Annotated in this window: 57 protein-coding genes, 1 tRNA gene and 1 pseudogene (1 of these 59 running past the window's edge); 20 read left to right on the top strand and 39 right to left on the bottom strand. The window is 53.7% G+C overall.

The genetic code is table 11. The features are described 5' to 3' along the window. Together FHW66_RS12725 and FHW66_RS12720 are read right to left on the bottom strand one after the other, a co-directional pair. On the bottom strand, window positions 1–32 hold the beginning of the coding sequence (locus FHW66_RS12725) for a DUF2513 domain-containing protein (RefSeq protein ID WP_183380186.1). The gene continues 328 nt to the left of window position 1, outside the view; 32 of the gene's 360 nt are visible here — the first part of the coding sequence; its start codon is at window positions 30–32; its stop codon lies off the left edge, out of view. 8 nt (window positions 33–40) lie between these two features. Then, a complete protein-coding gene (locus FHW66_RS12720) occupies window positions 41–1804 on the bottom strand; it encodes a hypothetical protein (RefSeq protein ID WP_183380185.1) in 1764 nt (587 codons plus the stop codon). Between FHW66_RS12720 and FHW66_RS12715 the strand changes: the two genes are divergently transcribed. Both FHW66_RS12715 and FHW66_RS12710 read left to right on the top strand, forming a co-directional pair. Then, on the top strand, window positions 1803–2147 hold the full coding sequence (locus FHW66_RS12715; RefSeq protein WP_183380184.1) for a hypothetical protein: 345 nt from the start codon (window positions 1803–1805) through the stop codon (window positions 2145–2147). The two genes, FHW66_RS12720 and FHW66_RS12715, sit on opposite strands and share 2 nt — an antisense overlap. Next, window positions 2144–2368 (top strand): hypothetical protein, encoded by a 225-nt coding sequence (locus FHW66_RS12710; RefSeq protein WP_183380183.1) that lies wholly within the window; start codon window positions 2144–2146, stop codon window positions 2366–2368. The genes FHW66_RS12715 and FHW66_RS12710 overlap by 4 nt, the downstream gene beginning before the upstream one ends. A gap of 287 nt (window positions 2369–2655) precedes the next feature. On the opposite strand, the gene FHW66_RS12705 is transcribed toward FHW66_RS12710, so the two are convergent. The 8 genes from FHW66_RS12705 to FHW66_RS12670 form a co-directional block, all read right to left on the bottom strand. Further along, window positions 2656–3141, bottom strand: coding sequence for a hypothetical protein (locus tag FHW66_RS12705; RefSeq protein WP_183380182.1), 486 nt, complete (start codon window positions 3139–3141; stop codon window positions 2656–2658). 199 nt (window positions 3142–3340) lie between these two features. Continuing rightward, window positions 3341–3712, bottom strand: a complete 372-nt coding sequence (locus tag FHW66_RS12700; protein ID WP_183380181.1) for a hypothetical protein — start codon at window positions 3710–3712, stop codon at window positions 3341–3343. Continuing rightward, window positions 3712–4146 carry a hypothetical protein gene (locus tag FHW66_RS12695; RefSeq protein WP_183380180.1) on the bottom strand — a complete coding sequence of 145 codons (435 nt, stop codon included), beginning with the start codon at window positions 4144–4146 and terminating at the stop codon, window positions 3712–3714. Before FHW66_RS12695 ends, FHW66_RS12700 begins: the two co-directional genes overlap by 1 nt. A gap of 3 nt (window positions 4147–4149) precedes the next feature. Beyond that, complete coding sequence (locus FHW66_RS12690; protein WP_183380179.1) at window positions 4150–4743, bottom strand: HNH endonuclease; 594 nt, start codon at window positions 4741–4743, stop codon at window positions 4150–4152. Then, window positions 4700–5203: a BRO family protein gene (locus FHW66_RS12685; protein WP_221197000.1), complete on the bottom strand. Its 504-nt coding sequence runs from the start codon at window positions 5201–5203 to the stop codon at window positions 4700–4702. Before FHW66_RS12685 ends, FHW66_RS12690 begins: the two co-directional genes overlap by 44 nt. A 92-nt stretch (window positions 5204–5295) precedes the next feature. Then, window positions 5296–6846, bottom strand: a complete 1551-nt coding sequence (locus FHW66_RS12680) for a phage tail protein (RefSeq protein WP_183380178.1) — start codon at window positions 6844–6846, stop codon at window positions 5296–5298. 95 nt (window positions 6847–6941) lie between these two features. Beyond that, window positions 6942–7112 (bottom strand): hypothetical protein, encoded by a 171-nt coding sequence (locus tag FHW66_RS12675; RefSeq protein WP_183380177.1) that lies wholly within the window; start codon window positions 7110–7112, stop codon window positions 6942–6944. A 9-nt stretch (window positions 7113–7121) separates the two neighbouring features. Then, the gene (locus tag FHW66_RS12670) at window positions 7122–7952 is read right to left on the bottom strand and encodes a hypothetical protein (protein ID WP_183380176.1); all 831 of its coding nucleotides are present in this window, start codon (window positions 7950–7952) and stop codon (window positions 7122–7124) included. Between the two features lie 421 nt (window positions 7953–8373). Here FHW66_RS12670 and FHW66_RS12665 point away from each other — a divergent pair, with 421 nt between their 5' ends. Continuing rightward, complete coding sequence (locus FHW66_RS12665) at window positions 8374–8550, top strand: type II toxin-antitoxin system HicA family toxin (RefSeq protein ID WP_183380175.1); 177 nt, start codon at window positions 8374–8376, stop codon at window positions 8548–8550. Between the two features lie 94 nt (window positions 8551–8644). After that, window positions 8645–9064, top strand: a complete 420-nt coding sequence (locus tag FHW66_RS12660) for a type II toxin-antitoxin system HicB family antitoxin (RefSeq protein ID WP_183380174.1) — start codon at window positions 8645–8647, stop codon at window positions 9062–9064. Window positions 9065–9067: 3 nt separating this feature from the next. Here the strand turns inward: FHW66_RS12660 and FHW66_RS12655 are convergent. The 10 genes from FHW66_RS12655 to FHW66_RS12610 form a co-directional block, all read right to left on the bottom strand. Next, window positions 9068–9141: transfer RNA gene (locus tag FHW66_RS12655), tRNA-Gly, on the bottom strand. A 261-nt stretch (window positions 9142–9402) separates the two neighbouring features. Then, window positions 9403–9672, bottom strand: a complete 270-nt coding sequence (locus FHW66_RS12650) for a hypothetical protein (RefSeq protein WP_183380173.1) — start codon at window positions 9670–9672, stop codon at window positions 9403–9405. Window positions 9673–9687: 15 nt separating this feature from the next. Then, on the bottom strand, window positions 9688–10182 hold the full coding sequence (locus FHW66_RS12645; RefSeq protein ID WP_183380172.1) for a hypothetical protein: 495 nt from the start codon (window positions 10180–10182) through the stop codon (window positions 9688–9690). Next, window positions 10179–10355, bottom strand: a complete 177-nt coding sequence (locus FHW66_RS12640; protein WP_183380171.1) for a hypothetical protein — start codon at window positions 10353–10355, stop codon at window positions 10179–10181. Before FHW66_RS12640 ends, FHW66_RS12645 begins: the two co-directional genes overlap by 4 nt. 487 nt (window positions 10356–10842) lie before the next feature. Further along, complete coding sequence (locus FHW66_RS12635; protein ID WP_183380170.1) at window positions 10843–11493, bottom strand: DUF559 domain-containing protein; 651 nt, start codon at window positions 11491–11493, stop codon at window positions 10843–10845. Next, window positions 11486–11956 (bottom strand): hypothetical protein, encoded by a 471-nt coding sequence (locus FHW66_RS12630; RefSeq protein ID WP_183380169.1) that lies wholly within the window; start codon window positions 11954–11956, stop codon window positions 11486–11488. Before FHW66_RS12630 ends, FHW66_RS12635 begins: the two co-directional genes overlap by 8 nt. Continuing rightward, window positions 11956–12294, bottom strand: coding sequence for a hypothetical protein (locus FHW66_RS12625; protein WP_183380168.1), 339 nt, complete (start codon window positions 12292–12294; stop codon window positions 11956–11958). Before FHW66_RS12625 ends, FHW66_RS12630 begins: the two co-directional genes overlap by 1 nt. Next, the gene (locus FHW66_RS12620; protein WP_183380167.1) at window positions 12287–12721 is read right to left on the bottom strand and encodes a nuclease domain-containing protein; all 435 of its coding nucleotides are present in this window, start codon (window positions 12719–12721) and stop codon (window positions 12287–12289) included. Before FHW66_RS12620 ends, FHW66_RS12625 begins: the two co-directional genes overlap by 8 nt. Beyond that, entirely contained in the window at window positions 12718–13191 is a 474-nt protein-coding gene (locus FHW66_RS12615) for a recombination protein NinB (RefSeq protein WP_183380166.1), read from the bottom strand. Before FHW66_RS12615 ends, FHW66_RS12620 begins: the two co-directional genes overlap by 4 nt. After that, window positions 13188–13775 (bottom strand): hypothetical protein, encoded by a 588-nt coding sequence (locus tag FHW66_RS12610; RefSeq protein WP_183380165.1) that lies wholly within the window; start codon window positions 13773–13775, stop codon window positions 13188–13190. Before FHW66_RS12610 ends, FHW66_RS12615 begins: the two co-directional genes overlap by 4 nt. 29 nt (window positions 13776–13804) lie before the next feature. Between FHW66_RS12610 and FHW66_RS12605 the strand changes: the two genes are divergently transcribed. Next, window positions 13805–14095, top strand: coding sequence for a hypothetical protein (locus FHW66_RS12605; protein WP_183380164.1), 291 nt, complete (start codon window positions 13805–13807; stop codon window positions 14093–14095). Window positions 14096–14356: 261 nt separating this feature from the next. Here the strand turns inward: FHW66_RS12605 and FHW66_RS12600 are convergent, their stop codons facing one another. Continuing rightward, window positions 14357–15352: a helix-turn-helix domain-containing protein gene (locus FHW66_RS12600; protein WP_183380163.1), complete on the bottom strand. Its 996-nt coding sequence runs from the start codon at window positions 15350–15352 to the stop codon at window positions 14357–14359. Between the two features lie 194 nt (window positions 15353–15546). Here FHW66_RS12600 and eat point away from each other — a divergent pair, with 194 nt between their 5' ends. The 4 genes from eat (at window position 15547) to eutC (ending at window position 20689) form a co-directional block, all read left to right on the top strand. Beyond that, window positions 15547–16956 carry an ethanolamine permease gene (gene eat, locus FHW66_RS12595; RefSeq protein ID WP_183380162.1) on the top strand — a complete coding sequence of 470 codons (1410 nt, stop codon included), beginning with the start codon at window positions 15547–15549 and terminating at the stop codon, window positions 16954–16956. 69 nt (window positions 16957–17025) lie between these two features. Next, window positions 17026–18351 carry an HAD family hydrolase gene (locus FHW66_RS12590; RefSeq protein WP_183380161.1) on the top strand — a complete coding sequence of 442 codons (1326 nt, stop codon included), beginning with the start codon at window positions 17026–17028 and terminating at the stop codon, window positions 18349–18351. 96 nt (window positions 18352–18447) lie between these two features. Then, window positions 18448–19854, top strand: coding sequence for an ethanolamine ammonia-lyase subunit EutB (locus FHW66_RS12585; protein WP_183380160.1), 1407 nt, complete (start codon window positions 18448–18450; stop codon window positions 19852–19854). A 43-nt stretch (window positions 19855–19897) separates the two neighbouring features. Then, window positions 19898–20689: an ethanolamine ammonia-lyase subunit EutC gene (gene eutC / locus FHW66_RS12580; RefSeq protein ID WP_183380159.1), complete on the top strand. Its 792-nt coding sequence runs from the start codon at window positions 19898–19900 to the stop codon at window positions 20687–20689. Here eutC and fdxA read toward each other — a convergent pair whose 3' ends face one another. Both fdxA and FHW66_RS12570 read right to left on the bottom strand, forming a co-directional pair. Next, a complete protein-coding gene (gene fdxA / locus FHW66_RS12575) occupies window positions 20690–21022 on the bottom strand; it encodes a ferredoxin FdxA (protein ID WP_183380158.1) in 333 nt (110 codons plus the stop codon). A 146-nt stretch (window positions 21023–21168) separates the two neighbouring features. Next, the gene (locus FHW66_RS12570) at window positions 21169–21852 is read right to left on the bottom strand and encodes a siderophore-interacting protein (protein ID WP_255458950.1); all 684 of its coding nucleotides are present in this window, start codon (window positions 21850–21852) and stop codon (window positions 21169–21171) included. 86 nt (window positions 21853–21938) lie between these two features. Here FHW66_RS12570 and FHW66_RS12565 point away from each other — a divergent pair, with 86 nt between their 5' ends. The 10 genes from FHW66_RS12565 to FHW66_RS12520 all read left to right on the top strand — a co-directional run bounded on the left by FHW66_RS12565 (window position 21939) and on the right by FHW66_RS12520 (window position 31495). After that, window positions 21939–22397, top strand: a complete 459-nt coding sequence (locus FHW66_RS12565; protein ID WP_183380156.1) for a MarR family winged helix-turn-helix transcriptional regulator — start codon at window positions 21939–21941, stop codon at window positions 22395–22397. A gap of 172 nt (window positions 22398–22569) precedes the next feature. Further along, complete coding sequence (locus FHW66_RS12560) at window positions 22570–23508, top strand: LysR family transcriptional regulator (RefSeq protein ID WP_183380155.1); 939 nt, start codon at window positions 22570–22572, stop codon at window positions 23506–23508. 221 nt (window positions 23509–23729) lie between these two features. Continuing rightward, entirely contained in the window at window positions 23730–24578 is an 849-nt protein-coding gene (locus FHW66_RS12555) for an ABC transporter permease (protein WP_183380154.1), read from the top strand. Continuing rightward, window positions 24551–25456, top strand: coding sequence for an ABC transporter ATP-binding protein (locus FHW66_RS12550; RefSeq protein ID WP_370543517.1), 906 nt, complete (start codon window positions 24551–24553; stop codon window positions 25454–25456). The genes FHW66_RS12555 and FHW66_RS12550 overlap by 28 nt, the downstream gene beginning before the upstream one ends. 5 nt (window positions 25457–25461) lie before the next feature. After that, window positions 25462–26691 (top strand): acyl-CoA dehydrogenase family protein, encoded by a 1230-nt coding sequence (locus tag FHW66_RS12545; RefSeq protein WP_183380153.1) that lies wholly within the window; start codon window positions 25462–25464, stop codon window positions 26689–26691. Between the two features lie 99 nt (window positions 26692–26790). Beyond that, window positions 26791–27885 (top strand): LLM class flavin-dependent oxidoreductase, encoded by a 1095-nt coding sequence (locus FHW66_RS12540; protein WP_183380152.1) that lies wholly within the window; start codon window positions 26791–26793, stop codon window positions 27883–27885. A 14-nt stretch (window positions 27886–27899) separates the two neighbouring features. Continuing rightward, window positions 27900–28856 carry a D-isomer specific 2-hydroxyacid dehydrogenase family protein gene (locus FHW66_RS12535; protein WP_183380151.1) on the top strand — a complete coding sequence of 319 codons (957 nt, stop codon included), beginning with the start codon at window positions 27900–27902 and terminating at the stop codon, window positions 28854–28856. Window positions 28857–28875: 19 nt separating this feature from the next. Then, window positions 28876–29742, top strand: a complete 867-nt coding sequence (locus FHW66_RS12530; protein ID WP_183380150.1) for a class II aldolase/adducin family protein — start codon at window positions 28876–28878, stop codon at window positions 29740–29742. A 54-nt stretch (window positions 29743–29796) separates the two neighbouring features. After that, entirely contained in the window at window positions 29797–30744 is a 948-nt protein-coding gene (locus FHW66_RS12525) for an ABC transporter substrate-binding protein (RefSeq protein WP_183380149.1), read from the top strand. Window positions 30745–30907: 163 nt separating this feature from the next. Then, a complete protein-coding gene (locus FHW66_RS12520) occupies window positions 30908–31495 on the top strand; it encodes a LysE family translocator (protein WP_183380148.1) in 588 nt (195 codons plus the stop codon). A gap of 15 nt (window positions 31496–31510) precedes the next feature. Here the strand turns inward: FHW66_RS12520 and FHW66_RS12515 are convergent, their stop codons facing one another. The 10 genes from FHW66_RS12515 to FHW66_RS12470 form a co-directional block, all read right to left on the bottom strand. Beyond that, a complete protein-coding gene (locus tag FHW66_RS12515; RefSeq protein ID WP_183380147.1) occupies window positions 31511–32341 on the bottom strand; it encodes an AraC family transcriptional regulator in 831 nt (276 codons plus the stop codon). Between the two features lie 87 nt (window positions 32342–32428). Further along, window positions 32429–33607: a cellulose synthase complex periplasmic endoglucanase BcsZ gene (gene bcsZ, locus FHW66_RS12510; protein WP_183380146.1), complete on the bottom strand. Its 1179-nt coding sequence runs from the start codon at window positions 33605–33607 to the stop codon at window positions 32429–32431. Window positions 33608–33609: 2 nt separating this feature from the next. Further along, entirely contained in the window at window positions 33610–36537 is a 2928-nt protein-coding gene (locus tag FHW66_RS21225) for a cellulose synthase subunit BcsC-related outer membrane protein (RefSeq protein WP_183380145.1), read from the bottom strand. Continuing rightward, a complete protein-coding gene (locus FHW66_RS12500) occupies window positions 36429–38795 on the bottom strand; it encodes a cellulose biosynthesis cyclic di-GMP-binding regulatory protein BcsB (RefSeq protein ID WP_183380144.1) in 2367 nt (788 codons plus the stop codon). The genes FHW66_RS21225 and FHW66_RS12500 overlap by 109 nt, the downstream gene beginning before the upstream one ends. Continuing rightward, window positions 38776–41055, bottom strand: coding sequence for a UDP-forming cellulose synthase catalytic subunit (gene bcsA / locus FHW66_RS12495; protein WP_370543463.1), 2280 nt, complete (start codon window positions 41053–41055; stop codon window positions 38776–38778). Before bcsA ends, FHW66_RS12500 begins: the two co-directional genes overlap by 20 nt. 427 nt (window positions 41056–41482) lie before the next feature. Next, entirely contained in the window at window positions 41483–42655 is a 1173-nt protein-coding gene (locus FHW66_RS12490; protein WP_183380142.1) for a porin, read from the bottom strand. A 192-nt stretch (window positions 42656–42847) separates the two neighbouring features. Continuing rightward, window positions 42848–43573 (bottom strand): transporter substrate-binding domain-containing protein, encoded by a 726-nt coding sequence (locus tag FHW66_RS12485; RefSeq protein WP_183380141.1) that lies wholly within the window; start codon window positions 43571–43573, stop codon window positions 42848–42850. A gap of 74 nt (window positions 43574–43647) precedes the next feature. Continuing rightward, on the bottom strand, window positions 43648–46056 hold the full coding sequence (locus FHW66_RS12480) for an EAL domain-containing protein (protein WP_183380140.1): 2409 nt from the start codon (window positions 46054–46056) through the stop codon (window positions 43648–43650). A 69-nt stretch (window positions 46057–46125) separates the two neighbouring features. After that, a complete protein-coding gene (locus tag FHW66_RS21220) occupies window positions 46126–49044 on the bottom strand; it encodes an HD domain-containing phosphohydrolase (RefSeq protein ID WP_183380139.1) in 2919 nt (972 codons plus the stop codon). Between the two features lie 107 nt (window positions 49045–49151). Then, window positions 49152–50687 carry a methyl-accepting chemotaxis protein gene (locus FHW66_RS12470; protein WP_183380138.1) on the bottom strand — a complete coding sequence of 512 codons (1536 nt, stop codon included), beginning with the start codon at window positions 50685–50687 and terminating at the stop codon, window positions 49152–49154. 269 nt (window positions 50688–50956) lie between these two features. Here FHW66_RS12470 and FHW66_RS12465 point away from each other — a divergent pair, with 269 nt between their 5' ends. Continuing rightward, entirely contained in the window at window positions 50957–51379 is a 423-nt protein-coding gene (locus FHW66_RS12465; RefSeq protein ID WP_183385583.1) for a hypothetical protein, read from the top strand. On the opposite strand, the gene FHW66_RS12460 is transcribed toward FHW66_RS12465, so the two are convergent. From FHW66_RS12460 to FHW66_RS12435, 6 genes and pseudogenes are all read right to left on the bottom strand, one after another. Next, window positions 51338–53062, bottom strand: a complete 1725-nt coding sequence (locus FHW66_RS12460) for a DUF4105 domain-containing protein (protein WP_183380136.1) — start codon at window positions 53060–53062, stop codon at window positions 51338–51340. The genes FHW66_RS12465 and FHW66_RS12460 overlap by 42 nt on opposite strands. A 164-nt stretch (window positions 53063–53226) precedes the next feature. After that, window positions 53227–53601 carry an adenosine deaminase gene (locus FHW66_RS12455; RefSeq protein WP_183380135.1) on the bottom strand — a complete coding sequence of 125 codons (375 nt, stop codon included), beginning with the start codon at window positions 53599–53601 and terminating at the stop codon, window positions 53227–53229. A 629-nt stretch (window positions 53602–54230) separates the two neighbouring features. Continuing rightward, window positions 54231–54761: pseudogene (locus FHW66_RS12450) on the bottom strand (IS5 family transposase); the annotation flags it as partial. Between the two features lie 381 nt (window positions 54762–55142). Beyond that, window positions 55143–55703, bottom strand: coding sequence for a hypothetical protein (locus tag FHW66_RS12445; protein ID WP_183380134.1), 561 nt, complete (start codon window positions 55701–55703; stop codon window positions 55143–55145). 16 nt (window positions 55704–55719) lie between these two features. Next, window positions 55720–57078: an N-acetylmuramidase domain-containing protein gene (locus FHW66_RS12440; protein WP_183380133.1), complete on the bottom strand. Its 1359-nt coding sequence runs from the start codon at window positions 57076–57078 to the stop codon at window positions 55720–55722. After that, a partial coding sequence (locus tag FHW66_RS12435) for a DUF2345 domain-containing protein (protein WP_183380132.1) occupies window positions 57075–57671 on the bottom strand: 597 nt, incomplete at its 5' end. The genes FHW66_RS12435 and FHW66_RS12440, both read right to left, overlap by 4 nt.

The following is a 57671-nucleotide window of genomic DNA, read 5'->3' as shown; positions in this document are numbered from 1 at the left end:
ATTGCTCTGATGCAGTCCCAATTTCGTTGCATATCGCTCCCTATCGATTCAGTGCGGGTGTTGGAAGAGCAAGATTCGCATCAAAGAAGCCAGTGCCAAGACCTCTAGTCATTGCGGCGCCCATCCGCTTTGCCATGATATTGCCAACCTTTTGCCCATCGAGATAGACGTCAGCTGGCTGGCTAGCCCCCGAAGCTGGTGCGGTCCGGATAGTGTCTCTCGCCTGGCTAGGTGACGGAGTATCAGATCCACCTGGGAGAAAAGATTTGATCCAATTCCACTTGTTGATAATCCAATCTGCAACTGCTCCGATCCCGGATTTGATGGACTCCCAAGCAGCGGCAAGCTTCGCCTTGATCGTATCCCAATTAGCGTAAATTGCGATACCAGCAGCAACCAGAGCAGCAACTGCTAGCGCTATTCCACCGACTATAGCGCCAATAGGCGTCATGATCAGGCCTATTACTGCTACCACCAAGGCAATTCCCCCTGCCAAAATTGCAAGCGCAGATACCAGCACCAATCCACCTACCGCAATTTTCGTGAGTAGTGGATGCTCTTTCGCAAAGGTCGTGACTTTTGATATTGCCGATCCAAGCATGGTCAATCCCTTGGTCGCCTTATCAATCAAACCTCCATCCTGTCCCAATACAAGCTGTAAATCTTCCCATTTTTTCTGGAAATTCTGGCGCGCCATCAAAGCCTTGTTCGCGGGATCGTTTACAACTTCAGACGCGCCTTTTGACTTGTCGTAAGCGTGCATTGATTCTTGCAGCACAGGCATTTGCGACATTAACTTGTTGTATATTCTTGCTCCCGAACGTCCAAATATTATTGAATTCTCGCGCTCCACATCGATTTCTTTGGTTATCCCGTGTGTTTTATAGAGCTGCATCATTTTTTGGGCATAGCTAACTACATCCGATGCCTGGAGGCGCGCCAACTCGGCGGTTTGCTTTTTCCCTGTCTTATCCGTCATGCCAAGACGCATCATCTCCGACAACAACAGCTTTGGCGGCATGGACATTGTCCCGTTCACCCGGTTATATGCTGTAAGCATGCCTGTTGCCGTGGTACTCCCGCCGAACATCCCAATAATCGGCTCCAACCCAGCAAAGATTGTTTGATAACTTTGCTGGTTAGTAGCCGAGCCACCCATAGTAGCGAACTGCTTTAGCTGAGCCTCATTAACCATTCTTCCGCTTGACTGAACCGCCTTGAAAACCCCGTCAGCAATTGCCGTCGCTTTTTTTGTATCGCCCAAGCCACCCAAAGTTTCGACTGTTTTATTAAGATTGCGCATTGCCATTTCAGCCGCTGCATGCTTATCACCGTTTAGCATAGATGATGCAACGGAAAAATTTGCCAAAATCGGCGTCATCGCCTTGGCGGCCTCAAGCGCTTCGGCACCCGACTTACCGGATTCGCGAAAGGCGCCTTGAGCCTCGGTAAATACCTTCATACGGTCAAGCATGGATGTGTTGATGATCTCAGTTGCTGACACGAATTTCTTCGCATCGCTTAACTGAGTGTCGCCAAGCCCCATCTGCCGGAGGTTGGCAACGTAACGCTCATATTCCATCGCCTTATTGAGTGGCCCCTCTAAGAGCTTCAACCCCGCAGTTCCCGCGGCAATAAGGCCGCCTCCCAGCAGGGTCATCTTTCCGATAGATGCGATCCGGCTCTCAAGAGCCTCGGCGTCCCTGTTGACCATCTTAAAATGGCCTGCCATCATGTTCAGACCACGCGTGACGTTTTCCGTCAATGCAATCTTTACGGCAATTTTATAGGCTTCAATAGACATGACAATTTGGATTAAGTGTTTATCAATCGCGCTGTTATTGACGATTTTAGGATGCGAACAGAAATTGCCAACTACAGTACTTGAAACAAGCTATGAAGCTGTGGCGGACGATTTCTCGCTGAACCGCGCCAAGGCGTCGGAAAAATACAGCAACACCTTGGTAAAAATTACAGTCACCATGTTTTCCAATGGCGATCGTCTGAGTGTTCAGGAGCCAGTGTTAATTTCAATGGCAGATGACCAAGACAATCAATTAAAAGAAATCAGTCGCGGCCAAAAAATGAACTTGATTTGCCTAGCTACTGATACTTATTCATTTACTGAGTGCAAACTAGCAAAATGAACATTCGATACCTCATCCAGGAATGGCTTGCTGATAGGGTCAAAGGCATCCAATACCCGCAACATCAAAGCCGCCGTCATCAGCGCTACAGCCCCCAAGTCTCAAAAAAGCCACATTTCGCGGACTACGTCATCACCGGCATAGCAATGTTTTTTCTTTTCGCAATAGGCATCGGCGCAATAGGCTTTGGTGTGCTGATTCTCTTTGCGCTTGTCCAATAAAAACCCGCCGAAGCGGGTTCAAGTCAGTGCATTTCCTGTGGCGGCTGCCCGCGTTTTCGCGTCGACGGACCGAAGATTCCAATTCCATCTTCATTCAAGTGCTGAGCAATGAGCGTCAAGCCTCGCCCCGTGATGCGGACTTGCTCATTAATCCTCTCTTCTCCGTCATTCGAATCGCGATACGCCTTTGGATGACGAGTTCGAGGCCGAATTTACAGAGGCGACCAGGCAACTGATCCACAAAATGCTTGAAAAACGAGGGATAAAACTCAAAGATTTGAAGTGACTTAAACATCATGGTCGTACTCAAGATGTGCAGGTAAAGACTGCCCACCTAGAAGCCCAGTTACGGTGGCATGCCCCAAAATTCTTCCAATATCCTCATGGTTACGTTCTACAGCAGGCCCCAGCACCGGGCGAGGCGGCTGTTTGCTTGTGCCGAGTTCAAACCATACTAGCTTGTCATCGTCAGATCCAATCTGAGCATTCAAGCCCTCTACACTGTGCTGGATGGAGTCGCGCATGGCGCCGCTGCGAAGTCCTGGATCATTTTCTGTGTAGCCTTTGGCTACCCGATCTTCCTTTGTACTCTCTGCAAGCTCTTCCCAGGCTGGAAACGGCCCAACCGCCTCAAGATAGTGCCCAACTTCGTCTTTGGCTGTTTTCTCGACTTTGGCAGCAACGCGCTCAAGCCCCCTCTCGACATGCTTACGAACCGCAACCTCCATCACAGCCAGTTGGAGCGCGAATGATTGAAGACTGAACTCTCTCATTGCTGACGCTCCTTAAATGACATCGAGCCGACATCAAACTCATTGCCATGAAATTCTGAGAATTTAATTGCCATCCAGCGGCGGCGATCATCGTTCTTCGCGAGCCAGTCGGATAAATCTTGGTCTGAGCAACCAAACGATACGGACGCTGATACACCATTGAAAACGAGCCATAAGCACTCGTTCAAAGTGGCGTCCGTTAGGAGTTTTTTAACTCGCTCTCATCCCCTTGTTGCTTCGGGAAGAAGTGCTCCGCAACGCCCAGCTGAACAGCCTCATTGCCCTCTTCTCCCAAACGCTGGTAGAGGGCCCGAATTTCAGACTCCGTGGATGGGATGGGAACGTGGTCCGAGCCGATTTTCACAACGTAGGCCAATGGCATGACCTCAACCAGATACAGCACGTTCTGATGGTTGTTTCCGAGAGCCTTCTTGAAATCCAGATTCGCCAATGGACTCGGCTTCTTCAAAGTAATTTCACGCCCTGTTGAATCAGTCACAATGAACTCATTTGGCTTTGCGACGCTCTTCACTTCTTCAGCCTGCTGCGGCTTGATCTTTACGTTTGCCATTAGGACACCTTGATACGACGCTCGGCCGTGAAAGAGAGTTTCTGGGTAACTGTGTTGTCGGTGGACCAGGAGCCGGCATCATCAAACTTCAGCACGACGCCAGTGTATTGGTACTGATTCACCGATCCGTCCGGCTCCGAGATTGTCTGCATGATCGTCGCAGTGGAAGAATCCAGGCCAGCGTAGTAGTTCGCCTCTGCAGTTGCAAAGAAGTCATCGAGAGTGCTGTCCTGGCGATCAAGGTCGAAGCTACCAGTCCAACCATCTGGAAAGATCAGGGTTCGGGTGATGCCGTCCAGCCCCTTGACCTTCTTGGTGGTCTGTTCCTGCTTTGATGTGAACTTGGTCACCAGCGTCGGCGAGAGAGTCCCGTCTGTGGTGCTGATGGTGGTCGTAATGTCGCGACCAACTGAAAAACCGTTTAATGGTGGCATTATTTAGCTCCGCATTGAGGAATTGGTACAGGCGAATTCGCCGAAATAGTGTTTTGCTGCTGCGTCGTATGCCTTCGCTGCATCGGACTCATTTGCGTACAGGCCAAGGCACTTGCTCTTGCCTGAAACGCGGATTTTTGCGCGCCACTTTTTGTTGGCCTTGAGCCAATAGACGCCCTTGAACTTGGAGGTGCTACCACGCTTTTTTGACTGGTTTTGCAGGTTCTGACTGCGCGTACATTCACGGAGATTTGATCGCTGGTTGTTCAGCCTATTACCGTCGATATGGTCAATATCGAATCCTGCCTGTCGAGTAACAACCTCGTGATGCATGCGTATGTTCTTCAGAGTTCCGCTTGAGTAGTCACAACGAACCGCGTAGCCAGAATCGTTGAGGTGCCACCGGTACTTCGAAAGACGCTCAAAATCTTCATCATCTACAAGCGCCTTTTCACCGCCATAAATTGGAATTAGCCGCACTTTTCGCGCCCCCCCAAATAAAAAGGGCCGCCCAAAGGCAGCCCAGAATAAGAAAACCCGGCGCGTGGCCGGGTCAGGTAAGTTGCAAAGAAGGTTGAAGCAGACTGAGAATTTCATTAACGCGGTTGCGCTTCGGCGGCATAACTCGCTTGTGCTCGCTTAACCCTCTTCCGCAGAGGCTAGCGAATCGTTCTTGTGCTAACTCGTCTGCCTTGGCCTCGTAATAAAGCTGCAGCAAGGATTTGTGTTTGTCGGTCTGCGACTCAATGAGGTCCAGTACCCAGCGGCGGAATTCTTGTCCTTTGCTTGTTCGCGCAAACATGGCGACCAAATGAGCGCCGCGCAGAGAGAAGAATCGAGTCTTCGTCCGCAAATTACCCGGGACGCCCAAAGTGGGCATCTCGAAAAGTCGCGTCATGGATTGACTGAACTCAGCCTTATGTCGGTCATACAGCCGGGTTACCTTTCCCGGCTCCGCGTACCCAAGGGCGCGCGCAATATCCGCAGCTCCTACCCATTGCTTTCCGTCACGCTCGACCAGGCGCAGGCTTGTGTCTTGGAACATTAGTTCTTGCATAATTAACTCCCCACCTGAAATAAGGCGTGAGGATAGGCGGCGCAGGTGTGCACGCCGCTTTTCGGAGATCAACCTAGACCACACTCGAAGAGTTAATGAACTTGTACGGAGACTGACTGCCCGCCCTCAAGCGATACGACGAACTCGCGGACGATGCTGAAATACTTGACCTTGATGTAGGCAGCCATTACGCCCAGTGCGACTTGAGAATCAGGGTTGTTTGTCGCATCCAAGCGAACGCTGTACGGAGGTGTCGATGGGTGGTTCACATCCCCGATGTAGCCTTGGTTCAGCCATAAGTCAGAGAGAAATGCCTGAATAGCGTCAGTGATTTCCTTGCGTAGATCTGGGGTCTGATCTTTACCGATCGCATAGCCAAAAGCGTTCTGGAACGACAGCGCCAGGAAGTTGGTCATCGTCGTGTAGGCTTCCGAGTTCTGGGACGTCGCGCTTGATGCATTGCGGTCAGTCTGGAAGCTGAAGTAATTCCCGCCTGGCGATGGATTGGCCAAGTAGTCGACCCGGGCCTGTGCTGCGGCTGCCTTCTCTGCGGTGCTGTATGGCAGCTTTTGCGCGCTGCGCTGAGTGCCGATCAGGCCCAGCACCGGCTTGTTCAAGGTCGATTCGTTGGGGTTCAGGTTGGCGCGGACTGCAGCCCAGAACGTTGCCGGCGATAGCAGGCGTTGCTGACTATTCACCTGATCATTCCAGTACACCCAGTCACCGGCAAAAATCTTGATGCCATAACCGTCGGCGCCAGCGGTATTCAAGCTGGTGCCGGTGGTGGATACAGAAGTGCCGACCGCACTAGCGGCGCCAAAGAAAATCCCCTCCGACAAGCCGAACGCCAGAATTGTGGACCAGGCAGTGGAGTCGGTATGATCGACCAGGGCGGCGGTCATCACGCCAGAGCCGCGCAGTGCATACATACCTGTCCGCGTGGTGCTGGTGCCATCGGCGCCGACGAGCATTGCATCGGTAATCGAGGTAACGCCATCGGTACCGCCTGTCAGCGTGTAACTGTTGCTGGTATTCGGTACGGCAGTCGAGGTGCCAATAGTGGCGATCACCAACTGTGACGGGCCGCGCTGGTTGGAAATGCCGTTATTGACTGCCGAGACCAAATTTGCCCAGAACGTCGCACCGGTACCAGGGATGTTGTCAAAGGTCTCACCAGAAAAGCCTGGCCGGTTAATCGTCAGCTTATAAGTGCTGGCTTGCGTACCCGTGGCAATAGAGGCTGTGATAGTGTTGCCAACGATGCCGGTGTAAAACGCGGTCAGCGTGGCACCGGTCACCGGCGTGCCAGCCGTATCAACAAGCGGAATGGCAGCAGCTGTATCAGTGCCATCAGTCACGCGAACGGTGTACATCTGGTTTGCACCGAGGCTCAGTGCAATCGCTGCAGCTGTTGCCAGATCGCGCTTACGCACTGTCTGTGTGCCGAGATAATTCAGCGCATCGGTTGGCGATCCGATCAACTGCGGGCTATTGACCGGCCCCCATGAGGCGATCCCGACATAACCCAGCAAGTTGCTGTTGACGCCCTGAATGTAGGATGTTGTGGGCGGTACCACTTGAGTATAGAGACCAGGTGCGTAGAGGCCCGCTTGGTTCAATTGCCCGCTTTGGTAAATCGTCATGCGACGCTCCAATAAAAAAGGCCACCCGGTAAGGAGTGGCCTTGCAAGTGAAAAAGCCGCCAATCAGGCGGCCTTGGTATTGGTGTGTGACTTGCTTAGCTGGTCACTTTTCGGACGTGGTGAGCGTTCTCGCCGCTCATTACCGCCTCGATCTCCGCGGGATCGGTGATTGCGGAGCCCCGCTCGTAGTCGCCGAATGGGTGGGCAACTACCAGCGTGTAGCCTGGGCTTTCAGTGGTCGTGCTGCCGTCGTCTTTCTTGGCCATAACTAGTCCTCAATAGGTCTTGACCGATGCAATAACGCCGGTCGTGGTGGTTTGTTGAGTGACGACACCGACGACTACCTCGGCAGTGTTCATCTGCTTGGTTGTTGCAAATTCAACGTTGTAACGAAGGTCTCGCCGGTAAAGCTTCGCCTTCTGCAGTGAATCAGTCATCGGACTATCCTGATAGATGATTCTCGCCCCCATGCCATCAGGCATCGTCAGGAACGTTAGCGTCGACAAAGCGACGTCGACCGCCTGCGCAACACTATCCCGCAAGGTCGGCGTAGGTGCCCAGATCGTGACCTGCATCAGTCGCTTTTGCCGTCGAATCTCCTGTATCGCGGTGCCGGTTGAGCCAACCCGCAAAATTGGAGTTGGCCCGGCCGGCAAGGTAATCACCGCCCCGCTGCTGCTTGCTCCCGGAATCTGCTGGGAAAGCGCGGTGGCAATCGTGGTCAGCGTGTCGGCGGCCTGAACCGGGTAGGTATAACCGTTGGCGCCAATCAGAATTGCCAAGTTTTGAGAAAAGAATGGCGACGGAATCAATCCGCCAACCGTTACATTTGCCCCGGTCTGAGTCAGGGTGATCGTTGGCACGTTCCGCGTCTGAGGCTGCCAGCGACGGTCATACCGCGACACATTGCGCTCCGACTGCGTTGGATACACGCTCACATGCACCTTGCCAGCCAGCAGATCGGCATCGAGCGCCGTCGCATTGGGCCAGCCTGGATACAGCCGCACATCACAACCAGCCACCGATGCTTGCCCGGTACCGTTCGGATAGACAGCTGCCGCCGCCTGCGCAGTCAGCACCACTAATACATCAGAGATGTCAGCCATTAGACTTCCAGCCTTTCAACCAGCAAGTTATGACCAAGACTATTCCAATAAGGAGCCGTAACCTGATATCGAATACCGAGATCGTCCGTAATGGTACGCGCACATCGAACTCAATCGCGGCCATCGCACACCTCTTGCTTGAACTCAATCGCACTTATCCACAGATTTCGTGGACAACCCTGTGGACAACTAATCATTACGCCTGCCAACTGTCCCGCCTCTGGCGGTTCCCACTCAAGGTCTTGTATCGGAAGGCAGACGCAATAAAAAAGCCCGCTACCGGATACCGGGCGGGCAAGCAGCCTTGCGGGCTGGAGGAGACACAGAAATATTTAATCAAAATTGTTTAATTACACCTTGATATATTAAACAAATTTGATTAAACTTCTTTACATCGAATCACAAAACGAAAGGAGGTGCGGTGAAGCAGAGTGAGTTTGTTAGGTGGCTCAAGCAACAAGGCGCGACGTTCGAAGAAGGTACTAACCACACGAAAGTCAGGCTGAACGGCAAAACGAGTTTCCTACCAAGGCACCCTAGCAAGGAACTTAAAACAGGACTTGTTCAGGGAGTTAAAAAGCAACTTAACTTGAAGTGAGGACCGGCCCCGAAAGGGGCTAGTCCCGCGCACTCTAGGCTTCACCGCCCTTTTTTTAAAACAAAATTTTTATCTCTCGATAAACGGAGCAACCATGAAATACCCTGCACAATTCGAACCAGACGAAGAAGCTGGCGGCTTTGTCGTTACCTTCCGCGACATCCCCGAGGCAATCACTCAGGGCGATACCGAGGAAGAAGCGCTTGCGATGGCCGCCGACGTCTTGCTGCACTCGATGGAGGTCTACTTTGACGAAAAGCGCCAGGTACCAGCGCCATCAAAAGCACGCAAAGGCGAACGCCTTATTGACCTCCCCGCCAGCGTCTCTGCGAAAATCCTACTGCTCAATGAGATGGTCGCCGCCGACGTTTGGTCATCCGAGCTTGCCCGCCGGATGGGCACCACTCCGCAAGAGGTGAACCGATTGATTGATCTCAAGCACACCACCAAAATTGATCGTATCGAGGAGGCATTGGCTGCGCTCGGAAAGTGCCTGGAACTTTCAGCCGCATAAACCTGGAGCGTCCGAAGGGAATCGAACCCTTGTCCTAAGCTTGGAAGGCTTCGGCTCTACCATTGAGCTACAAACGCAAAAAGCCCCGGCCAGCGAAGGTGCGGGGCTTTGATAATTTCTGATGTGTGAGGAGATTCGCGATCTCCAAACCTATCTGGAGAGTGAAACCGCCGCGAAATGAATCTACTCACATATCAAAAATTTAGGGCGAGCTTATCCGACAACTTCTCGTCTTTCCGTAAGACGCTGCCGTGCTTTCGCCCAAATTATGCATGCCGGGTGCTTCGTAAAGCATGCAGTGACTAAATCTTATACTGTGTATACACCCAGTGCAAGTATTAATTGAGGACTTCAAATTTGCTGTCGCTTTTCAGCTCAGGGAAGCCGTCAAGATCATCAGAAAACTCATCTTTCATAACGTCCAAATCGCCGCCGAGCGAATCAGCGCCAATCAACCGCAATGCGGCTCGCAAAGTAGGATCTTGACCACGCGCGATGCTAAGCCAGTAACAATCATATTCTCTTGGCATTACTCTGACTCTTCCGCCATCTGCGCGGTAACCGGCAATAGGCCTACCGCCCTTCACTAAAACTCTGTATTGCTTCATGCCGCCTCCTTGATTTTAAAAGTCCATCGCCCGAGCCAACTTCCGCATGGCCTCACCACCAGCCTGAATTGTCATGGCTTCCAGTGACTCTACCATGTCTCGAACGTAGTCTTGCACACTGTGTTTGACCTGCACGGGGCGCTTTGCAGTGCCGTTGCAAGCCTTGCATGCAGCATCCGTGTGCCCGACGCCAAGCTGCAGCCCAGTACCAGTGCACACAGGGCAAACGTCATTCAGCCAGTGATCGAGCGAAAGCCGAGCCACCTTCTTCGGGCTCACCTCGATCGGCCAGGTGCGCAGCAGGCTCTTGAACGTAACAATCTCAGTCCATTCGGCAAGCAGCGCAGCATAGGTTGTGGCATCGCCGGCGTACTTCACCCGAAATAGCTTGGTTGCCAGGCGAGTCTCGCAAAGCGCCGTGGCAGCCAGCACATCGGTAGCATGGTGCTGCTCATCGTCACGCAGGTTCGATGAATTTACGGCCCGGGTGTACTTCTCAATCACATTCATCGCTTGCCCTTTCGCTGTTTCTTCGCCGCCTCCCGGCGCCGGATTTCTGATTCAAACTCGACGTGCTTTGCTGGGTCGCCGTACTGGTACTGTCTCAACCGCTGGCGCTCCTGGATAATCCGGAACTGGTCTTCGTGGCGCGCCAGCTTGGCCATCTCTTGCTGCCAGTTCAAACAACCCCCGTTACCGGATTACGTGCCCCTTCGCAGAGCCGCCAATGCACTTTCATGTCAAAAGGTGCCATCTATTTAGCCTCAGGCCGATATGCGCCAGGCGCAATTGATTCGTCGCGAGGCAACTCTGTGGCCGGGATGAAATAGCGAGAGTCACGCGCCCCGCGCGCGGATTGAATCACTCCGTCATCTACCATCTTTCGAAGCAGCGCATGCACCTCAGGGCATTTCGCATGAAATTTGGCGGCGATCTGATCTGCCCGATATCGGTACCCGGGCGTCATTGATTCCACTATTTGGCTGGGCAGTGGACCAGGCGACCGCTTACCCACGGTCGCCTGGTCCACTTCCTCAAAACTCGCGCACTCCCGCTCGTTCTTGATGCTGACGTGCACGTAATTGCGCTCTTCCTTCTTGCAATGCCCGAATCCGTGGCGAGACATCTGAGCGTTGTGCTTCAGGTCCAGGTGCTTGCAAGAGAGGCATCTCATGCTGCAGTCTTTCTTGATCGAAAGAAAATCTCTTCCAAATAGTCCTCGAGTGCATCACCCGAGTTGATGGGTGCTGTTTGTTCGCGGCGCAGCAAGCGCATAGGAAAAGTTTCTGGAGTTGAGCGATGATTAAAGAGAGTCTGCTCAATCAAATCACTGTATTTTTCGGTGGCGCGGTCTTCAAAATATTTCTGCCTAATAGCGGACACAATTCCTTCGGATGTAGTCATAAAATAGTTGTAGATATCCTCAAACTCAGATTCTTCATATTCAGGAAATGCCTCAATAACTCGGCGGCATTCATGCCCTTCAATTCTGAAAATCATCCAACCATCTTCAGCTAGTCGTTTATCGCGGTGAGCATCCAATTGAGAGTCATGCCATGCCTTTCCATCGCACTCAATACCAATTTTCAGGAACGGGCAAGCGAAGTCCAAGAAGTAATTAAGTGCTGGAACCTGAGGAAAGAACGGTATGCCTGCGATTCGAATATCACTCCAGACGGAGTTTTCAATTGGCGTGAATTGCCAATTCATAAAATATGGGTCTTGACGCATATCTCCTGTTTTTTCGTACACTTCCAGCCAGTAGGGCAGTCGACGACCATACTCTTTTCTAATCTCAAGAAATTTATCGAAATCACCCACGGGAATCTCCCATGCGCTGGATCACCAGGGCGGCCATAGCATCTTTCTTTTGCTGTACTTGCGCTCGCTCTAATTCTGTTGTCCGAGCCCGCTCCTCTGCCCGCTGCGCACGTTTCGAATCAAGGACAGACATCATTTCCTTGATGCGTTTTAAACCTTCAGGGCAAGTTGAGGGGCCATTTTTTTCAATGGAGTAGTTTGGAAGGAGTCCTGACACAGTGGGAGCGGACAGAAGTCCTGCCACTTCAGCTTTTTGAATCGCGTGAACCTGCTTCTGCTTGTCAAATCCAAGCGAAACAGACCAAGTAATGGGCGTCCCGCTATTTCTGGCATCGGTCACTAACCTCGCGTATGCACTCTTGAATGTCATGAGATACAAGGCCAACATGCGGCCGTCTTCGCTCAAGTCGCGAATGTCTTCGCTCGACCAAAAAGCGGTATAGACTTTCCCGTAATCACGCATTACTTTTCATCCTCTGGGTTCAGCACTCGCTTGACGAAGCGGATCGCGTCGCCATTCATCACCGCGCCGCCGTGAAACCGAAATACCGACCAGCCCAAGCGCTGTGCTTCGTTGTACTTCTCCATGTCAGCTATAGATCCGGCGCCACGGTTGTGGCGGCCATTGGTCCAGGTACCGCCCTCGCACTCGACTGCGATCATGCGGTCGGGAAACGCGAAGTCGAACCGCCACTTGCGTGTAGGATGGAAACGGTACTCACGCACCGGATCAAGCTTCTCCGCACGGCAGTGCAGCGCAAACGTGGCCTCGATTTGACTTGGCTTGCGCTTCTCAGTCATGGATCACCTCCAGCAACCCAGCGCGAGCTACCTGTGCTTGCGTCTCACGCACTCCAGCGTCAAACAGTTCATTCATTGATTCGTATGTCATCCCTGCTGGACGGGGTGCGCGGCCATCAAGCACGTCATGGCAAGCCGAGCAGCCGTAAGCGGCGCGTGTATCTGGAGCCTTCAGGCCCATCCCCTTACCATCAGCCAAACGGTTGCTGTGGCACAGCACAGTGGTATCTGTGCGACCGTTGCAGACACCGGGAAATCGCAGGGTGCATTCTTTATCGCGGGCGGACTGGCGGATCTTGGAAGTCTTTGGGCGCGTCGACTTCAAAGTGCGCTTCTTCAGCTTCTGCAGATCCGGCAGCGTGGCAGTGCGCAAGATGCCGGGCTGCGACTTGAAGCCCGTCCGTTTGAGTGGAGTTGAGCGCTTCATGCGGCCATCCGTCGATCATTTGGGTTCGCATGAAACAAAACGCCGAGATTTGCGCCGAAGGCATGGACTTGCTCTAGATATTGCGAGAAGCCTTTGATAGTGAGTTCAGTAGTCGAACCAACGAGAACGCGCACGCCGTCTGGCGTAAAGTCGTATTTGCGGTAGCCTTCTTTGGTTAATTCAGTATCGAATTCTTCAGGCAAGAATAGTTCTTTAAAATACTCATGCCACACGATTGCACTGTACTGACGGCCATTCGCCCAAGCTTGTTGCTCGATATCCTTGAGTGGACCAACCCACATCAAGGCGTTCTGATCAAGCTTGCGGACTTTTACCTCTTCGCGAAAAACTGCTTCTAGCGGCTTCTCAGGATCTAGGGGTATGTTTTCCAGCAAAGCTATTGCTGCCGCCTTTTGCTGCTCTCCGACCAAGCGGATTTTTCTCTCGGTGAATTTTTGGCGGCCCGTCATGCTACGCTCCGCATTTCGTTTCGCATCTCGTCTACTTTCTGATAGCTTTCCCACATACGCAGATTTGCTAGACGAGCAATGTCCATTACATGGGTAGGCTGGAGTCGTTCTGCATTTCGATTCGGTATAGCGCGGCGCTGCACCCTGACGGTGACTAATGGAACACCATTCGACGTATATCCATTTCCTTGGCTTAGCAACAAGATGCCGCTTGCTGGAGACGCGAGGCTGTCAATCAGTTCTGGTTTCCAGATTTCGATCGGCATGGCGTAGTAATGCTTCCAGACCTTGGCAGGATGAATTAGCCGCTGATCTGGTGCGGGCGCCCCATGCTGCCATGAATATTCCGATTCGAACGGCCAGTTATATGCGCGACGCCACCATTTTTCCTTCTTCGCATCCGCTTTAAGATCGGCTCGGCTGATCTTGATTTCGATATCGATAATACGAAGATCAAGTGTTACACCAAGCACATCACACTCATGGCCAGTCCAATTGCAGTTGTTCACCAACAGAAGGCAGCGCCGTTGCAGGGTCTGCTGAGAAATCGCCCTCGCGATCATGGTCTCATTCCAGGTCGTCATTTTGACTTCCTCACGAACACCATCACGCGATGACCATGCGTCTTGCGGCTTTTGGCCTGGCGGTAGGTTACAGCATCAAGACTTGTGTTTTTGGAGATGCCCACAGCATATTTCTGGTAGCAGAAATTCGTCTAGTGGCCGACAATCACACCCCGGTATATCACGTGGTCGTAGGCAAAGTTGAAGGCCTTGAAAAGGTTGCGTTCGTGCAGAAAAAATTAGATGGCGCGGATGGATGTTTCTCAATGAGCGTGGCCGATGCAAGGGAGAAACATGGGGATACTTATAAATGGCTGCCAAGTAAGTGGCCTCTTACGTAGCCAGTTCATTAAAGTGTAGGGTCAGACCCAACGCGCGCAGCTCCAAATGGAGCTGTTTTACCGTGCGACGTTGCTTGCATGATCTGAAGGTTAACTTCGTCGAACAAAAGACCCCACTGTCGCCTGACCAATGCGTGGCTCGCGGTAATGCAATCAGCGATACGCCGACGCAGGCAGGACATTGTGCGAATTTGTTGGCACCTTGATACGGTGACGGCAAACCAGCGCAGGTCCGCCAAGTCCAGGGACTGAAGCCACCAACTAGACAGATAGTCGTTGTGCTGCCGAAGGAGAACTACCAAACAGCTTTTTGTAGTCAGAAGAAAACTGACTGAAATTGGTAAACCCCCAGGCTGCAGCCACATCACCGATGCGCTGAAGCCCTCGGTCGCTTTGCATCAATTGACGCCGCACGCCGTTAAGCCGCCATGACCGCAGATAATGCATCGGGCTCATTCCTAGTACATCCTCAAAGCAATACTGAAGGGTACGTCTGCTCACATGCAGATGGGCGCACAACATCGGTACGGTCAATGACTCAGCCTGGTTTTGCTTCGCATATTGACGTGCCTCAGTGACGATATGGTGACGTCTGCTCAAACTGTTGCAGGCGTGGCTTTCCACTTCACTGCTATCGAGTAGCGCTACCAAGGCAGCGACTACCTGCTCCTGGCTGTACGATCTTTGCTGTTCTGAACCCGGCGTGATGTCGTCGCACTGCCCTACCGGACTCAGTAACGCCGCAATATGCCGGCGACAGGCTTGCAGGCCATCACTGTCAACATGCAGTAACTCTGCGTTCGCCAAGGCGCTCCAAGCGATCGTGCAACCGTGGCGATCCGCTTCCTCCAGCAAGATATTGCGCTGGATAACGATGCCAAGTATTTCATGGCGATCCGGGGTCACCAGCTCAAATTCACGGTTGCCGGGACGTGTCATGATCATATCGGCACGGACCTGCCGGCCGTTCATGCGGATGCTGCCGGCAACGGGCTGTTCGATCCCAAACCAGTAAGCATCGGGCCACACACAGCAGGATTGGCGTACCGCATGACTGTTACGCTCGCGAAAAATCTGCAGCCCCTCTGTTTTCCACTCCTCCAATACCCCATCAAATCGTCCAGCGGCGAGCTGATCGTAGCTTTGCTCCCAATTGCTCAGGTTATGTGCATGCTCGTCGACGTCGTGCGCTATGACGGTGCGCGAGCTGATCTGGCTTGGCATTGCAAAGACCTTCGATGAGGCAGATTCAGTCATGGCGGGATTGGATAATGAGCTAAACAATATGGCGATCGCTGTCTGCGTTCTCTAGAAAAGATCGTCATGTTTGCCGATTTTCGATAACGCCGTATTTTCGCTACGGGCTATATTCAAGTCGCGGGCATCGGTGCTATTCAAGCAAACGGTATGCCTGCCACCGATCTATCGAGATATCGCACAGGAGCCACTTTATGTCAGGCACAACTACGCAAAGTCCCATTCCGCAGGGGCTTAAACCGGTATTAAGTACTTTGCAACTATGGGGTATCGCTGTCGGCCTTGTGATTTCAGGCGAATATTTTGGGTGGAGTTATGGCTGGGCCAGTGCGGGCACGCTTGGTTTTACCGTCACGGCCCTGTTCATCGCGGCGATGTACACCACTTTCATTTTCAGCTTCACGGAGCTGACCACGTCCATTCCGCATGCAGGTGGTCCATTCGCCTATAGCAAGCGTGCTTTTGGTCCGCTTGGCGGCTATCTCGCCGGTGCTGCCACGCTCATCGAGTTTGTCTTTGCACCACCAGCGATTGCGCTGGCCATCGGGGCCTATCTGAACGTGCAGTTTCCGCAAATCGATCCCAAACTGGCCGCACTGGGGGCCTATCTGGTGTTCATGGCGCTCAATATCGTCGGCGTGCAAATCGCGGCGATGTTCGAGTTGTGCATCACCATTCTCGCCATCTTCGAATTATTGGTGTTCATGGGCGTAGTGTCCCCAGGCTTTTCGATGGTCAATTTCAACAAGGGTGGCTGGTCTGGGCAGGATACGTTTTCCTGGATGGCAGTGCCTGGCATGTTTGCAGCGATCCCGTTTGCGATCTGGTTTTTTCTCGCCATCGAAGGTGTTGCCATGGCGGCGGAGGAAGCCAAGAATCCGCAGCGTTCGATTCCGATTGCCTACATTACCGGTATTCTGACACTGGTGGTGCTGGCCATTGGTGTCATGTTATTTGCTGGCGGTGCGGGCGACTGGACCAAACTGGCAAATATCAATGATCCCCTGCCGCAGGCCATGAAACTCATCGTCGGCAGCAATAGCCAATGGCTGCACATGCTCGTGTGGCTTGGGCTGTTTGGGCTGGTGGCATCCTTTCACGGCATCATCCTTGGGTATTCGCGGCAGATATTTGCACTGGCGCGCGAGGCTTACCTGCCAGCATATTTTGCCAAGATTCATCCTCGCTTCAAGACGCCACATCGCGCGATTCTGGCCGGCGGCGTGATTGGCATTGCGGCCATCTATAGCGACGAACTGATTACCTTTGGCGGCCAGACCTTGACCGCCAATATTGTCACCATGTCAGTGTTTGGCGCTATTTTGATGTACATCCTCAGCATGCTGAGCCTGTTCCGCCTGCGTCGCATCGAGGCTGATCTGGCACGGCCATTCCGTGCCCCCTTGTATCCCTTTTTTCCAGCGTTTGCCTTGTTCGGCGCGCTGGTATGCATGATCACCATGATCTATTACAACTGGCTGATCTTTCTGATTTTTGTAGCTTTCATGGCACTTGGCTACGTCTATTTCCTGCTCACTGGCACGAGTCGTAGCAATGTCATGGCAGTCGTTGATCCTGGCGAAACAGATCCTGCGGGAATCTAAGCCACATGCATTTCTGTCGTACTGGCACCTTTTGCGATTCGGATTTCTTCTCTCTACACTGAACAAGGAATGCAACATATGAATATCAAACAACAAGATATGACACCAGTCCATGCACGTCGTGGATTCATGGGACGAGCACTTGCAACGGCTGCCGGTGCGGCAGTGGTCGCCACTCCTTTAATCGCCCGCGCACAAGAGCCACAAAAGACAGTTTCAGTTGGACTGGATCGTGCCAAATGGTCGCCGCGCAACCATCAGTTGGTCGCGCAAATGATCGCTACCTATGGCAATACGGCTAAAGATTACAACAGCAAAAAGCGGCCTTACGCAGTATTCGACTGGGATAACACCAGCATCATGAATGACTGTGAAGAAGCGCTGTTCATGTATCAGATCAATACCCTCTCATTCAAGCTCACACCGGCTGAGTTCGGTGCGATCCTCCGCCAAAACGTACCGCCCGGACCGTTTATGGCGGACTACAAAAATGCAGCAGGCATGGCGGTTGATCTTGATTCAATCTGTGCTGACCTAGATGCAGACTACGCTTTCCTCTACAGCAACTATCAGGGTCTGGCCGGCAACAAGTCACTGGAAGAAATGACCAGGACGATCGAGTTCCTCGATTTCCGCACCAAGTTGTACTACCTGTATGAAGCGGTCAACGATACCCATGGCGTCAATATCGGTTATCCCTGGGTCATCTATTTCTTCGCCAACATGACTGAGGCAGAAGTCATGGCACTGGCAGAAGCCTCCAATGACGCCGCACTCGGTGCGGCATTGACCAAGGTCAAATACACCAGCCCGACAGAGCGCCCGGGCCGCGCAGGCATCGTCAGTACTTCGCATTTTCACGGTATTCGGCTATGCACCGAAATAGGTGGCCTGATGGATACCCTGCGTGCCAATGGGATCGATGTTTACGTCTGTTCGGCCTCCATGGAAGAAGTCGTGGCCGTATTTGCCAGCAATCCAAAATATGGCTACAACGTCAGCCGTGAAAACGTGCTGGGCTTGCGTCTGGAGCGTAACGGCAATGTGTTCAGGAACGCCTATCTGAAAAACTGGCCGCTCACCTGGGGGCCTGGAAAAAGTGTGGCCATCAAGCGCGAGATTGTCGGACTCAAAGGCTATGGACCACTCTTTGTCGCTGGCGACAGCGATGGCGACTACGATATGTTGCGAGATTTCGCGGAGACCCGCTTCGGCATGATCGTCAACCGTATGAAGACGGGCAATATTGGTGCCTTGTCCAAACTGGCTGCAGCACAACTGGACGCCAGGCAGCCACGCTTTCTGTTGCAGGGGCGACAAGAGTCGACTGGCAACTGGCTGCCAGCCGAAACCAGCATCAAATACGGCAAGACCAACCCGCTGTTGACAGCATGATGTGTGGAGGCGCTGACGGCCGAGAAAGATTGCGGCACAATAGCCGCAGCCGCACGATAACGCGGACCTGCCGCAGCGCCGCCAAAGGTGATCTTCATGTCACAACATAAGCCTTACCAATTCAGTCACACCGTCGGACCGGTCACGTATCAGTTTCGCGACCTCAAGGAGTTGATGGCCAAGGCCACGCCATTGCGCTCTGGCGACATGCTCGCCGGTGTCAGCGCGCGCAATGCCGAACAGCGTGCCGTGGCGCAAATGGCATTGGCAGAGCTCCCTTTGCGCACGTTTCTCGAACAGGCACTGATCCCTTATGAAGAGGATGAAATTACCCGCCTGATCATTGATGAGCATGATGTATCAGCCTTTGCTGCGATCAGTCATCTGACGGTCGGTGATTTTCGTAACTGGCTGCTCAACGACGATACGGACAGTGTCACATTGACCGCAGTCGCATCGGGAATCACACCAGAAATGGCAGCAGCGGTCAGCAAGATCATGCGTAATCAGGATTTGATTCTGGTCGCCAAAAAGTGTCAGGTGACCAGTGCATTTCGCAATACCATCGGCTTGCCGGGACGCCTGTCAACCCGCCTTCAGCCCAACCATCCAATCGATGACGCCAGCGGTATTGCCGCCAGTCTGCTGGACGGCCTGCTCTACGGTAGCGGCGACGCCGTTTTCGGTATCAATCCAGCAACCGACAATGTGCCGCAGGTGATGCGACTGGTCTCGATGATGGATGAAATTATCGGGCGCTATGAGATTCCCACCCAGTCCTGTGTGCTGACGCATGTCACCAATACCATTGCGGCCATTGAACGCGGCGCGCCGGTGGATCTGGTATTCCAGTCGATTGCCGGTACCGAGGGTGCCAACCGGAGTTTCGGCATTGATCTTGCCTTGCTGGGTGAGGCGCGCAGTGCGGCCTTGTCCTTGGGGCGTGGCACGGTGGGGAATAACGTTATGTATTTCGAAACCGGCCAAGGTAGTGCGCTATCAGCCAATGCGCACCACGGTGTAGATCAGCAAACCTGTGAGACGCGCGCTTATGCAGTAGCACGCAAATTCGAGCCCTTGCTGGTCAATACCGTTGTTGGCTTTATCGGTCCTGAATACCTCTATGACGGCAAGCAAATCATCCGCGCCGGCCTGGAAGACCATTTCTGCGCCAAGCTGCTGGGACTGCCAATGGGCTGCGATGTCTGCTATACCAATCACGCCGAGGCAGATCAGAACGATATGGATAACCTGCTGACCTTGCTGGCGACAGCGGGTTGCAGTTTCGTGATGGGCATTCCCGGTTCGGATGACATCATGCTCAACTACCAGACCACTTCGTTTCACGATGCCTTATACGTACGTCGTGTGCTCGGCCTGAGGCCGGCACCACAGTTCGAAGCGTGGCTGCAACGGATGCAAATTTTCAGCACTGACACCCAGTTCCGACTGCATGATGCATTGCCATCGGCATTCAGGCCGATGCTCGAACGCCTGCAATGACGGCTTTCATGCAGCTCCAGACCAATACGACATCCTCCCGCCTATGCCAACGCCACCAACACTGGTTACCGATAATCCTTGGCACACATTGCGTCGTTACACGGCGGCGCGCATTGCACTGGGACGTGCTGGCGTCAGCTTGCCGACCAATGCCCAACTGGCATTTCAGCTGGCCCATGCGCAAGCACGTGATGCCGTGCATCTGGCGCTCGATGCAGCGCAATTACAGCAACAATTGATCGATGCCAATATTCACGGGGCAAGCACCTGCAAGATTGTCGATAGCGCGGCGTCGGATCGGCTGACCTATCTGCAGCGCCCGGATCTGGGCAGACGTCTGAGCGACGATTCACGCAAGGCGCTGGATGATGGTGATCAGGCACGACACTACGATCTCGCATTTGTGATCGCCGATGGTCTGTCGTCACTTGCCATTACCCGCAATGCAGTGCCTTTCCTGGCGGTATTGCAAAGTAAAATCGCAGCCCGTCACTGGACACTGGCGCCATTGAGCATCGTGCGTCAGGGACGCGTTGCCATTGGCGACGAAATTGGTAGCCTGTTGCATGCCAGATTGGTGGTGATTCTGATTGGAGAGCGCCCGGGATTGAGTTCTCCCGATAGCATGGGCCTATACCTGACCTGGATGCCCACGGTGGGCATGAACGATGCACAGCGCAATTGCATTTCCAATGTCCGCCCGCAAGGCATGTCCTATGAAGAGGCCGCTACCAAGCTCGACTATTTGCTGGCCGAGGCACTGCGACGTGAGCTGACCGGCGTGGCACTGAAGGATGAAAGCAGTACAGATGCACCGCTAAAAATTATCGATTGATCAAGTCATCTTCAGTAGCGGCAGCTTGTCAGCGACATCCTTGAATTTCTCGTGATCATGCATTGGTGCTTGCGCCCGCGTAATCCGTTTCCAGCCCGGGGTGCTTGCCAACTTGGCATTGAGCTCAACAAAATGCGCCAGTGATGCAGGCAGATCGATCACGTTGTAGATCGCGCCAACCGGGCATTCAGGTACGCACATCGAACAATCGATGCAGCCATCAGGATCAATGGCAAGAAAGTTAGGTCCCTCCACAAAACAATCCATGGGGCACACGCTGACACAATCGGTGTACTTGCATTCAATGCAAGAATCAGTGACGACAAATGGCATGATGATCTCAGAAACAGGGCTGCAGGCTCCCGTGCCTGCCAATCGGGAAGAACGGTATAGTAATCTGAAAAGCCAGCCATCGCGCAATCCACAAGCCGGTCGACAAAACATCGAAGCGTGAGGAACAAACGCTGGCGACAGCCGCATCAGTCAAGCCGCTCATGAAAATCCGAAGCGCCCTGCTTCCAGTACGCTGCTACCCGCAAAGCATCCTTGGACAGCTTCTTTTCTTCCACCAGGATCGACCGCACCAGCTTCATGGTGTTGCCCTCGCCGGCGGCCCAGGTATACCCTTCCCCGACAGGCATTTCCAAAGCCCGTAGTTGGGCAATGAGCTCAGCGGTACTGGGAATCCATTTGACATCGATATCTGCTGTACTCTCGAACTGCCGCATATCGCCAACGTGATTGATTTGTACCAGCACCAGCGCACGTGTTGTGGCGGGCAATTCCTTGAGCCGTCGGGTAATGGCAGGCAAAGCCGACAGATCGCCGATAAGCAGATGCCAGTCATAATCCTTCGGGATGATCATCGACCCCTTCGGCCCCGCGATCACTGCCTGAGATCCGACCTTGGCCTGACGCGCCCAGTCGGTAGCGGCACCTTCTGCATGAAGCGCAAATTCCAGCGTCAGCTCGCGACGTTGCTTGTCGTAGTCAACGGGCGTATAGTCGCGCCGCACCGCTTCTCCGGAGGCGTCAGGAAAAATGAACTTGATATGATCGTCAAACGACAAGGAAACAAAATCTGCCAGCGCCTCGCCCTTGAAGGTAAGGCTCAACATATTGGTGCCGGTCTGGGTCACGCGGCTGACGGTCACGTCACGCATTTTGATTTCATGACGAACACGTTGTACTTCTCTTGGGGTTGTCTTGGTATCCATAACATTGAAATTGATTGATAATGTCACCTATTATGAAAAAACAAATTGATAATGTCAACCAATTAGATGTCGCTAGTGCGGTCTTCGAGTCCATTCATACCGTCATGCACTTGTACCGTTCGCAACAATTGGCGGCGGTTCGTGCCGGCGAGCAAGGAATTACCCACATGGAAAGCCGTGTGTTGAGCTTTTTTTCGCACCGGCAAGGCAGCACACTCAGTGACCTGGTACAACACTCAGGACGCGACAAGGCACAAATGACCCGGCTCATCCGCCGCTTACGTGACGATGGTTTTCTGGAGGCACAGGAAGACGCCTTAGACCGGCGCAACATACGACTGCAGTTAAGTCCTGCAGGCGCACTCCTGCACCGGCAGATCAAGGAGAGCGCTGCACCGGTTTTACAGGCGGCAATAAAGGGTTTGTCAGCCGAGCAGAGTCGCGAACTGGTCGCGTTACTCACGATTGTCAAAGACAATCTCGAACGCTGACAGCCTCATCCCAGTTGGACTATGAGCATTGAATATGCGCTCCTCATGGGACGTGCAGGCCGAAATGATCATCTCCCAGCCTTTCTATCAACCGAAGACGCAAGGCAGCTGCACCGCACCACTCTGCTGTTAGAATTCGCATAAATCACTCCTATGAATATGCGAATTTGTTATGAAAATAGACGCTATTGATGCCTTCGTTGCCGTGGTGCGCTGCCAATCCATCAGTCTTGCGGCGGCGTCTCTGCAATTGACACAATCGGCCATTACCCGCCGCATTCAAAGCTTTGAAGAGGCTCTCGGTATTGAAGTACTCGACCGCAGCACCAAGCCACCACGCCCTAATGCCATGGGCAAACGGGTCTATGAACAATGCCGTGCCGTACTACGCGAGGTCGAGTCGCTGCGTGACCTGGCGCGCCAGAGTGATTTACCCAGCGGGGAATTTCGTCTGGGTGTGATTCAGTCGGTCAGCGATATTGCGCTCCTGGATGCATTGCATCAGATCAGCGAAGACTTTCCCGAGATGACTACCAAGGTATCCACCGGCTGGGGTGCACAACTGGTCGACAAGGTCGATAACGGCGAGCTTGATGCTGCCATTGCCCTGTTTCCCGCCACCAAAGTGTTCCCGGCAGGTGTGGGCAGCACCTCACTGGGGCGCATCGAACTGGCAGTCGTCGCGCCGAAAGGTGAGCTCAGTCGCCGCAGCTACAAACTGGCCGACTGCCATGCGCACGGCTGGGTGCTCAATCCCGACGGTTGCGGCTTTCGCGCCGGACTGCAACGGGCACTGGCGGGACAGGGCCTGTCCTTCAAGGTCAATTTAGAAATTTTTGGTGCCGATCTGCAACTGGGTCTGGTGACCAGTGGTCGCGGACTGGGCCTGATGCCGCTGCCGCAACTGCTCGCCAGTCACTATCGCGATCAACTCGATATCATTCACGTGACTGACTTCAAGCCGATACTGGATATCTGGTTGATCCAGCAAGCCCGTTTGCCAAATGCACAACAACAGGCTGCTACCCTGTTCGGGACGAGGGTGGCACGTACCTTCAGTGCCGCACAGGGAAGCGTAAAGGGATCGGCCAAGGCCCATCCGCAAACCTGATCACTTGTTCAGGACGGCTCAGTCATTATTCTAAATTTTCATATTTCAATATTCAAAATAATTCGTTTAATCATAATATCGCAACACTTATGATCCGCTGTACGGTCGCACCGCGCAGACTGCCCTGACTGCACTGAGTTTATTCAGTTGATTCAGATAAGCCGATAAGCGCGACAGGTTTCGACGATCGTCAACCTATGCCTTACGGATCAGAAAGTACGATGTCGAACATCACCGCGTCTGTTCTTGACGCCCCCACCGCGCTCATCAAGCCGCTCACCGCTGAGACATCAGGCTGGCAACAGCGCTGGCTGCGTGCCTTGTTACGGCGCGCCACCAGTCCGCTGGTCATTGTGCTGCTATGGGAACTTGCCTCCCGTACCGGTGTGCTACCGGATCGGATTCTGGCGGCACCATCACAAATCGCCAGCACCTTCGCCACCCTGGTCGCTTCGGGTGAAATGGGCAGTAATCTGCTGGTGTCGCTCGGTCGGGTACTGACCGGACTGTCTATCTCACTGACCATCGGTACCGGGCTGGCACTGATTGCGGGACTATCCCGCCGAGGCGAATTCATCGTCGATGCGCCGATGCAGATGGTGCGCACGCTACCCTTTGTTGGCCTGGTGCCGCTGTTTATTGTCTGGTTTGGTATTGGCGACTTCACCAAGATCAGCCTGATCGCCTTTGCTACCACCTTCCCCATGTATCTGACCCTGTACAGCGGCATTCGCAGCATCGACGCCAAGCTGATCGAAGCCGGCCGCCTGTTCGGCCTCGGCCATCTGGGACTGATCTGGCATGTAGTCCTGCCCGGTGCGCTGCCATCATTTCTGCTCGGTTTGCGCTACGCACTGGGCGTGAGTTGGCTATCACTGGTGATCGTGGAACAGATCAATGCAACCGCCGGCATTGGCTACCTGATCAACAACGCACGCGACTTCATGCGTACCGACATCATCGTCGTCTGTCTGATGGTCTATAGCCTTCTGGGTTTGCTGACCGATGTGCTGGTGCGCGGCATCGAACAGGTGGCGCTGGCATGGCGTCCCTCTTTTATCAAGGATTGACGATGGCCAAAGCCAAACTGACCGCCGTTGCCAACGATCGGCTGACGTCTGCCACAGATAGCGCGGTACGCCTGCGCCAGGTGAGTAAGCGTTTTGGCAGCAACACCATTCTGGATCGTCTGGATGTCGCGATTGAGCCGGGCGAATTCATTGCCCTGCTGGGACGCAGCGGCTCCGGCAAAACCACGTTGCTGCGTGCACTGGCTGGGCTGGATCAGATCAGCGCTGGTCAATTGCAGGTGCCAGCTGCACGCGCGGCCGTGTTTCAGGAACCGCGTCTGATGCCCTGGAAGCGTGCCTGGCGCAATGTGACGATGGGTTTGCGCGTGACCAACGCGCGTGAACGTGCCCGCCAGGCATTGACCGAAGTTGGTCTGGCGCACCGCGAAAACGCCTGGCCAGCCACCCTCTCCGGTGGCGAAGCGCAACGCGTCGCGCTGGCACGGGCACTGGTGCGCGAGCCGCAGCTCCTGCTGCTCGACGAGCCCTTTGCCGCGCTCGATGCCTTGACCCGACTGCGCATGCATCAGCTGATCCTGTCGCTATGGCGCGTGCATCAGCCTGCGGTGCTTTTGGTCACGCACGACGTGGACGAGGCCGTTTTACTGGCTGACCGTGTTCTGGTACTGGAGCATGGCCGTATCGCGGTCGATATCCGGATCGAGCAGTTGCGTCCGCGCAGTGCCGACAATCCTGTTTTCCAGCAGGTCCGAACCCAGTTGCTGCAGTTACTGGGCGTCGAGCTCGAACGCGAGGACAGAGATGCAACCACCGCACAGGAACCAGCACCATCCGTGTCTGGGCGCCCTAGCCCTAGCCTGCATCTGGTTCCGACGTCACCACCAGCCCCGTTCAACCTGAGTAACTATTCGATCTGAAAAACATGTCAGCCAATCTCTTGAGCGCCCACGCAGCCGCCGCGTCCTCCCTGTTCGATCAGCCTGCATTTGATCAATTGCTGCAACAGCTGGCCAGTGAATTTGCGGCTACGGCAGCCGAACATGACCGTGATGGCAGTTTCCCGCATCAGAATTTTGAGCGTTTGCATCAACATGGTTTGCTGTCCCTGACTGTCCCGCATTTTGCTGGCGGACATGCAGCGACGCTGGCCCAGACACGGCGCGTGATTGGGGCGGTGGCTTATGGTGATCCATCCACTGCGCTGGTGCTGAGCATGCAATATCTGCAGCATGCTGCCAACTCACGTACCGCCCGCTGGCCCACCCAGTTATATCGGCAGGTTGCCACTGAGGCAGTGCGCGACGGTGCGCTTATCAATGCGCTGCGGGTCGAGCCCGAACTGGGTACGCCAGCCCGTGGCGGCTTGCCTGCAACAGTAGCCCGCCGGGTACCGCAAGGCTGGTGCATCAGTGGTCGAAAGATTTATTCGACCGGCATCCCGCGCCTGACATGGCTCAACGTCTGGGCACGTAGTGACGATGCGCAACCACTGGTAGGCAGCTGGCTGGTGCATCGCGATACGCCCGGTGTTTCTGTCGTCGAGAACTGGGACCACCTCGGCATGCGGGCCACCGGCAGCCACGAAGTCATCTTTGATGATGTGCTGGTGCCTGCCGAACACGCGGTCGATGTTGCACCGGCCAACAGTCAGCCGGATATTGATCCGACCACCCTGCTCTGGAGTGCAGTCTTGCTGGGTGCGATTTATGACGGTGTCGCCAGGGCCGCGCGCGACTGGTTGGTGGACTGGCTGCAGAACCGGGTCCCGGCCAATCTGGGCACACCGCTGGCAAGCCTGCCACGGTTTCAGGAAGCCGTCGGTCAGATTGATGCCTGGCTCTTGTCCAACCGCTTGCTGCTCGATGCCGCCGCTGCCAACACCAGAGTGGCTAGCGATGACAGCGGTCGCATCAAATATCTGGTCACCACCCAGGCCATCGCTGTGGTGGAAAAGGCCATCGAGATCAGCGGCAATCCCGGACTCTCACGCAATAACGCATTGGAGCGGCATTACCGCAATGTTTTGTGCAGTCGTATCCATACGCCGCAAAACGACAGCATCCTGATCAACGCCGGGCGCATTGCCTTGCTGGGTCCGCAAACTGGATCACTTGTCGCGCCAGCGCAGACGAGCCCGGTACGTGTTGCCTGAGTTTGTCTGAATCGCTCTGAATCACTCTGAATCACTCTGAATCACTCTGAATCTCTCCGAATGTCTCTGAACAATCTACTCTCGCCCAAAGGACAAAATATGAGTATCGAATTCATCGGTTATGCCACCACCCAGGAAAGCTCTGAAACGATTTTGCCGCACGGTCCCGTGGTCAGCAAAAACTATCTTGCCACCGTCGCCCGGGTGCATGAAAACGGCGGCTTTGATCGGGTCCTGATCGCACATAACAGCGGCTCGGTGGACGGCTTCCAGGTAGCTGCCTACATTGCGGCGCAGACCGAGCGACTGGGCGTGCTGCTGGCCCACCGACCCGGCTTTATGGCACCGACGCTGGCGGCGCGGCAGCTGGCGAGTCTGGATCAGTTCAGTGATGGCCGGTTGGCGGTACATATCATCAGTGGCGGTGACGATACCGAGCAACAACGCGATGGCGACTTCCTCAGCCACGATGAACGCTATGCCCGTAGCGACGAATTTCTGGATATCGTCAAGCAGACCTGGACCGCCAATGCCCCCTTCGACTACGCGGGCAAGTACTATCAGGTCAAGGGCCAGAATGCCCGCGTCAGACCAGTGCAAAACCCGCATATACCGGTCTACTTTGGCGGCGCCTCCGATATCGCCATTGAGGTCGCCGGCAAACATGCCGACGTCTATGCCCTGTGGGGCGAGTCACTGGCGCAGGTGAAGGAGACCATCGACAAGGTACGCGCCGCAGCGGCCCGATATGGTCGTGCCGACAGGATCAGATTCAGCCTCTCACTGCGTCCGATTCTGGCCGATACCGAAGAGCTGGCCTGGGCCAAGGCCGATCGTATCCTGCAGCAGGCCAGCATCAACGTCAAACAGAATCCCCTGTTCACGCGCCGGCCCCAAGAGCCCGTCAACATCGGCTCACAACGGCTGCTGGCAACTGCCGCACAAGGAACCGTTGTCGATCAGCGACTGTGGACCGGCATCGCTGCACTGACCAAGGCCGCCGGCAATTCGACCGGGCTGGTCGGTACCCCGCAACAGGTGGCCGACTCGCTGCTGGCCTACTACGACCTCGGCATCACCACCTTCCTGATTCGCGGTTTCGAGCCACTCGCCGATGCGCTGCAATATGGCCGTGATCTGCTGCCGCTGGTGCGCCGTGCGGTCGCTGAGCGTCACGTGGCGCAGGCAGCGTGAGCCGGAGCCTGCCCATGCGTGACATCATCATTGCCAGCCAGTTGGACCCCAGCGTCAATGCCCGGCTGGCGCAACAGGCACAGGCCAGAGTCATTGATCTGCCAGCGGGTGACCTGAGTGTGCTGGCGCCGGAGGCCAACGTCTTGTTTGTCCGGCCTTTCAACAAGGCGGGTAATGCCAGCACGACCCAAAGCGCAGCGCGTCCGCGCGGCTGGCCGCTGCAACTGGACTGGATCCAGCTGGCCTCGGTCGGCATCGACTTCTATCCCGACTGGCTGCTGCAAGGGCCGGTGGTGACTGTGGCCCGTGGCACTGCCTCCAACGCCATCGCAGAGTATGTGCTGGCCGCCATCTTCAGCGCAGCCAAACAGATCCCGACGATCTGGCTCAAGGATGCCTCGCCATGGCAACGCCCCAGCCTGTCTCTGGTACAAGGCAGCGTACTTGGCCTCTATGGCTTTGGCTCAATTGGCCGTGCCGTGGCGCAACGTGCGCTGGCACTGGGTATGCGCGTCGTGGCAATACGCCGTTCTCAGACACCGTTCGATATTGAAGGGGTTGACGCCGTTGCCGATCTCAACGAACTGGTTGCGCGTGCCGATCATCTGGTACTGGCCGCACCGGCTACCCCGGCCACCCGCCACGCAATCAATCAGCATGTGCTGGCGCAGGCCAAGCCCGGGCTACATCTGATCAACATTGCACGCGGCAGCCTGATTGATGATACCGCCCTGTTGACAGCGCTCGATAGCGGCCGCGTCGCCCTGGCCACGCTGGATGTCACCGAGCCTGAACCACTGCCAGCCGGGCATCGCTACTATCACCACCCACGGGTGCGCCTGTCGCCCCACATCTCACCGCATACTGACCAGCTGACGGATGCCCTGCTCGACAAATTTCTTGGCAACCTGCAACGCTTTCGCAGCGGCCAGCCACTGACCGATGTGCTTGATCCGGCACGCGGCTATTGATCAATAAAAGGAACGTTTCATGAGCCAGTCTCCCCTCTACAGCTCACCGCTATCCAAGCCCCATCTGCGCGTGGTCGGTGCGACGCCGCCACGTCCGGCAATCTACTCGGCACCGCGCAACGCCGAAGGTCGTCTGATGGTCGCCGAACCACCGCCACCACCCACCGTCGAAGCAGCACGTCTGCACCGCAAGCAACGGTTGGCGGCTTCGTTCCGCCTGTTCGCACGTTATGGATTCGACATGGGCGGAGCCGGTCATATTACCGCGCGTGATCCTGAGTTTCCGGACCAGTTCTGGGTCAATCCGGCCGGCGTCTACTTCGGTCACATTCGCGTCTCCGACCTGCTGCTGGTCAGCCATGATGGCGAGATCCTGCACGGTGACGGTCTGCTCAATCGCGCTGCCTTTGCGATCCACTCCGAGTTGCACAAGGCACGACCAGACGTTGTTGCCGCTGCGCACTCGCATGCACTGTGGGGCAAGGCTTTCTCGGCACAGGGACGCCTGCTCGATCCGCTCACCCAGGATTCCTGCGCCTTCTATGGCGACCATGTGATCTTTGCCGATTACAGCGGCGTGGTACTCGACAGCAGCGAAGGTGCACGGATTGCCCAGACCCTCGGCAAACACAAGGCAGCAATTTTACAAAACCATGGTTTGCTAACCGTCGGTAACTCGGTCGAATCCGCTGTCTGGCGCTACATCGCCATGGAAAATGCCGCCCAGACCCAACTCATTTCAGAGGCTGCCGGCCCCACCAAGCCACTCTCACACGCCGTGGCACTGCACACGGCCTCGCAGATTGGCAGCGACACCGGTAGCTGGTACAGCTTCCAGCCCCTGTGGGACGTGGTTACCCGCGAAGAGCCCGATCTGTTTGATTGAACGCCGTTATTAACAATTCACGCCCCACAACCTACCCGTAGCGAAAAGGAAATCATGCATACAGGATTGCGACGCTGGCTACTCGCCGCCACATTGATACTAGGCAGCCCGATGATTGCGCAGGCAGCCGATCAAATCAACGGCGGTATGTTAAGGGTTGGCGACCAGCGCCAAGGTGCACGTGGCATTCTGGAAGCCTCCGGTCTGCTCAAGGATCTGCCCTACAAGATCGAATGGTCAGACTTTCCGGCAGCGCAACCACTGGGTGAAGCATTGCACGCCGGGGCAATTGATGTCGGCGGTCTGGGCGATGCGCCGTTCATCTTTGCGCTGGCAGCCGGAGCCAAAGCCCATGTGGTCAGCGTTTCTCAAACGCAATCGGAAGGACTGGCCATTGTTGCCAACAGCAATTCGCCGCTGATCGATGTCGCCAGTCTGAAAGGACACCGCATTGCCACTACCCGGGGATCGATTGGTCACTTCCTGGTTCTGGTCGCCTTGCAAAAAGCCGGACTCAAAACCAGCGACGTGCAACTGATCTTCCTCAATCCCTCAGATGCCAAGGCAGCACTCGCCACGGGCGCGGTCGATGCCTGGTCGACCTGGGATCCGTATGTCGCCATCGCCCAACTGCATGATCATGCCAAGGTGATTACCAATGCGGTTGGCCTCAAGGACTCCTTCACCTATCAAGCCGCCACTGATGATGCTATTGCCCGCAAGCGCGCAATACTGGCCGACTACCTGCAGCGTCTGGCGCAGGCGCAACGGTGGGCACTGAACCATCCCGAGCTGGTAGCGCAGGCACAGGCGCGTATCACCGGGCTGCCGCCGGAAGTCCTCACCTATGTGTACAAGCGCGCCCAGTTGCATCCGGTAGCCATTGATGCCAAGGTGATTCAGTCGCAGCAGCATACCGCTGCGGTCTATGCCAACGCTGGCGTGATCACGCAGGCACTCGATGTCAGCCCCAGCTTCGACACCAGCTTCAAACTGAAGTAGGACTTGTGCAGGGGTGTGGGATTCTCTCCTCACCCCAAGCCTTCACGTTCCACCGCTCCGGAAAACTACATAGGTTTGCCGCACGCAGACAGCAATTTTCTTCAATACAAAGGGCATCGCTGCCCTCTAAGCTCAAGTCATTCAATTCCCAATAGAGAGTTAAATGAACTTGTTCCTTTCCATGAGCGCCTTCGCCCTTGCCACCTCAATTTCTCCCGGCCCTGTCAACCTGATTGCCCTTGCCAATAGCGTTCAGCATGGTTTTCGCGCGAGCTTGCGGCATGTTCTGGGAGCGAGTCTTGGGTTCACCGTCTTGCTGGTCATGACCGGCTTTGGCGTGCATGAACTGCTCCTCTATTTGCCACATCTGGTGGCTGTTGTGACATGGGCTGGCGCAGCATTCCTGCTGTATATGGCCTACAAACTAGCCACTGATAATGGTCAGCTTGGTGCAGAGAAACCGGCTCAGGCTGCCTCGATGCTCTCTGGCGCAGCCATGCAATGGCTCAACCCCAAAGCCTGGCTGGCATCACTGGCTGGTATGGCAGCATACGCGGGCAATGGATCACATTCCCTGATCTGGCAATTTGCTGCCATCTATTTTGTGATCTGCTATCTGTCGATCGCTTGCTGGGCTGCTGCCGGAATCTTCCTGCGCCAGTATCTGGGGAAAGCCGAGCGTATCCGCTTGCTCAACCGTAGTCTGGCGGTTTTGCTGGTGATCACTACCTATTACCTGCTGCAGCAATAGCCAACAATGGCCAGCTTATCCCCGGTATTGCCCGGGCGTGGCGGCTGTCAGTTTCTTGAAAACCCGTTGCAGATGCGCTTGATCTGCGAAACCGGCATCGCCGGCAACATCGGCAATGGGCTTGCCTTGCCTGAGTTGCGTGCGTGAATATTCGATGCGGCTATTGAGCAGATATTCATGGGGTGTCATCCCGTAATGCGCCTTGAACAGGCGGATCATATGCGCCATCGACAGCCCCGAGGCACGACACAGGTCATCCAGCTTCAAGGGCTGTATACAGTTTTCACGGATGGTAAGGGCAAGCTGGTCAATTGCGGGATGTGGCGCTTTGTGCGATTTCAGGGCTGGATCAAGTTGACGCGCCAGATCGGTAAAGAAACCTTGTGCCACTTCGGCTTTATACGCCGCAGCGACCTGTGCATCGAGCAGCACGGCATACAGATCGTGATAGCCATCAAACAAGGACTGTTGCACGCTCATGACCGTCGAAAACGGCTGAAATGCGGCACCGTTGCTCCAGCCAGCGCTGGCCTGACATTGCGCCAGCCACTGACAGTCCACATACATCATGCGATACGACCAGGGTTGACCGTCCAAGGGATTGCATGCATGCACATCGCCTGGGTTGAACAGGACCAACGAACCAGCGCCGATACGGTGCTGCTGTGCGCCGTGCAGACAGATCGTTTCACCGCCAGTGATCGCACCGATCGAAAACGTCTGATGCGTGTGTCGCGCATAGCACACACCACGTCCATCCTGAATTTCGCGCGCTTCAATGAATGGTAATGCAGCATCACGCCAGAATTTTGGTGTGGCGACATCCAGTTGAGAAGAGAGAGCCATAAAATCCGTGTGGGCAGATGATGATCGGGTCAGTGATTGTACGCCGACTGTACTGCCAGCAAGGATCACCGATAGATTCGTTATCGCCTACTGGCAAGGCAACCAAGCCGGTTGCAAACTGCCGCTAACATCAAAGCGATAGCGGCCTTCCTGCCAGCCCCAGCCAAACAGCGTCAGCACGTTGTTGTAATAGCCCTGATCGCCGTCACTACGCCAGACTTGTTGCACTCGTTGTAGCTGCACCGTGAGCATGGCATCCTGCTGCAGACTTGCCAGATAAGGCAGCAGTGCGGCAGAAAATCCTGGCGGTGCATCGCCTGTTGCTGCACCAGTGACGGTATCCACCTTTTCCGGCACGACATGATTACTTTCAAGAAAACGGAGCATCCCGCTCAAACTATCACGCCAGGTGCTTGCCAGTGGATCAGTGGCCGCCGTCATCCCGGCCCAAAGATATGCACGGATGGCATCGTAGCTCCCCACTCCTTTGCTCTGCGCATCAAGCACAAATCCATGACCAGTCTGAAATGTCACCCAGTCCGGCACGACGCCCAAAGGTGCGCTCTGGTGCATCATCTGCAGCGCACTTTGTATCATGCGACTCCAGGGGCCGGCACGATCAAGCTGTTCCAGCTTGCGCAGTAGCGGCAAAGGCAGATAACTGGGATTAAATCGCCAGGTCTGATTGCCCATGGCAAACCCTACCGCGCCGGGCAACAACATTGGACCGAGGCCAGGGCAATCGATGACTTCTTTCTCTTTGATCTGACGCAACAATGCCATCCCCGCAGCGTGATACACGGGCAACTGCCATAACCGTCCTGCCTCCAGTAGCGCATAGGCGATCCAGCAATCGGCGTCCGAGGCCGAGTTAGGATCGAGCACACCGTAGCTGCCGTTATCGCGTTTGCCCCACTGCCATGCAGGCAGACTGTCACTGTCGGCACCAAGGTTATCGCAAGTCCAGCGCCAAAGTCGCGCAAAGCGCTCACGATCATTGGCGACCAGCGCAAAGAACATGCCGTAGGATTGCCCTTCGCTGGTGCTCTGCTGATTGGCAACCGAAAAATCAATCACCCGCCCATCGGCTTGGACATGGCGCTGCACAAACTGCTCCCACTGACGCCATTGTGACGACTGTGATGTCGCACACGTTACGCTTCTGGTTTGCGCCAGCGCGACTGAAGGCATCACCCATGACGATAGTTCCAGCAGTGCCGGCAACAATGTTGATTTGAGCAGAGTACGTCGTCGTTGCAACACCATCTTCAACGCCCTCCATCGAATTGACCGTAGAAGTCCCGCATATCCTTGGGCAGATCGCGGCTCAGCACGGCATCGCGATCCGAGAAAAAATACCGCAAAAACAGCATCACGCCGTACTGCCGGTCACGCCCCGGGGTGACATTGAGATCACCCTGCGCACCCAACTGCCAGCGCCTGCCAAGCTGCTGCACCATAGCCAGTTGCAGGTGACCATAGGGACCACTAGCATCGCTGCCACTATAGCCACAATTGACCGTACCAGCATTGACAGCACCATAGGCCACCGGCAAACATGAGGCGGCGGCCTGGCTGGCCTGATTAAAGCCCAGCTCCAGATTCCCTGACCATTGACGGTCGCGACCTTCGACGCTCAGGAACTGTGACGCCACACCAACGCTCAGCGAGCGCTGCGGACTATAGTAGCCACCCAGCCCCCAGTCATATTGGTTCTGGTTATTGTCATAGTGCAGGTAATGCAGCGCCGGGCCAAGGTTGAAATAATCAAAGCCATCCAGCTTGAGATGGTAGCCAGCCCCCAGATCCAGTGCGACAGCCTTGTTGCTTTGCACGTTCTCCCCCGCCAACTGATCGAGTGCAACATTAGCCGATAGACTCCAGTCCGGGCTCACCTGCCATAACGCGCTGGCACCGATGGTATTGCGACGCACGTCACCCCAGATCTGCCCGCTGCCAGACAACTGCATGCCACGCCAGGACAGCAGCGAGTCGGTAACCGGGTTGCTGCCCATATAGGCCGACCAGCTACCCCAGCCGGTTTGCTGCGACACCCGCAAGTTGCCATTCACATCCGTGCCACCAGCACCACCAGTGATCGCCGCCACGCTCAACTGCCAGCTCAGGCGTCCGAAGCGGGTCAGCCACAGGCTGTCATCGATTGCCAGACGAAACTCCTCGGCACTGGCTTTACCGGAACTCTGGGCATCGGCGGGCACGCCTAAGGCGTGTGCCACGGTGGAAGTACTGACGGTGCCGGCGTCCAGCAACAATTGCCGCCAGCGCAAATTGATCTGGCGTGTGCCATCGATCCACTCACCGCGCACAGTCGATGCCAGGGTCGTGAGATGCCCTTGTCCATCCGTACCGGCGTGGTCTGAAAAGACCCATCCGCTGCTCACCGAAGCGGCATCAATACCGCCCAGCGTGGTTGGCAAGTAAGTCGCCGCTGGCGACGTTTGTACCGTACCGACAGGCACGGCTGCTAGCGCGGCCGACGAAGTCGTGACGGGCGGCAACAGTCCCTGCGTGACTTCCTTCTGCAACGCATACGCATCAATAAACTGCTTGCGGTAATACAATTGCTGGCTTTGTAGCGCCAGCACATAGTCGCGCAAGGGATTGCTCTGTGCCTCGGGCAAGGCCTGCAACTGACGCAAATTGCCCTGGGCACTCTCACTGAGCGCCCAGCCTTCGGCGCTGGCAGGCTCCTGGGTGCGGCGATACTGCGTAGCAAACAAGCTCGAGGCTTGGGCATAGCGACCCAGCCCATAATTGTCCCAGCCGCGTAGCGCCTCAGTCTGTGCTGCCGTTGCGCCCCATTGCTCGGCCTCATCGAGGCTGCGCAAGCTGGCAGCAAAATCCTTCTGCTGGTTCAATATCTCGGCTTGCAACAATTTTAGGCGGCTGCGTAACAAGCGTGCACGTGGTTCAGCGGCCAGCAATGGCTGCGCAAGTAAGGCTTCCGCACCTGCAATATCTTTGGCATCCAGCCGAATCTGCAGCAAGCCCAGCAGGGCATCGACATTAGTAGCGGACCAGTCAAGACCATCCTGAAACCGGATCTGTGCCGTCTTTGGATCATCATGGGCCAGCATGACCCAGCCACTGAGCGTTGCGGCTCCACTATCGTGATACGCCGTGATTCCTGCCGAGAGTTGCTGGACCAGCAATAGCGCTGCATCACTGGCGGGCTCAAGCATGACCAGACGACTCAGGTCACGGTCATATTGCAGCCGGACGAATTGCCGCTCACTCTCCACATCGCGATCTCCAGCCTGCGCCTCCAGCGCGATGAGCTGCCCCAGTGCATCACTGGACTGTCCCAGATTCTGCTGCGCCATGTACAAGCTTGCCACGCGGTTAGCAGCAGGCTCACAATCAGGGAACAGCGAGCGGTACAGCGCCATTGCCTGCTCCTTGTGTCCCGCCTTGGCAAAGATCTCGGCGGCGCGCCACAAGCGATCAATCCGCTCGCAACTGAACTGCGCCGGATAACGTTGCACAAGCTGCGTCAACGTTTCGACCTTAGCCTGCGTCAGGACCGTGTCAATCTCGAACTCCTGCTGTTGTCGGGCCCGCTCGGCCAGCAATTGTGCCGATGGTGTCCACGCTGGATAACGTTTGCGCCACTGCGCCAGACTCTGGTCAAACTGGCTTATCCGTCGTGCGCGCAGCAGATTCCACAAGGGTCGCTCGTCGACGCCGGCCGGTGTTGACGAGGCCGCTGCCAACGTCGCGATCCCGGTCCCGGCCGTGGCCACTTCCTCCTCGGCCTGCAGCGCCTCTTCCGTTGCTCCCTGTTGCAAGGACTGTTGTACCTGACGACGGGTAGTCAGCGTCGCCAGATGGGCATCATTCTGACGCCGCACCAGATCACGCTGGATATGCCGCTGAACCTCGGCAGTATTGTGCTGCTCAAGCGTTAGCGTGCTCTGCTGACGTGGTTGGGCCTGCTGCAACGGAGCCTGCTCCAGCTTCTCCAGATTGGCCTGCTGCGCCACGGCGGAGCGCATTGGCAACAACATGACGCAGGCCAGCAGCACGCTGGGGCCGAGTTTCATTTCATGCATCTCGACGATACCGGTCAGACGTCGACACCATGGGTGCGACCACGCAGATGGCGACGCAGTGCACGCCAGCACAACAAAGTCAGCAGCGCCAACACGACAAGCGTCACGCCATACAGTATCCACGGGTATTTGGAAGCGATATAGCCCAGGTACTCTGCCTTGCCGATATGACCTTCCTCATAGGACGGGCCGATACGTTGGGTGGCGACTTCGGTCTTACCCAAGGTCAGCAAGGTGACATCGCCGGCCATGCTGTTCCAGTATTGCGGCGCCATCAACTGCCGCATGCCATCCTGCAACTGGGCGGAGTCAGCTGCCATGAACACGGTCGCGGTAGCACCATCATCTTTCTTCGCACGGAACTGCATCACCAGCAATTGCTGCCCCAACCGCGCATCACCGCGCACCATGGTATTGAGATGATCGGCCTGCATGTTGTACTGACTGGTATCGGTCAAACTCTGGAACTGTTGACGGAACCAGCCAGATTCGCGCGTCGGATGTGCTATCTGGATCGAAGCACTCGCCATGGCAAGATCACTGTCAAGCTTCCACGGAGCATCACTGAGCAACTCTGCCGGTACCGAGCCGACGGTACCGACAACCAGCACGTGGCGCCCGGCAGTCGGATTCCCGAAGGTAAGCTGCGCTGCACTCAGAGGCAAGCTCTCTTGCTGTGCCAGCTTGCCCAGCAAGGTCCAGCCAGCAGCAATCGCAGCGCTATCGTGATTGGTCAGTTGCACGCTGAGCTTGCTACCGTCACTGCTCGACAGATAGGGGAACGCATTAGCGGCAAAACGCCCCAGATCAGGCAACTCAGTAAAGTGATAAATGTAAGGTGCATTGACCGAGGAACTGTCAAACAAGGTCATCTGAAAGGTTCCAGATGGTGAACACTGTGCGCGCGCCACCACTTCTGGACGGAACGACAGCACATTGTTGCCCGGCTTGAAATTGTTCAAGGGCAGACTGAGACGGTAATTATCGAAATACCCTCCCTGACGCTCATCAATCACAATCGCGCGCTGGAATACATCATTGAGATACAGATTAACGGTAACCTCCGTGTTCAGCTTGGCACCTTGCGAGAAGTTCAGATGAAACTCCATCTGCGCGTCTTCCTGTGCATACACATCCGGTGGCAAATTGATGTGGAGCTCCGCCGGTGAATCAGGCGTCAAGGCGACGGTACGAAATCCCAGCTGCTCGAAGCTATAACGGCCCTCTCCCACAATATTGGCCTGGGGCGCATGCGCCGGAATCGCAGGCGCGCTCAATGCGCTGATGTTCCATTGACTGAGTTGCGGGAACGCCAGCCGTTGCCAGGCGAAGACTTCCGCCGCACGCTCTACCTCGGCATCGTCGCGACCAGATACCACCAGCATGATGTGCTCGCCATCCGGCATCGCATACAGCCCCAGAAAACTGCCCTTGATCTGCTGCAGTAACGCCGGATCCAGATACGGCTTGAGGCTGGCGACCGAACCGACCAGAATATTGTCAGCCCCCGCCAGTGCTCCAAGCGCCAGTCCCGGTGCGACGCGGCTGTCACCGTTACCGGCTTGCGCATCAACCTGGCTGATGGCTGGCATGACATAACGCATCTTCAGCGCGACGCCTTGCGCCAGCATGCCTCCCACCCGCAATGCAGCATCCGACCCGGGATGACCGGCAGTGACGATATTGACCTTTGGTAGCGTCTGCTGTTTCGGATCAAAAATATCGTTGAGCGATGCCAACTGCAGTTGCTGTGCCGTCAAGGATCGCGTCTCGGTCTGCAGTCGCAATACCGACGCTGTGGTATCGATTTCGGTCCACAACTCGGGTGCGTTCGTATCTTCACACTGCGCCGACTGACTATGTTGGGCCACACTGAAATTGAGCTGGTTATAACCAGGCAGCAGCAGCTCCAGCGGCAAACGGATATCGGCGGTGAGCTCGGGCTGGCGCGCCGAGAGTTGCAGCTGCGCGACTGCTCGGTTGTTCAGGCGCACAACCAGCTGGGAGCGCTCATCAAGCGCAATCGAGTTAGTCAGCACCAGATGCAGCACCGCTGACTTGAGTACCTCACGTCGTGAAACGGGAATGCTCAACGACGCCGCGCCATCGGTACGCTTCAGTCGCAGCGGTCCTACGTGCGCACTCAGGTTGGCCAGCGGCACCAGCTTCACAGGGGTCTCCTTGAGTGCCGCAGGCGCAGCTGCCGCAACCGGAGTGACTGGCTGCATCACCTTGCCCTTGATGCCTGATGCAGGCTGAGGCTGAGCATTGACACCGCCGCAGTAAATCGACAGGCCAGCAACCACAGCAGCCAGCACGCGACGTTTGATCCATACGGCACCAATACCAACAGGAACTGATTCACGAGATGAGGTAGACATAGAATTTCTTGATCTTGTGAGGAAAGGTTTTAACAACAGGCAAAGACAGAATCGGTTCCAGCAGAACACGCCTGAGGAATCGGTACAGTCCCTTGAAAAACAGCATGTATTGACCGCCTGCATGCAACGCACCAAGCTGAAACAGCAGAATGATACTTTTGATGATGCCGCGCTTTTGGTTACGCCGCTCGCGGTACTCGGTCCAGCGCTGGCTATCGCCGGAAGACAAGGCCACCGCCTCCGACAGACCGGCCACGCTACGGTCAGTGAACTGCACGCCGACCAGTAAGGACTTTTCATCCGGCGAGAGAAAGCTGTTGCGAATGACAATCGGCAGCTCGCTCTCATGCCCCAGTGCGTGATTGAATACCCGGATGCAATTGAGTCTGGCGTGAATCTCCGGCTCCAGTGCCGCATCAAAGGAGAGCTGCGCGCCCTGCGAGGAAATATCGAGGATATGACAGGAAAGTGTCGCCCCGCCACCCACGGTCATGACAGGCTGATCAGCCGACACCAACTGCGTGACAACGGCTGGCGCATCACGCCGGAACACGGAGCCCAGAATATTGGTCGGCACCCGTGGCGTGGCACGGCGCTGCCGGCGCTCATACAGCACACCAATGCAGGCATTGAGAATCAGCAGATTGAGCAGATTCCAGCATATCGCCGACACAATCACATCACGATGATCGACCGCATGAAAGTACTTCCAGATACCAACGATCATCGTCAGCACCACCAGCACATAGACGACATAGAACGGACTGGCAAGTTGCGAAATCGCATCCTCTTCCATTTGCTCGCCCTTGGGCGTGACATTGAAGCTGGGCGCGCGCGGATTACGGATCACCATAAAAATGGCCTGTAGCGAAAACAAAGACTGCAGCATTTCATACAGCTCCGAGATCAAGGTCCAGCGGTAACGCCCAAACATCTGATCCGCAGTCAAGATCGTCCCCAGCATCGCTGGCAACCCGTAGCCAAAGAATTCAGCAATACTGGCATTGTAGAAGCGCAGCCCGAAGATCAGATACGCCATTGGTGACAGCAGCAGCATCACCCGCGCATAGCTGAAGAACCAGTAAAAGGTGTTCGAGAAGTAGCATAGCTTCTGTGCCACGCTCAGCCCCTTGGTGCCGAACACATTCTTGAGCATGAACAGCTGCACCATACCCTGCGCCCAGCGCAGACGCTGCACGATAAAACTGGAGAAGGTTTCCGGTTGCAGACCTGAAATCAATGGCTCGTTCAGATAGGCACTGTGATAACCACAGGCATGCAGTTTCATCGCCGTTTCCGCATCTTCGGTAATGGAGACACCACCAATCCCCCCCACCTCGTCCAGATGTGAGCGCCGCAACACCGCCGCCGATCCACAGAAATACGCACTGTCCCAGAAATCCAGACCACGCTGAATGACGGCATAGAACATCTCGTTTTCCTGCGGAATACGGCCAAACATGTTCAGGTTTTTTTCCACCGGATCGGCATTGATGAAGAAGTGTGGCGTCTGCACTAGATAGAGCTTTTCATCCTGCTGGAAGAAGCCAACCGTCTTCTCCAGAAAATCCACCGTCGGTACGTGATCGGCATCCAGAATCAGCACCAGATCACCATCACAATGCGCCAGTGCTTCGTTGACGTTACCAGCCTTGGCGTGCTGGTTCTTGTCGCGCGTCAGATAAAGCCCGCCATGACGCGCCGCCAGCGCCTGCAACTCCTCATGACGCTGCTGCGCTTCGGCTGCCTTCTCGGGTGACGCCTGTGTCCGCTTTTGCAGCGTTCCGCCATCGTCAAGCAGATACACCTTCATATGCGAAGCCGGATAGCGCATATCCAATGCGGCCCGCAGCGTCACCTCCAGCAGATCGGTCGGTTCGTTATAGGTCGGGATCAACACATCCACATGCGGCAAACGATCGGGATGCGTATCCAGCGGCACCGACTTGCGCGTCATCGGATACGCATTCACAAAAAAGCTCAGCAGTGCAATCACCACCCCGTAAAGCTCTGCCAGATACAACAGGAGCATGAAGATGAAATCAGGCAAACCGTTGTAGCCCAAGGTATAAAACGTACGCCACCAGACGTAACGCAACAGCAGAAACCCGGCCAGTATCAGGAAAAAGAGGCGAAACCGTGTCGCATAGCCGGTCTTGCGCATCAGCTGCATCAAGACCACGACACCGCCGCCGAGGACGTACTGCGCCGACAGATCAATGCGCACTGACACCAGCATCAACAGCAAGACGAGCAACACCACCCAGCTCAAGACAGAGCCCGGTCGCTGTGACTGGATCAGATTGTGAAGCTTGTTATTTACCATCGTCAGACAAAGAAGATATACGTGCTGCAGCCAGCGCTATCGGAACCGTCACCCAGTACAAACCTAGCGGTACTGGATCACCTAAACAAGGGCCTTGCAGACGACAATCAGGACGACGTCGCGGGGATTGTTTCGCGTACCTTAGAGAGAAAATTGAATAATTACCATCAGGAAATTGCTTAATTCACGATAATTTAACAAAATCAATTTCAACAACAACGAATAATAACGTATTTGATTGTCAAAAATATATCGAAAATAGCGACTTGACTGTTATTTACACATTGCTGCCATCTCCAGCAATGTGCAAAAAAACATCACTCCCCCGTACGCCAGGTGCGGGCGCAGCGAATAGCAAACATCAGAAATTGTGATAAATGCCCACCGAGATATCACGCGCTGTTGAGCCTTGGGCTGGCAAGACGTTGGAACTGGTGGTGTCGTAGTTATAGAAGAGGCTCGACTTTGCGCCATTTTTGAGTACCCCTACACGCGCATACAAGGCCGTCGTGCGCGACAGAAAATGGTCCACACCCAACGTAGTGCCGAACGCATAGTCATTGTCGATGGTGGTATTGCGGTAGGCCACGGCCGCACGATAGAAATTAACGCCGACAATCTTCTCAATGCCCACATTGAACACATTGGCGATGGCAGCACCGGCACCTTTCGGTGCCACTCTGACATAGGCCAGATTACCGACAAAAGGACCAAAATCATGCTGGGCACTGGCGATCATGGAATCGGTGCGGATCGTCGGTGTAATGGCTTTGGCATTGGCGCACTCAGCAGGCACTGACGGATCACACCATGACTGGGCATAACCTGCGCCCAGCGACGTGCCGTTACCAAGATAGGTAAGGCTGCCAGTTTGCGCATGAACATCATGACCGCCGCTGCTATTTTGCTTGAAGGAGACACTCACGTCCGCAGTCACATGATCGGCGATTGCCGGGGTGGCGTAACGGATGGTGTTGTTAAGACGACTGCCAATCGCATTATTGCCACCACCGCCGAGGTCACTGGCCGTGGCCATGTAGACAAAAATGGATTCATGCGCATTACCCAGAAAACTATCAGCACCCACACCGGCAGCCCCTACCGATGAAAACTGTCGTCCCAATGTCAACTGACCGACATCCCGGTTCTGCAAGCCGACAATGGATGCGCGATTAAACAGGGACGTCGTGTCTTGCTGGGTACCGTTGTCAGCATTGAAGCCAGCCTCCAGCCGGAAAAAAGAAAGCCAGCCATTGCCGAGATCTTCCTGCCCATAAAAACCGAGCTTGGATGCCCAGACGTTGCCGCTTTGCAGACGAGTGACTGATTTTCCACCCGCATTCAGATAATCAATGCCCATGTCGAGCGTGCCATAAAGGGACAGAAAGGTTCTGCCCGGTGCCACACCAAGTGACTGCGGCCCCAATCCATCGCTATAGAGCGAATTGAGGCCATCTGCCTGATTTTGCTGTGCGAATGCACTCACGGGAAGTCCGGTCATCAACACGAAAAAAAGGTAACCGTACTTCGTCATGGCGTTTCCTGTAGCAGATCAAATGAATGAACCCGGCATTATATGATCTTGTTACATTTGCGTCTTGATGGACTTGCTTCAGGTAGCAGTCACGCTTTCGGGGATCTCAGGAACAAATATTCCTGCTTGTCTTCAGGTAGGCGCTCAAGCACCGGCAAGGCTGCTTGAGAATCAGCATTTCCGTTGTACCGACTATTTGCCGAGTGTGGCATTGAATCTTTTGATCAATTCGTCTTCCACTTTCTGGCTGCACATCATGTAACGATAGACACCCGTTGATGGCATTTCCTTAAACATCATGACGTGAAATTCGTCTTTACTGACCACGCCGAGATTTTCGTAATAACGTATTTCAGCCAGCGGAGCAAAAGTAATCTGCGCTCTTCCTGCTGCCACCATTTTGAAAATAAGCGGCATATCCGCATAAGTAAATTCACTATTCGCCTTCATGTTCGCTAAGCGCGCATCCAGATATTCACCATGAACAAATCCAATTTTTATCAGTACGGTAACTTCAGGATCGTTCAGAACAACATCGAGCGAGACGCCATCACCCGGACGGTACTGATTGTTTGCAAATCCGGCATAGCCAGAATCTTTCACAATAGGACGACTGTATTTGGCAAATTTCTCCCTGTTCGGCGTTTTGTACCATCCCAAAGAACACACCCGTTCCTGATTGCTTTTAATCCGCACCAGTTGTCGCACAGCGGGAACGATCTGCCATTGAAATGCGATTCCTGCCTTCCTTAACGCTGCCAGCGCAGGATCAATCACCAGACCACTGATACTGGTCGGCGACTCAACAATCATGTAAGGCGGTAACTCCACAATCTGCAGCAGCAATGGCGACTCCGCCCGCCCCGATGTCGGGAAGAGCAACAGAACAAAAATGGAAGCAACAATCGCTCTTAACATGATCTGACGCTTTGGCAGGAATAAAATGTCGATGAGCAGCCTGTACCGAGTCATGCCCGCAAGGAAGGACTTCGCTAGCCTGCATACCTGTTCACATAATCCTCAAAATCGGCGAGTGGCAAGGGACGGCTAAAATAATAGCCCTGATAGGTATGACATCCCTCGCGGGATAAGAAATCGAACTGTCCTTGTATTTCAACACCTTCTGCCACCACGACCAAGCCGAGAGTCGCGGCCAGCGCAATAATCATCTTGGCGATTGCTGCATCATTTGGGCTGATCAGTACTTCTCGAACAAAGCATTGATCGATCTTCAACTGTTCCAGAGGAAGTCTCTTGAGGTAGGTAAGCGATGAAAAACCAGTGCCAAAGTCATCCAGAGAAAAACCCAGCCCCACGGCCTTGAGCGTCACCATTTTTTTGATGGTACTTTCAATGTTGGTCAGCAGAACGCTTTCTGTCAGCTCCAGTTTGAGCAGATTCGGGTTCACCCCGGTACGCTTCAATATAGCGAGGACATGCGTCACAAAATCATTTTGATTGATTTGTCTGGCAGAGATATTGACCGCCAGCGACAAGTGCGAACGCTCGGATTGCTTCGCCCATTGCACCAGTTGCATGCAGGCCGCCTCAAGCACCCAGTTCCCTAAAGGCACGATCAGACCGGTTTCCTCCGCCAAAGTAATAAATTCGGCAGGCGAGACGATACCTCTTTCCGGATGCTGCCAACGGACCAATACTTCAGCGCCGATAACGCGGTCTTTACCCATGATCTGGGGCTGAAAATACAACACAAACTGTCTGCAACGAATCGCCTCGCGCAAAGCGATTTCCAATGCCGCACGCTCGCTGACCAACGCCTGCATGGCAACGTCAAAGAAGCACAAGGTATTGCGCCCCGCTGCCTTGGATTGATACATGGCAAGATCGGCTTGTTTGAGCAGCTCCTCGAGATGGTTATGGCGTCCGTCAAACAGCGTCACACCAATACTAGGTGTGCTGCGCACCTCGTGCCCATCCAGTACGAATGGCAGGTCAAATGCCTGGAAAATTTCTCTACCGAGCATTTCCGCGCGTTTGACAGCCTCATCTCTGTTGTCACTCAAGGCCTCCAGCATCACCACAAACTCGTCACCGCCCAGACGCGCTACGGTATCGCTATCGCGAACGCAAGAAGACAATCGTCCGGCGACTTCCCGTAGCAACAAGTCGCCGACATCATGACCCAAGGTATCGTTAAGTGTCTTGAATTCATCCAGATCGATAAAGAGCAGCGCCCCTTTTTTTCCGTTGTTGTAGCTGGAAATAAGTGCCCGATTCAGGCGATCAAGCAGCAACCTCCGGTTGGGCAACTGTGTCAGCGAATCGTAGAAGGCAAGCTTGTTAATTTCTTCTTCCGCTGCCTTGCGATCCGAAATATCTTCAATCACCCAGATATTGCCACCCTCGGGATGCGTCGGATCCAGATTTGAACACCGCAAATAGGCCCAGAAAACGCTGTGATCAAAACGCCGCAACAAGAGCGTTTCCTCATACTGATAGTCCGCCAGCGTATTATTGCCAAGAAGTTGCTCCTGCTCGGTCCTGCTCCGGTCGTCTTTTTGAAAGACGTTAAATAATGACTGATCAAGCAATGCCTGCGGTTCTGCGCCGAATATTTTTTCTGCCTCTCGATTTGCCATTCTGATGATATTGTCCCGCGCGAAAACAACGCCTACCTGTACGTTATCCAGAATGGCGCGCTGCTCATGGAAAGCAATTTTCAAGGCATTGCGCATATTGTCCATCTGACTAGCCAGCAGCCCGATTTCGTCGGTCCGTTCCCAGTCAATCGCCCGCTCAAAGTTCCCTCGTGCGAGTTGCCGTGAAAATCGGGTCAGACGCGCCAATGGATTCAATACCCGGAAATGCAAAGCAATGGATACCAGGCCCAGCGAAATCACAAACTGGCCGAACAATATGACGATGTAGGATTGCAGATCATGAGACAACTCATGTTGTATCAGTCCGTCGTCGAGTTCAAGTTCGACAGTACCCAGCAGTGATTGCGTGCCAGGAACCGCCTTTGGCAAGAGGAGCTGGTGGGAAAAGGAATGCGACTTTCCCTGTCGCCGCTCAGCATGCTCAACATTGAGGATAATCTGTTGGGCCGGATCGGTGATCGTGATCCGCACGACGCGGGGATCAAGCATCACGGTGTCCGACAGTTCAGCAATTTTCTGTGTATCGACATTCCATATCGGAGACACCAGACTATCAGCGAGAAGACTCATCCGCCCTCTCAACTCAGTCTTCAGGTCAGCATCGACCTGCCTGTCGCGCAGCTGCACCAACAGCGTCAATCCAATCAATACCGGCAACATCATTCCGGCAGCGACCGCCACGATCAACCCCAGACTCAGGCTACTGCGAGGACGATAACGCCTAATTAATGTCGATAGGAATGTCATGATCACCAGATATTTGGCCTGACTACTGGCCATTGCTAGCCTCATTCTGGCATGGGGTTCATTCGTTGCTGCATGGCGCACCATTTGGCACACGCAATAACACTACAAATCAATCTGTTCTGTCGCCATGAACTGTGCCGCATATTGCAGATGCACTCCCTCCTGTAAAAATAGCGCAAACAACTGCGGATCGATATGCCCTTCGTCTGCCATCTTCTGCATGATGGCAACGGTCTCCGAGAGCTTCTTGCCTTTTTTGTAGGGACGGTCCACGGCGGTGATCGCCTCGAAGATATCGGCAATGGCCATGATCCGGGCCACTGTGCTCATCTCCATACCCATCAGACGGCGCGGATAACCGGTACCGTCCATCTTCTCGTGGTGGCCACCTGCGATTTCGGGCACATTGCTTAGCTGCTCCGGCAACGGTAGCTTTTCCAGCATCATGATGGTCTGCAAGATATGCTCGTTGATCTTGTAACGCTCCTCCGGCGTCAGTGTGCCGCGACTGATAGACAAGTTATAAAGCTCGCCCCGGTTGTACAGATATTCAGGGACATTGACCTTGAAGCCCCAGGCATTGTCAGGCGCCAGCCTCTCTTTTGGTGAACGTAAGAACAAATGCTCCAGCTTGTCTTCCAGTACCTGCTCAAATACCGGCAAGGCTGGTGCTGGCATGCGCGACTTGCGCTCCAGCTCTTCATGAGAAATGCCGATCCGGTCATCCAGCGTGCGCGACCACGGATATGCAGCAATACGGCGAATGCGCTCCAGCTTCTCCGGCGCCATCAACTCACTGCCGGTATTGCAGTCCGCAACGAAATAAAAATCCTCATCGAGTTGCCGTAGTTGTGCCTCAAGCTGTGCTTGCTCTTCATTTGATGGCGAGCCTGCCCTGACGCGCAGGGCGGAAATTTCACGGTCGCGTTTGAGCACTTCGAAACGCATACGAATTTCATGAATGCGGTCATAAATGGTCTCCAGCTTGGTCGCCTTGTCCACCACAAATTCAGGTGTCGTAATCTTGCCGCAGTCATGCAAACCGCTGGCCACATGCAACTCCCACCACTGCTCTTTGCTCAGCGAAAAGTGGGAAAACGGTCCCACCGTCTGACGACAGGCCGCCTCCGCCAGCATGCGCGTGAGCACCGGAACGCGCTGGCAATGCTCTCCGGTATAGCGCGATTTGGCATCGATCGCACCGGCTATCAGATCGATCATGGCTTCAAACAACGCCTTCTGTTCCTGAATCAACTGGCGGTTCTTGATCGCTGTCGCCGCGTTGCTGGATAACGCCTCCAGGAAAGAGAGCAACTGGGCACTTTCTCCTTCTTCACTGAACCGCCCCATCAACATGATGGCGCCCAAAATCCCGCCTGCGTTATCCTTAAGCGGAATTCCCACCAGCATGCCGCTATCACCGAGCAACTCGGCCTTGTCGCCAAGAATGACGAGATCACTCGGATAGCATTCCTGAAGCTGCCTCAAGGTCCGCTTGCCATGCAGCAGCGTCATACTCAATACGCTATCCACATCGACTGCAAGATGAATTTCAGGGGCGACAAAGTCCACGCCATCATGGCTACTGAATTGAGGTATCGCTTTTGCGTTGTCCTTATCCAGCAGATACAGCATCCCTGAATGCAGGTGCGCGGCCGTCATGACCTCGCGCATCAGATTTGCGATCAGCTGGTCCAGGTCAGATGCTTGAGCCAGCGCACTGGACAAGGTCACAAAGCGCAAAATCGCCTGTCGTGCCTCATCAATGGAACGGGTTAACGTATTGATTTCTTGAAGGTGTGAACTCGAGGTAATCGGCTTGGCAAAGTTCAGATGTTGCATACTGCGCGCCTCATCGGCCAGCCCCCGCAGCGGTCGACCGATGCGCCAGGCAAAGTAGATCGCCAACGGAATCACCGCCACCAGCAGAAAAAAAGTGAAATTGAGTCCCTTGAGTAACAACATCCTGGCACCGATCAGTAATTCCTCATCGGGCAAGATGACTATCAAATAAAAGAACTTGTTTCCGACCGGCAGCTCTACGATGCGCGCAGTCCAGTGTCGATGTCCGATTCTGATCTTGATCGGTGTATTAAAATTTTGATCAGCAAGCCTGGCGGCGAGTATCTGATATTTTTCTTCTGGAAAATCGTGCAGAAAAAGCAGTTTTCCCGTGCTGTTATGCGCCCAATGCTGCTGCGTTCCAGCATAATTAGTGTCCGACAGGATGGCAGAATTATCATCCACCAGGATCAGCTCCGACGACGGTGACAGATGCTGTTGCGTCAGCAGCGACGACAAATCGGTCAACGCAATATCGGCCCCCACCACGGCACCGCCATGGTCGGCCGCACGCGCAATGGTAATGCCGATTTCCCGGGTACTGAAAAACAGGTAAGGGTTGCTCTGAATCTGGCTGTCAGTTGCGATTGCTTCACGATACCAATCCCGCGCACGCGGGTCATATTGGTATTGCGGGGCACTCTCGCTGATCTTCTCGAGGGCCTCATTGAAGAAGATGAAGCGGCTCTGCTGCTCGCCCTGCGCGGAAGTAGCGATCGATTGCACCAGATACACCGCCGTCGGCGGCACCGTGACATTGAGAACGATCTTGCCGGCATTGGCAACACGTCGCATGAGGAAGAAATCGCCGTTTTCATAACCGACATATACCGCAGACAAAGCCGCATTGCGCCGCATGGCCTCGACAAAAAACGGCAGATTCCTGAGCCGCTCCTCTAGCGTGCGGGCCTTGGACAGATTACCAATGCTCAAATAGTCCACAAACTGCGACAGCGGCGAAAAAATCACTTCCACCTGCAGCGCTGCCTCGCGCTGCACACGCTCAAGCACTACCGAAGAAGCTTCCAGGATGATCGACTTGCTGCGCAAATAATCAAACGCTGCCACCGAAACACCGACAACCAGCACCACTGAAATGAGCAATAACGACATCAGGGCGCTCAGCGACATCTCGACATGCGCACGCTTTGAATGTTGGTCTTGAGTGGATTCGCTCACATTGCCTCCTGTTGAAGTATCTAAACAGAAAGCAGGGTCAGCGATGTGCTTGCCTCCGATTTTTGACCATCAGAGACTGCAACAGAAGCGCCACTTCACACTAAAAGTCAATCTGGATTCGTAGGACTGGCAAGAGTCTTGGACGTGTTAAAAAAGGACAGCATGCGGTGCAGTTCAGCCGCCTCATGGTTTAACTCTTCGGCGGTACTGGCGAGTTGTTCAGACGCAGCCGCATTGACTTGCGTCGTATTGGTCAGTTGAGCCATGGCAATATTGACCTGCGACAGTCCAATGTATTGCTCTTCCGATGCAGCGACGATCTGCTGAACCAGATCTGCCGTGTGACTGATTTGCGGAACCAGCTGATCGAGTCTCCGGGTGGCATCATCCGCAATTGCAATACTGTTTCTTGCCAGCTCATCAATCTCCAGTGCCACCGACTGACTGCGCTCGGCCAGCTTGCGCACCTCACCGGCCACGACCGAAAAACCCGCGCCATGCAGACCCGCCCGGGCAGCTTCAATGGCGGCATTTAAGGCCAGCAGGTTGGTTTGATACGCCAGGTCGTCAATCACGGCGACTTTGGTCGAAATATCTTTCAAGGCAGAGACCGTCGAATGTACTGCGTCGCGTCCATGGGCGGCATCGGCGGCAGTCTGCCGGGCGACATTGCCGGTGGTTTTGGCGTTCTCCCGGTTTTGCCCGATGACTGACCCGATCTCTTCCAGCGATGCCGATGTCTCCTCAATACTGGCCGCCTGCTCGGATGAGGACTGCGATATCGATTGCGCGGTTGCGCTGATCTCCTCAGCGGAGCGGTACAGTTGTAATGTCGCCTCATGAATATGGCTCACCACAACCGCCAGCCGGGTCACCATCCCTTTCATGTCCGCCAGCAGGCTTTGCTGATCACCTTTTCTGGTGTGGACTTTCTGCTGTAAATCGCCCTGCGCCACCTGTCCCACAATTTTCGCGGCATAGGCTGGCTCGCCTCCCAGATGGAGCAGAATGCTACGCGCAATTGCCAGGGTGAACACCGCTACAATCAAGGTACCGACAACAACCGCGATCTTTTCTCTCAAAATCACCCGCTCGGAGTTGATCAGCGCCGCAGTGTATTCCTCCTTGGCGATACTGCCCTGCAATTCAATGAGACGGTGGTTCAATGCCAGCGTATTAAGAAACTGCGATTCCAGCAGGGCCAGTTGCTCAGGCTCCACAGCAGTGCTGTGTTCCCGAGCGGTTGAGATGAGCTTGGTTCTACTGGCCCGAAAATTCTTCCATGCCAGCACCCAGCGGTCAGCGACCTGACGTTCCTCGCTGGTCGCATAGGTCGCATAATAATCACGCCACTGGGCATCAATCGTCTTGTCCAGCGTCGCAATCGTCTTCACATGCTCCTCGATGACATTGTCCGATGTTGCTGTCAAAATGAGACTGAGATTGCGCCGTGTCAGATAGGTGGCATCCTGAATGGTAGAAAGTTGTACCAGACAGACGGTCCGGTCTTCATAGACCGTCCGCAGTTTTTCATTACTGAAAGCCATGCCGCGAATACCCTCGATCCCAACAAACAGGAGTATGACCAAGGTCACCACAATGAGCAGTCGCAGACGGAGTTTGACGGTCATCGCGTTGAGCATGGCTGTATCCAGTCTTTGAGCAAGGTTCAGAATTACGTCCAGTGATCACCGGCTTTTGTGGATGTTACCAGTGGCGACTTTGTCTTGTCATCAAGCATGTCTACTGGCAACGCTTCATTGCCCAAAACCAATAAGAACTTGACACTCTGGCATCACCCGGCCAATACTTCAGCCGTCTTCGAGAAAAAGAAGACCGAGTTTTGCAGCTGGATTTTATAGTGGCGGACAACCGACTCCCTGGCGGTATTTTTGGGTTGTACTTACAAAGGATGCCACGGTGCCCACTACCTCTCCTGATTCAACCCCTCAACCCCACCCACGAAGAGCTCCGCTGGATTCACGGCCCCGGCAAGAACGAACGTTTTGCCGACTTCATCGGCCATACCTGCGATGTGGCAGCCGGTATCCGCAGCAGCCTGCAGATCATCTACAGCGGTGATCTGGTACGGGAAATCAATCTTGACGGTGACGCCGACGACTTTGCACCACCAGCGGTGGGCAAGGCAGATGCCGCCAATCTGATGCGCCTGTCGATCGCAGCAGCATCCCTGCTGCAACAGGTGTCGCGGGGGCATATTGACCTGCTCAATACTTATTGGCCGGAGTATTCACCATTGCTGGAGACTGGTGCTATAGGTGCTGAGCCGGACTCAGAAAATCCGCTTATAAGCCAGCTCCACGCTGTACTGTGACTGATTGCCATTGAAGTCGCGTTTGAAGGCAACACTGAGGGAATTGGATTGATCGAGATATTTTGTCTGGGTCCATCCCAAGGTGAAGTAATGCAGATCGGTACCGGTCAGATTATTGGTAAAGGTCGTCGAAATGAGTGACTTCATATCCCATACTTCGCGCACCACGGCACCGGTTTCCAGCGTGATAAACGGCGCCGTCTGCGCCTTCGAAATACCGACACCGCCGCCGCCCATGACGTACAGATCGAGATCCTGCGCATAGCGCTTGGCGATACCAATCGCGCCACTGGCGGTAAAGGTACGCGCCAACTCAAACTGCGGGTTCAGCCGTGGTTCAATCGCGATATGAAAGTGCCCGGATAAGCCACCGGTAAGCATGTCATACGGCATCAGTGACTGCATGTCGTAGATGATCAAACGTTCCAGACTGGCACGATTGTCGGTCAGTGAATAGTTGATGGTAGTGGCAAACAGTTGCAGGCTGGATTCAATCGAGTAGCCGCGATTGTCATCTATCAAGGTATGCGAAATCGGCAACACCGTCAGCGCAAGCAGATTGCCGGAACCATCATGACGAGCAGCAACGGAAATCTGGTTTTCGCCGGGCGTATTCAGCGGGTCGAAGCGCGCATCCACATCCAGCACCTTGTCGGCGAAGTTAGCCTGCTGCGCTCGGTTCAGGATATCTTCATTGGCTTGCCGGGTCGCTTCATCAAGCTTACCCTCTGCATAGGCGTATTGATTATAAGCACGGGCTAATTCGAGCTGGATAAAGGCTGGTTCGGATGCAGGTAGCGTCAGATAAGCATCCATATCCCCCTGCAGGACCTGCGAGCGAATCGCCTGCTGGTCAGACACACTAGTCTGCTCGGCCAGCTTGTGGACGATCCAACGGCTCGGTGAAGTAATGCTAGTGCCATCAACCAGACCGGCTTGCACGGTACTCTTGACCAGACTTCTTGGCGTCACCCACCAACCGCTATCCGGTAAGCGCTGGCCGGACAAGGACAGAATGAATTTGATAACGGTGGCGCAGTTATATTTCTGAAAGAAATACGTCAGATGCGACTGCTTGAGCTCCAGCAGATGCAGCCGGATCAGTTCCTTTTGGTCAGCATCTAGATGCAGATGGTATTCCCAGATATTGCGCTGATCTTCATCGACATAATGATGTTGCTGCTCCGAGAAAGGTGACAGACTGAAATAACCGGTTTTACCGATGACCATGCTGTCAAACAGCAGCTTGGGCAGATTGATGCTGTCAGCATCGGTAAAAAATGAGATGGCGTGGCTGACTTGCCGGTGTTCGGCGTTGCTACCGCTGAACTTAAGAAAGGCATGGCCCAACATGCTCGCTGGCTGCGCGATGTTTTCGCTGGCAAAGACGAGTGCAATGTCGTCCAGTGGCGCCTTCCTGGTGAATTCAACGATATCAGGACAAACATCGAGTGATAGTTCGGGGGCATGTAGCTGCTGCTGCAGCCAAAGATAACGGGCAGGAAAACGGCAAACGTTTGTTACTTCCCCCTGATAGAGGAAGTCGATCGTGCGCTGCAATTCAGCTGCCGGAGAAAAGTTTGGCAAGCTCAGCAAAAAATCAAGATCCTTGATATTCGCCTGCCCCTGCTCTGTATGCAACAACGCGGACCAGACCGGTGATTGCTCCAGATGCTGCGTCAAAGCGCTCTGCTTTAACGTTTGTGCCAAGCCGGCGCGATCAGACACGACGGCCCTAGCAGACACCGGAGACGAAACATCCGCCATTGCAGGAGATAGGTACAGAAAAAAATAAGCGGCAATGAAGCCGCTTATTTTTCTGCCAAAGGCAAAAACCGTCACCTAGATCACTTGGTGCAAGAAATCACGACATCATCGTTGTACTTCCACATCTTATCGCTACCGTAGTCAGTGGATGAACCGAACACACCACCGGACAGAACGTTGATGAAGAATTTGCCATCAACCGATTTGGGTGCAATGGTTTCCTTGGTGCAGTTATCCGTTGTTGTCGTAAAGTGCAGGTCCTTGTTCTGACGCAGCACCGAAACAACGCCTGGTCCCTTGAATGGCTGACCGTTCACCGTACCTTCGATAGGGCTACCTGTAGAGCTGCGGACATTGATATCCTGAGTCTTGTCATTCAAGATTGATGCGCAACCTGTGAGGCCAATAGCCGAAATGAGAAATACGCCAGCGTACAGTGATTTCATTTTATTCATGTTCCTTCATTAAATTGAATTAGATTTATATTGGCAAAACATAATTTACTGCAGGCATTGATTACCCTGCCGCCTATCTTGCCCTCACAAAATAGACTTCGGCATAACCAAATCGGGGCCACTACACTCGGCCATATGACAGCATAGAGCAAGGTTTCTCGATAAGAATTGCGGCGAAAATATAATCAGGCAGACTGAACCGTGATTCTGCAGGCATCAATCCATGTTTAATCGATCATGCGCGAACATACTCGATCAACAACTTCCTTTTTATTATGTGATTTTCATAAAAATATAAATCACCTCTCCCCCACAACAATATTTTTAATTTTGATCATTTGTGGAAATTGAGCCCCCTCAAATTCGCGATCGGGCTCAAAGATACAGGGCAGATTTATTTACGTCAAGATTGCATGGAGAGATTTATTCCATATTTTCAACATGTTATCGGCGCAAAGACCTGATATATATTTACCAAAACCGACCGGGTAGTATGTTTTGGCAATTACTCAAAGAATCAATACTTTGAATAGCACAAAGTTGAGGACGTTTTTTAATAAAACTTAACCGCATAGAGGCGTGTTGCATAAATCAAATCTGAAGGCAAAGGTATTGCTTTGATACTCAGTTCAGGCAACGCGAACGGATTTTGGGCGTGCCAGAGCGGTCATGCGATTGAGAACGCCGACACGAATGGCCACCTCGGTTGCCTGCGAACCAATGCGTCTTGCCCACAAGCGATTTCCTGTGAGCGTCTTGAGCCGATACATCAGATTCTCAACAAGTGAGCGCCGATGGTAGCCACTCTGCTATTTCCGTTGCGCACGCCCCCAGGTAGCAATCGCTTTGATCGCCTCATTGCGCCAGCCTGCGCCGGGGATGTTCTGCGGCCACGGCACCGCGCCTTCGCGTGGAGGAATCGCCGCCTGGGCATCACGCGCCGCCATGACCGCATGGCTTTGCCTGCTGTCATACGCACCGTCGCCGCCAACAATGTCAATCGGGACATCAGCGGGAATCTGGTCCAGCAGATCGGGCAACGCACTGGCATCATCAACGTACTGATGGGTCATCAAGGCAGCTCTTATCTGGTCTGTTCTGATATCCAATGCCAGATGATCCTTGCGCCAGATACGACGCTTCGAATACCCATGCTGGCGCGTCGTGCAACTCGCCAGGGCCATCCGTTCATCCTCGTTGACCCACATCGTGATATTGCCTCGCGCAATCAGCCCAGCGTTATAGTGTGACCAATTTCTGATCCGACAAACACCTTTTGGCTCGCTCTTACTGCTGTGTTCGCCCTTGCGCATTCCTCTGCTCAAAAGACGAGAATCTACCCAGCTCGATTCGAAGTTAACAGCACTATCGTTATCCCTGTTGTGCATAAACGGCAGTCCGACTCGTAGCCACAGGATTTATGCAACAACGCCGGAATGAAGTAGAAAAATAGCGAAACTAGCGCTTCCATGAAATAGCTGTTTCTCACAAAATAAATATATTTCTTATTAAATATTTTTAAATATAAAAATCATTAAAATTTACCATTCGCATGGCAATCCAATATATTTTTTTAAACTAGTAAAATTTACCGCTTCCTCCAATGAATCAAATTTAGATTGCTTCTCAATATAACAATTCAACAAATTTGTTTTATCAATACTAATTCCAAAACTATTTAGATCTTCTCGATAAGACAAAACAATAGCTTCATTTATTAATGAACCTTGATTTCCCGAAACAAACAAGTAAGCAACATCCATAACTGATTTTTTTTCAAAATCTATTAGAGAAACATCCGTAACGTTTTTCCTGGAAGGCAATTCACTTTCATCAAAATCAATGAATACAGGAACCAAATCATCCTTCAAAATGGCAATTTTAGTTGCTGTACTTTTACTTAAAAATGAAAATGGAATGATTCGATATGTATTTCCCCCATAATTCACTTTGTAAGCTCTGGAATTAATTAGCCAAATTTTTGATATTTCTTTTTTTGATCCGATTTCTCTCTCTATTATTTCGGCATCAATATTAAATTCTTCATCGCTCATTTCCCCCAAAACTTGACACTCAACAGAATTTAATAGAACAAAAAACATGATAAAAAAAATTACCTTATTTATAATTTTCATATTTTGAATATTTATCAAAGAATTTTTTTAAATTTATTGCGTAATCTGGATTAACATTTTTCCAATTATTCCCATTGTAATGAGAAGCAATTTTTTCCCAATCCTTACTCACTAACGCATCCCTAAGTCGACCTCGCTTTGTGCGAAGACAAAAATCCTTAAATGCCTCGAATTGATGGAACTCACTTTTACTCATGTCTTTCACAAATGAAAATGCCGTTGAATATCCTGCCTCAAGATGATTGAATCCCATAATTTGAAACATTCCCCATGAACAGCTTTTTAATGCAGCCTCCTTATCAAGCTTATAAGCTTTAGATAATCTAATTAACTGCAAATTTTTTGTACCATATGTTTCATCTTCCGAATATTTATTTTTATTGTTGATTTTCTTTTGTTTTTTGTATTCCGGACCACATATATCCGAATATTCTGAAAATTTACTTTCAGATATCACTTTATTTGTCTTTCTATCAAATTTATAACCAGTCAATTTTCTGAACCAGTGACGCTCAAAGACAATCACAGGAAAGTACATTCCCTCCATTTTCCAGAAAGGATCACCGTGTGTTTCTTGTTCAGCGATAGCTTTTATCACCGCGACATCGCACCCGATTTCCTTCGCTACTGATAGATAATGGTGTTCTGTGATCGGTCTATCTTCGTACGCATCCAAGAAATCCAATATCGGATGATCTTTAGTTACGATCATCATCGGCTTCCCCGATTCCTTGTGTTTAATCTCGCTCGTACGAATGCCAAATTTTCCATCTCGCCAACTCCAGGCACTTTGTAGCCTTTCACCCGGATCTTTCTCTTTGAATCTATTCGTTAAAAAGTTGAGTGAATTTTGGGTCGTGCTGGTTATCTCAGATCGCATTCCTTGATTTGACTCATCTATTTCAGAATGGGGATAAGTTTTCAATTCGAGCTTGATTTTAGGGCTGATGAGTGTGACTAACTTATTACCGAAATCTGAAACAGTGGTGACCAGCTCCTTCCAGCCACCATTTAGCTGTACAACAAAAACGCTTATTTGATCATTGGGTGTATCCGTCACAATATAAGAGCGGCCTAATTCATCTGTCTTTTCTTTTACTGTCTTTCCGCAATATTGGAATACATGCGATAGGTTTCGAATTGGATTAAGTTCTTTATCCATAAACTGAAACGTAACGCGACAAGTAGCCTCTCTCGTAAGAGCAAGCCGTTTCCCCGCGACGATTCTGTCCGGGTTATAAATATTGTTGAGCTTAATCAGAGCTGTAATCGAAACTCCCGTATGACGAGAGATTTTGGATAACGTATCTTTTTCTTTTACAACATAAAATTGTGCATTCATATTTGTCCCTCTTGATCGAGATAATTAGAATCTCGTAGCATTTCGTCCTCGGGCACTTCTATTTCTTCTACAATGTACCAACTACCACTACCAATCAAAGCACTAAGTCCTTCTTCTTCATCGGTAAAAACACGTTGTGTCAGTCCCTCAGAATTGATTACCCCATGTCCAAGGAGTCTTCCTTGTGAATTGTGTATTTCGTATTCGACATTTCTCCAGTTTTGGATGACTCCCGTTTCTATGCTGGAAAACTGAGATATGTCTAACTTCTGACTAAAGTTCTTGGTGCTTGAATGGTGTGGCAAGATGGGAAATCTTTGCAACAACGCCGCTGGCCCCTGCAAGGAGAACTTATCTGCCTTCCAGTGAATCTCGCCAAGCGTGCCGCTCTCAATGCCCAAGGGGCCAATGCGCAGATAGGAGCCACCGGACTTGAGCAGGATGGCTTCTTTGGCGTTGATTTCTACCTTGCCGTTGACGCTGGTGATCGTCAGGTTTTTGTCGGCAACGGCGTGTATTTCGTCGCTTTGCGCCTGTATCTCGATCTTTCCTTTGCTGGCGAACAGTTTCATGCCGCATTGCTGGGCAAACAT

Origin of the sequence: Herbaspirillum sp. Sphag64, assembly GCF_014192645.1 — a bacterium.
In the GTDB taxonomy this organism is placed as follows: Bacteria; Pseudomonadota; Gammaproteobacteria; order Burkholderiales; family Burkholderiaceae_D; genus Herbaspirillum.
Note: the sequence above shows the minus strand (reverse complement) of the source record. Positions and strands in the feature narration are given on the sequence as shown.

Excerpts from the sequence above, each read along its gene's own strand:
- FHW66_RS12670 (WP_183380176.1), bottom strand. The coding sequence starts at position 7,952 with ATGGCTGACATCTCTGATGTATTAGTGGTGCTGACTGCGCAGGCGGCG.
- FHW66_RS12540 (WP_183380152.1), top strand. The coding sequence starts at position 26,791 with ATGAGTATCGAATTCATCGGTTATGCCACCACCCAGGAAAGCTCTGAA.
- FHW66_RS12715 (WP_183380184.1), top strand. The coding sequence starts at position 1,803 with ATGACAATTTGGATTAAGTGTTTATCAATCGCGCTGTTATTGACGATT.
- FHW66_RS12485 (WP_183380141.1), bottom strand. The coding sequence starts at position 43,573 with ATGTTAAGAGCGATTGTTGCTTCCATTTTTGTTCTGTTGCTCTTCCCG.
- FHW66_RS12445 (WP_183380134.1), bottom strand. The coding sequence starts at position 55,703 with ATGTTTTTTGTTCTATTAAATTCTGTTGAGTGTCAAGTTTTGGGGGAA.
- FHW66_RS12705 (WP_183380182.1), bottom strand. The coding sequence starts at position 3,141 with ATGAGAGAGTTCAGTCTTCAATCATTCGCGCTCCAACTGGCTGTGATG.
- FHW66_RS12610 (WP_183380165.1), bottom strand. The coding sequence starts at position 13,775 with ATGACGACCTGGAATGAGACCATGATCGCGAGGGCGATTTCTCAGCAG.
- FHW66_RS12520 (WP_183380148.1), top strand. The coding sequence starts at position 30,908 with ATGAACTTGTTCCTTTCCATGAGCGCCTTCGCCCTTGCCACCTCAATT.
- FHW66_RS12630 (WP_183380169.1), bottom strand. The coding sequence starts at position 11,956 with ATGCGTGATTACGGGAAAGTCTATACCGCTTTTTGGTCGAGCGAAGAC.
- FHW66_RS12470 (WP_183380138.1), bottom strand. The coding sequence starts at position 50,687 with ATGCTCAACGCGATGACCGTCAAACTCCGTCTGCGACTGCTCATTGTG.
- FHW66_RS12490 (WP_183380142.1), bottom strand. The coding sequence starts at position 42,655 with ATGACGAAGTACGGTTACCTTTTTTTCGTGTTGATGACCGGACTTCCC.
- FHW66_RS12465 (WP_183385583.1), top strand. The coding sequence starts at position 50,957 with ATGCCACGGTGCCCACTACCTCTCCTGATTCAACCCCTCAACCCCACC.
- FHW66_RS12625 (WP_183380168.1), bottom strand. The coding sequence starts at position 12,294 with ATGACTGAGAAGCGCAAGCCAAGTCAAATCGAGGCCACGTTTGCGCTG.
- FHW66_RS12710 (WP_183380183.1), top strand. The coding sequence starts at position 2,144 with ATGAACATTCGATACCTCATCCAGGAATGGCTTGCTGATAGGGTCAAA.
- FHW66_RS12660 (WP_183380174.1), top strand. The coding sequence starts at position 8,645 with ATGAAATACCCTGCACAATTCGAACCAGACGAAGAAGCTGGCGGCTTT.
- FHW66_RS12650 (WP_183380173.1), bottom strand. The coding sequence starts at position 9,672 with ATGAAGCAATACAGAGTTTTAGTGAAGGGCGGTAGGCCTATTGCCGGT.
- FHW66_RS12535 (WP_183380151.1), top strand. The coding sequence starts at position 27,900 with ATGCGTGACATCATCATTGCCAGCCAGTTGGACCCCAGCGTCAATGCC.
- FHW66_RS12590 (WP_183380161.1), top strand. The coding sequence starts at position 17,026 with ATGCAACATATGAATATCAAACAACAAGATATGACACCAGTCCATGCA.
- FHW66_RS12600 (WP_183380163.1), bottom strand. The coding sequence starts at position 15,352 with ATGACTGAATCTGCCTCATCGAAGGTCTTTGCAATGCCAAGCCAGATC.
- FHW66_RS12605 (WP_183380164.1), top strand. The coding sequence starts at position 13,805 with ATGACCATGCGTCTTGCGGCTTTTGGCCTGGCGGTAGGTTACAGCATC.
- FHW66_RS12720 (WP_183380185.1), bottom strand. The coding sequence starts at position 1,804 with ATGTCTATTGAAGCCTATAAAATTGCCGTAAAGATTGCATTGACGGAA.
- FHW66_RS12685 (WP_221197000.1), bottom strand. The coding sequence starts at position 5,203 with ATGCAAGAACTAATGTTCCAAGACACAAGCCTGCGCCTGGTCGAGCGT.
- FHW66_RS12695 (WP_183380180.1), bottom strand. The coding sequence starts at position 4,146 with ATGCCACCATTAAACGGTTTTTCAGTTGGTCGCGACATTACGACCACC.
- FHW66_RS12690 (WP_183380179.1), bottom strand. The coding sequence starts at position 4,743 with ATGAAATTCTCAGTCTGCTTCAACCTTCTTTGCAACTTACCTGACCCG.
- FHW66_RS12615 (WP_183380166.1), bottom strand. The coding sequence starts at position 13,191 with ATGACGGGCCGCCAAAAATTCACCGAGAGAAAAATCCGCTTGGTCGGA.
- fdxA (WP_183380158.1), bottom strand. The coding sequence starts at position 21,022 with ATGCCATTTGTCGTCACTGATTCTTGCATTGAATGCAAGTACACCGAT.
- FHW66_RS12565 (WP_183380156.1), top strand. The coding sequence starts at position 21,939 with ATGAAAAAACAAATTGATAATGTCAACCAATTAGATGTCGCTAGTGCG.
- FHW66_RS12620 (WP_183380167.1), bottom strand. The coding sequence starts at position 12,721 with ATGAAGCGCTCAACTCCACTCAAACGGACGGGCTTCAAGTCGCAGCCC.
- FHW66_RS12555 (WP_183380154.1), top strand. The coding sequence starts at position 23,730 with ATGTCGAACATCACCGCGTCTGTTCTTGACGCCCCCACCGCGCTCATC.
- FHW66_RS12570 (WP_255458950.1), bottom strand. The coding sequence starts at position 21,852 with ATGCGTGACGTGACCGTCAGCCGCGTGACCCAGACCGGCACCAATATG.
- FHW66_RS12700 (WP_183380181.1), bottom strand. The coding sequence starts at position 3,712 with ATGGCAAACGTAAAGATCAAGCCGCAGCAGGCTGAAGAAGTGAAGAGC.
- eat (WP_183380162.1), top strand. The coding sequence starts at position 15,547 with ATGTCAGGCACAACTACGCAAAGTCCCATTCCGCAGGGGCTTAAACCG.
- FHW66_RS12530 (WP_183380150.1), top strand. The coding sequence starts at position 28,876 with ATGAGCCAGTCTCCCCTCTACAGCTCACCGCTATCCAAGCCCCATCTG.
- FHW66_RS12645 (WP_183380172.1), bottom strand. The coding sequence starts at position 10,182 with ATGAATGTGATTGAGAAGTACACCCGGGCCGTAAATTCATCGAACCTG.
- FHW66_RS12585 (WP_183380160.1), top strand. The coding sequence starts at position 18,448 with ATGTCACAACATAAGCCTTACCAATTCAGTCACACCGTCGGACCGGTC.
- FHW66_RS12480 (WP_183380140.1), bottom strand. The coding sequence starts at position 46,056 with ATGGCCAGTAGTCAGGCCAAATATCTGGTGATCATGACATTCCTATCG.
- FHW66_RS12675 (WP_183380177.1), bottom strand. The coding sequence starts at position 7,112 with ATGGCCAAGAAAGACGACGGCAGCACGACCACTGAAAGCCCAGGCTAC.
- eutC (WP_183380159.1), top strand. The coding sequence starts at position 19,898 with ATGCCAACGCCACCAACACTGGTTACCGATAATCCTTGGCACACATTG.
- FHW66_RS12560 (WP_183380155.1), top strand. The coding sequence starts at position 22,570 with ATGAAAATAGACGCTATTGATGCCTTCGTTGCCGTGGTGCGCTGCCAA.
- FHW66_RS12545 (WP_183380153.1), top strand. The coding sequence starts at position 25,462 with ATGTCAGCCAATCTCTTGAGCGCCCACGCAGCCGCCGCGTCCTCCCTG.
- FHW66_RS12440 (WP_183380133.1), bottom strand. The coding sequence starts at position 57,078 with ATGAATGCACAATTTTATGTTGTAAAAGAAAAAGATACGTTATCCAAA.
- FHW66_RS12525 (WP_183380149.1), top strand. The coding sequence starts at position 29,797 with ATGCATACAGGATTGCGACGCTGGCTACTCGCCGCCACATTGATACTA.
- FHW66_RS12515 (WP_183380147.1), bottom strand. The coding sequence starts at position 32,341 with ATGGCTCTCTCTTCTCAACTGGATGTCGCCACACCAAAATTCTGGCGT.
- FHW66_RS12550 (WP_370543517.1), top strand. The coding sequence starts at position 24,551 with ATGGCGTCCCTCTTTTATCAAGGATTGACGATGGCCAAAGCCAAACTG.
- FHW66_RS12680 (WP_183380178.1), bottom strand. The coding sequence starts at position 6,846 with ATGACGATTTACCAAAGCGGGCAATTGAACCAAGCGGGCCTCTACGCA.
- bcsZ (WP_183380146.1), bottom strand. The coding sequence starts at position 33,607 with ATGGTGTTGCAACGACGACGTACTCTGCTCAAATCAACATTGTTGCCG.
- FHW66_RS12500 (WP_183380144.1), bottom strand. The coding sequence starts at position 38,795 with ATGTCTACCTCATCTCGTGAATCAGTTCCTGTTGGTATTGGTGCCGTA.
- FHW66_RS12455 (WP_183380135.1), bottom strand. The coding sequence starts at position 53,601 with ATGAATAAAATGAAATCACTGTACGCTGGCGTATTTCTCATTTCGGCT.